General features: G+C 71.6%; 59 protein-coding genes, 1 tRNA gene and 1 pseudogene (1 of these 61 only partly in view). 44 read left to right on the top strand and 17 right to left on the bottom strand.

Annotation, left to right across the window (positions count from 1 at the left end):
• Window positions 1–731, top strand: partial view of a DUF1707 SHOCT-like domain-containing protein gene (locus tag AB0E24_RS39225; protein ID WP_231981434.1) — the 3' portion only. Its footprint begins 61 nt before the window's first position; the window shows 731 of its 792 coding nt (coding positions 62–792); the start codon falls outside the window, past its left edge; its stop codon occupies window positions 729–731.
• Between the two features lie 49 nt (window positions 732–780).
• On the opposite strand, the gene AB0E24_RS39220 is transcribed toward AB0E24_RS39225, so the two are convergent.
• Complete coding sequence (locus tag AB0E24_RS39220) at window positions 781–2,088, bottom strand: GDSL-type esterase/lipase family protein (protein WP_069863757.1); 1,308 nt, start codon at window positions 2,086–2,088, stop codon at window positions 781–783.
• A 278-nt stretch (window positions 2,089–2,366) separates the two neighbouring features.
• On the opposite strand from AB0E24_RS39220, the gene AB0E24_RS39215 reads away from it, so the two are divergent.
• The 5 genes from AB0E24_RS39215 (at window position 2,367) to AB0E24_RS39195 (ending at window position 6,806) form a co-directional block, all read left to right on the top strand.
• Window positions 2,367–3,689, top strand: coding sequence for a DUF445 domain-containing protein (locus AB0E24_RS39215; protein ID WP_231981435.1), 1,323 nt, complete (start codon window positions 2,367–2,369; stop codon window positions 3,687–3,689).
• Between the two features lie 49 nt (window positions 3,690–3,738).
• Window positions 3,739–4,512 carry a class E sortase gene (locus tag AB0E24_RS39210; protein ID WP_102934807.1) on the top strand — a complete coding sequence of 258 codons (774 nt, stop codon included), beginning with the start codon at window positions 3,739–3,741 and terminating at the stop codon, window positions 4,510–4,512.
• A 48-nt stretch (window positions 4,513–4,560) separates the two neighbouring features.
• Window positions 4,561–4,881, top strand: a complete 321-nt coding sequence (locus AB0E24_RS39205; RefSeq protein ID WP_102934806.1) for a DUF6412 domain-containing protein — start codon at window positions 4,561–4,563, stop codon at window positions 4,879–4,881.
• 210 nt (window positions 4,882–5,091) lie between these two features.
• On the top strand, window positions 5,092–5,763 hold the full coding sequence (locus AB0E24_RS39200; protein ID WP_359384389.1) for a YidC/Oxa1 family membrane protein insertase: 672 nt from the start codon (window positions 5,092–5,094) through the stop codon (window positions 5,761–5,763).
• Window positions 5,764–5,945: 182 nt separating this feature from the next.
• The gene (locus AB0E24_RS39195; protein ID WP_099013896.1) at window positions 5,946–6,806 is read left to right on the top strand and encodes a fumarylacetoacetate hydrolase family protein; all 861 of its coding nucleotides are present in this window, start codon (window positions 5,946–5,948) and stop codon (window positions 6,804–6,806) included.
• A gap of 63 nt (window positions 6,807–6,869) precedes the next feature.
• Here AB0E24_RS39195 and AB0E24_RS39190 read toward each other — a convergent pair whose 3' ends face one another.
• Window positions 6,870–7,355: a heme-degrading domain-containing protein gene (locus AB0E24_RS39190; RefSeq protein WP_069863768.1), complete on the bottom strand. Its 486-nt coding sequence runs from the start codon at window positions 7,353–7,355 to the stop codon at window positions 6,870–6,872.
• A complete protein-coding gene (locus AB0E24_RS39185; protein WP_359384386.1) occupies window positions 7,352–8,455 on the bottom strand; it encodes a Gfo/Idh/MocA family protein in 1,104 nt (367 codons plus the stop codon). The genes AB0E24_RS39190 and AB0E24_RS39185 overlap by 4 nt, the downstream gene beginning before the upstream one ends.
• Before the next feature lie 449 nt (window positions 8,456–8,904).
• Here AB0E24_RS39185 and AB0E24_RS39180 point away from each other — a divergent pair, with 449 nt between their 5' ends.
• Entirely contained in the window at window positions 8,905–9,990 is a 1,086-nt protein-coding gene (locus AB0E24_RS39180) for an ROK family protein (protein WP_435865373.1), read from the top strand.
• Window positions 9,991–10,109: 119 nt separating this feature from the next.
• Complete coding sequence (locus AB0E24_RS39175) at window positions 10,110–11,852, top strand: hypothetical protein (RefSeq protein ID WP_359384384.1); 1,743 nt, start codon at window positions 10,110–10,112, stop codon at window positions 11,850–11,852.
• Between the two features lie 66 nt (window positions 11,853–11,918).
• Here the strand turns inward: AB0E24_RS39175 and AB0E24_RS39170 are convergent, their stop codons facing one another.
• Entirely contained in the window at window positions 11,919–12,107 is a 189-nt protein-coding gene (locus tag AB0E24_RS39170) for an antitoxin (RefSeq protein WP_069863776.1), read from the bottom strand.
• Between the two features lie 210 nt (window positions 12,108–12,317).
• Between AB0E24_RS39170 and AB0E24_RS39165 the strand changes: the two genes are divergently transcribed.
• The 7 genes from AB0E24_RS39165 to AB0E24_RS39135 all read left to right on the top strand — a co-directional run bounded on the left by AB0E24_RS39165 (window position 12,318) and on the right by AB0E24_RS39135 (window position 18,783).
• Window positions 12,318–13,100: an HAD-IIA family hydrolase gene (locus tag AB0E24_RS39165; RefSeq protein WP_069863778.1), complete on the top strand. Its 783-nt coding sequence runs from the start codon at window positions 12,318–12,320 to the stop codon at window positions 13,098–13,100.
• A 161-nt stretch (window positions 13,101–13,261) separates the two neighbouring features.
• A complete protein-coding gene (locus AB0E24_RS39160) occupies window positions 13,262–13,852 on the top strand; it encodes a hypothetical protein (protein ID WP_079257815.1) in 591 nt (196 codons plus the stop codon).
• Window positions 13,853–13,857: 5 nt separating this feature from the next.
• Window positions 13,858–14,595, top strand: a complete 738-nt coding sequence (locus AB0E24_RS39155) for a class F sortase (protein WP_490055008.1) — start codon at window positions 13,858–13,860, stop codon at window positions 14,593–14,595.
• A gap of 332 nt (window positions 14,596–14,927) precedes the next feature.
• Window positions 14,928–16,133, top strand: coding sequence for a glycoside hydrolase family 6 protein (locus AB0E24_RS39150; RefSeq protein WP_359384381.1), 1,206 nt, complete (start codon window positions 14,928–14,930; stop codon window positions 16,131–16,133).
• A 90-nt stretch (window positions 16,134–16,223) separates the two neighbouring features.
• The gene (locus AB0E24_RS39145; RefSeq protein WP_359384379.1) at window positions 16,224–16,790 is read left to right on the top strand and encodes a hypothetical protein; all 567 of its coding nucleotides are present in this window, start codon (window positions 16,224–16,226) and stop codon (window positions 16,788–16,790) included.
• 137 nt (window positions 16,791–16,927) lie between these two features.
• Entirely contained in the window at window positions 16,928–18,100 is a 1,173-nt protein-coding gene (locus tag AB0E24_RS39140) for a sensor histidine kinase (protein ID WP_102934800.1), read from the top strand.
• Window positions 18,097–18,783: a response regulator gene (locus AB0E24_RS39135; protein WP_359384376.1), complete on the top strand. Its 687-nt coding sequence runs from the start codon at window positions 18,097–18,099 to the stop codon at window positions 18,781–18,783. Before AB0E24_RS39140 ends, AB0E24_RS39135 begins: the two co-directional genes overlap by 4 nt.
• A 60-nt stretch (window positions 18,784–18,843) precedes the next feature.
• On the opposite strand, the gene glxA is transcribed toward AB0E24_RS39135, so the two are convergent.
• From glxA to AB0E24_RS39120, 3 genes and pseudogenes are all read right to left on the bottom strand, one after another.
• Window positions 18,844–20,793: a radical copper oxidase GlxA gene (glxA, locus tag AB0E24_RS39130; protein WP_359384374.1), complete on the bottom strand. Its 1,950-nt coding sequence runs from the start codon at window positions 20,791–20,793 to the stop codon at window positions 18,844–18,846.
• A gap of 3 nt (window positions 20,794–20,796) precedes the next feature.
• Window positions 20,797–21,117 (bottom strand): annotated as a pseudogene (locus tag AB0E24_RS39125) (glycosyl transferase); the annotation flags it as partial.
• Window positions 21,118–21,138: 21 nt separating this feature from the next.
• Window positions 21,139–21,819: a FadR/GntR family transcriptional regulator gene (locus tag AB0E24_RS39120; protein WP_069863792.1), complete on the bottom strand. Its 681-nt coding sequence runs from the start codon at window positions 21,817–21,819 to the stop codon at window positions 21,139–21,141.
• Window positions 21,820–22,636: 817 nt separating this feature from the next.
• On the opposite strand from AB0E24_RS39120, the gene AB0E24_RS39115 reads away from it, so the two are divergent.
• Window positions 22,637–23,227, top strand: coding sequence for a choice-of-anchor C family protein (locus AB0E24_RS39115; protein ID WP_069863794.1), 591 nt, complete (start codon window positions 22,637–22,639; stop codon window positions 23,225–23,227).
• 85 nt (window positions 23,228–23,312) lie between these two features.
• Here the strand turns inward: AB0E24_RS39115 and AB0E24_RS39110 are convergent, their stop codons facing one another.
• From AB0E24_RS39110 to AB0E24_RS39095, 4 genes are all read right to left on the bottom strand, one after another.
• Complete coding sequence (locus tag AB0E24_RS39110) at window positions 23,313–23,777, bottom strand: hypothetical protein (RefSeq protein ID WP_359384371.1); 465 nt, start codon at window positions 23,775–23,777, stop codon at window positions 23,313–23,315.
• Window positions 23,778–23,885: 108 nt separating this feature from the next.
• On the bottom strand, window positions 23,886–24,167 hold the full coding sequence (locus AB0E24_RS39105) for a hypothetical protein (protein WP_232639798.1): 282 nt from the start codon (window positions 24,165–24,167) through the stop codon (window positions 23,886–23,888).
• Between the two features lie 183 nt (window positions 24,168–24,350).
• The gene (locus tag AB0E24_RS39100; RefSeq protein ID WP_359384368.1) at window positions 24,351–24,911 is read right to left on the bottom strand and encodes a PadR family transcriptional regulator; all 561 of its coding nucleotides are present in this window, start codon (window positions 24,909–24,911) and stop codon (window positions 24,351–24,353) included.
• Between the two features lie 112 nt (window positions 24,912–25,023).
• Window positions 25,024–25,100: transfer RNA gene (locus tag AB0E24_RS39095), tRNA-Lys, on the bottom strand.
• Between the two features lie 161 nt (window positions 25,101–25,261).
• On the opposite strand from AB0E24_RS39095, the gene AB0E24_RS39090 reads away from it, so the two are divergent.
• Window positions 25,262–25,855, top strand: a complete 594-nt coding sequence (locus AB0E24_RS39090; protein WP_069863803.1) for a lytic polysaccharide monooxygenase auxiliary activity family 9 protein — start codon at window positions 25,262–25,264, stop codon at window positions 25,853–25,855.
• Window positions 25,856–25,907: 52 nt separating this feature from the next.
• On the opposite strand, the gene AB0E24_RS39085 is transcribed toward AB0E24_RS39090, so the two are convergent.
• On the bottom strand, window positions 25,908–26,117 hold the full coding sequence (locus AB0E24_RS39085) for a DUF397 domain-containing protein (RefSeq protein WP_069863805.1): 210 nt from the start codon (window positions 26,115–26,117) through the stop codon (window positions 25,908–25,910).
• Between the two features lie 17 nt (window positions 26,118–26,134).
• Complete coding sequence (locus AB0E24_RS39080) at window positions 26,135–27,019, bottom strand: helix-turn-helix domain-containing protein (protein ID WP_069863807.1); 885 nt, start codon at window positions 27,017–27,019, stop codon at window positions 26,135–26,137.
• 154 nt (window positions 27,020–27,173) lie between these two features.
• On the opposite strand from AB0E24_RS39080, the gene AB0E24_RS39075 reads away from it, so the two are divergent.
• The 6 genes from AB0E24_RS39075 to AB0E24_RS39050 all read left to right on the top strand — a co-directional run bounded on the left by AB0E24_RS39075 (window position 27,174) and on the right by AB0E24_RS39050 (window position 32,369).
• A complete protein-coding gene (locus AB0E24_RS39075; protein ID WP_099013887.1) occupies window positions 27,174–27,575 on the top strand; it encodes an ATP-binding protein in 402 nt (133 codons plus the stop codon).
• A 49-nt stretch (window positions 27,576–27,624) separates the two neighbouring features.
• Window positions 27,625–28,014, top strand: a complete 390-nt coding sequence (locus AB0E24_RS39070; RefSeq protein WP_069863810.1) for a hypothetical protein — start codon at window positions 27,625–27,627, stop codon at window positions 28,012–28,014.
• Window positions 28,015–28,429: 415 nt separating this feature from the next.
• Window positions 28,430–29,224, top strand: a complete 795-nt coding sequence (locus AB0E24_RS39065; RefSeq protein ID WP_069863812.1) for a response regulator transcription factor — start codon at window positions 28,430–28,432, stop codon at window positions 29,222–29,224.
• Between the two features lie 53 nt (window positions 29,225–29,277).
• A complete protein-coding gene (locus tag AB0E24_RS39060) occupies window positions 29,278–30,240 on the top strand; it encodes a helix-turn-helix transcriptional regulator (RefSeq protein WP_359384364.1) in 963 nt (320 codons plus the stop codon).
• A 488-nt stretch (window positions 30,241–30,728) separates the two neighbouring features.
• Entirely contained in the window at window positions 30,729–31,292 is a 564-nt protein-coding gene (locus AB0E24_RS39055; RefSeq protein ID WP_237288278.1) for an ABC transporter permease, read from the top strand.
• A 96-nt stretch (window positions 31,293–31,388) separates the two neighbouring features.
• Window positions 31,389–32,369, top strand: a complete 981-nt coding sequence (locus tag AB0E24_RS39050; protein ID WP_234701196.1) for an ABC transporter substrate-binding protein — start codon at window positions 31,389–31,391, stop codon at window positions 32,367–32,369.
• Between the two features lie 28 nt (window positions 32,370–32,397).
• On the opposite strand, the gene AB0E24_RS39045 is transcribed toward AB0E24_RS39050, so the two are convergent.
• The 4 genes from AB0E24_RS39045 to AB0E24_RS39030 all read right to left on the bottom strand — a co-directional run bounded on the left by AB0E24_RS39045 (window position 32,398) and on the right by AB0E24_RS39030 (window position 37,296).
• Window positions 32,398–33,654, bottom strand: a complete 1,257-nt coding sequence (locus AB0E24_RS39045) for an MFS transporter (protein ID WP_359384361.1) — start codon at window positions 33,652–33,654, stop codon at window positions 32,398–32,400.
• Entirely contained in the window at window positions 33,651–34,433 is a 783-nt protein-coding gene (locus AB0E24_RS39040) for an LLM class F420-dependent oxidoreductase (protein WP_359384359.1), read from the bottom strand. Before AB0E24_RS39040 ends, AB0E24_RS39045 begins: the two co-directional genes overlap by 4 nt.
• A gap of 205 nt (window positions 34,434–34,638) precedes the next feature.
• On the bottom strand, window positions 34,639–35,655 hold the full coding sequence (locus AB0E24_RS39035; protein WP_069863818.1) for a zinc-dependent alcohol dehydrogenase: 1,017 nt from the start codon (window positions 35,653–35,655) through the stop codon (window positions 34,639–34,641).
• 75 nt (window positions 35,656–35,730) lie between these two features.
• Complete coding sequence (locus AB0E24_RS39030) at window positions 35,731–37,296, bottom strand: MFS transporter (RefSeq protein WP_069863820.1); 1,566 nt, start codon at window positions 37,294–37,296, stop codon at window positions 35,731–35,733.
• A gap of 344 nt (window positions 37,297–37,640) precedes the next feature.
• On the opposite strand from AB0E24_RS39030, the gene AB0E24_RS39025 reads away from it, so the two are divergent.
• The 21 genes from AB0E24_RS39025 to AB0E24_RS38925 all read left to right on the top strand — a co-directional run.
• A complete protein-coding gene (locus AB0E24_RS39025; protein ID WP_102934791.1) occupies window positions 37,641–38,390 on the top strand; it encodes a helix-turn-helix transcriptional regulator in 750 nt (249 codons plus the stop codon).
• Window positions 38,391–38,679: 289 nt separating this feature from the next.
• A complete protein-coding gene (locus AB0E24_RS39020) occupies window positions 38,680–38,931 on the top strand; it encodes an acyl carrier protein (RefSeq protein ID WP_359384355.1) in 252 nt (83 codons plus the stop codon).
• Window positions 38,932–38,969: 38 nt separating this feature from the next.
• Window positions 38,970–40,208, top strand: coding sequence for a beta-ketoacyl-[acyl-carrier-protein] synthase family protein (locus tag AB0E24_RS39015; protein WP_359384353.1), 1,239 nt, complete (start codon window positions 38,970–38,972; stop codon window positions 40,206–40,208).
• Window positions 40,205–41,350, top strand: coding sequence for a beta-ketoacyl synthase N-terminal-like domain-containing protein (locus tag AB0E24_RS39010; protein ID WP_069863828.1), 1,146 nt, complete (start codon window positions 40,205–40,207; stop codon window positions 41,348–41,350). The genes AB0E24_RS39015 and AB0E24_RS39010 overlap by 4 nt, the downstream gene beginning before the upstream one ends.
• Window positions 41,347–42,594 (top strand): beta-ketoacyl synthase N-terminal-like domain-containing protein, encoded by a 1,248-nt coding sequence (locus AB0E24_RS39005; RefSeq protein WP_359384351.1) that lies wholly within the window; start codon window positions 41,347–41,349, stop codon window positions 42,592–42,594. The genes AB0E24_RS39010 and AB0E24_RS39005 overlap by 4 nt, the downstream gene beginning before the upstream one ends.
• On the top strand, window positions 42,591–43,583 hold the full coding sequence (locus AB0E24_RS39000; protein ID WP_069863833.1) for an acyl-CoA thioesterase family protein: 993 nt from the start codon (window positions 42,591–42,593) through the stop codon (window positions 43,581–43,583). Before AB0E24_RS39005 ends, AB0E24_RS39000 begins: the two co-directional genes overlap by 4 nt.
• Window positions 43,583–44,881, top strand: coding sequence for a beta-ketoacyl-[acyl-carrier-protein] synthase family protein (locus AB0E24_RS38995; RefSeq protein ID WP_359384348.1), 1,299 nt, complete (start codon window positions 43,583–43,585; stop codon window positions 44,879–44,881). Before AB0E24_RS39000 ends, AB0E24_RS38995 begins: the two co-directional genes overlap by 1 nt.
• Window positions 44,878–46,386, top strand: coding sequence for a beta-ketoacyl synthase N-terminal-like domain-containing protein (locus AB0E24_RS38990; protein WP_359384346.1), 1,509 nt, complete (start codon window positions 44,878–44,880; stop codon window positions 46,384–46,386). Before AB0E24_RS38995 ends, AB0E24_RS38990 begins: the two co-directional genes overlap by 4 nt.
• 25 nt (window positions 46,387–46,411) lie before the next feature.
• On the top strand, window positions 46,412–47,203 hold the full coding sequence (locus AB0E24_RS38985) for an SDR family oxidoreductase (RefSeq protein ID WP_069863837.1): 792 nt from the start codon (window positions 46,412–46,414) through the stop codon (window positions 47,201–47,203).
• Window positions 47,200–47,526, top strand: coding sequence for a DsrE family protein (locus AB0E24_RS38980; protein ID WP_079257791.1), 327 nt, complete (start codon window positions 47,200–47,202; stop codon window positions 47,524–47,526). Before AB0E24_RS38985 ends, AB0E24_RS38980 begins: the two co-directional genes overlap by 4 nt.
• The gene (locus AB0E24_RS38975; protein ID WP_232639784.1) at window positions 47,526–47,933 is read left to right on the top strand and encodes a DsrE family protein; all 408 of its coding nucleotides are present in this window, start codon (window positions 47,526–47,528) and stop codon (window positions 47,931–47,933) included. Before AB0E24_RS38980 ends, AB0E24_RS38975 begins: the two co-directional genes overlap by 1 nt.
• A 3-nt stretch (window positions 47,934–47,936) precedes the next feature.
• Window positions 47,937–48,332, top strand: a complete 396-nt coding sequence (locus AB0E24_RS38970) for a hypothetical protein (protein ID WP_359384343.1) — start codon at window positions 47,937–47,939, stop codon at window positions 48,330–48,332.
• A gap of 71 nt (window positions 48,333–48,403) precedes the next feature.
• Window positions 48,404–49,531 (top strand): beta-ketoacyl synthase N-terminal-like domain-containing protein, encoded by a 1,128-nt coding sequence (locus AB0E24_RS38965; protein WP_069863846.1) that lies wholly within the window; start codon window positions 48,404–48,406, stop codon window positions 49,529–49,531.
• Window positions 49,532–49,569: 38 nt separating this feature from the next.
• Window positions 49,570–50,547 (top strand): ACP S-malonyltransferase, encoded by a 978-nt coding sequence (locus AB0E24_RS38960; RefSeq protein ID WP_359384340.1) that lies wholly within the window; start codon window positions 49,570–49,572, stop codon window positions 50,545–50,547.
• A gap of 36 nt (window positions 50,548–50,583) precedes the next feature.
• Window positions 50,584–50,838: an acyl carrier protein gene (locus AB0E24_RS38955; protein ID WP_020871038.1), complete on the top strand. Its 255-nt coding sequence runs from the start codon at window positions 50,584–50,586 to the stop codon at window positions 50,836–50,838.
• Between the two features lies 1 nt (window position 50,839).
• Window positions 50,840–51,310: an ApeI family dehydratase gene (locus tag AB0E24_RS38950; protein ID WP_102934783.1), complete on the top strand. Its 471-nt coding sequence runs from the start codon at window positions 50,840–50,842 to the stop codon at window positions 51,308–51,310.
• Window positions 51,307–51,855, top strand: coding sequence for a 3-hydroxyacyl-ACP dehydratase FabZ family protein (locus AB0E24_RS38945; RefSeq protein WP_069863852.1), 549 nt, complete (start codon window positions 51,307–51,309; stop codon window positions 51,853–51,855). The genes AB0E24_RS38950 and AB0E24_RS38945 overlap by 4 nt, the downstream gene beginning before the upstream one ends.
• A 34-nt stretch (window positions 51,856–51,889) precedes the next feature.
• A complete protein-coding gene (locus AB0E24_RS38940) occupies window positions 51,890–52,675 on the top strand; it encodes a beta-ketoacyl-ACP reductase (protein WP_206332532.1) in 786 nt (261 codons plus the stop codon).
• 86 nt (window positions 52,676–52,761) lie between these two features.
• Window positions 52,762–53,529: a DsbA family protein gene (locus AB0E24_RS38935; protein WP_093702818.1), complete on the top strand. Its 768-nt coding sequence runs from the start codon at window positions 52,762–52,764 to the stop codon at window positions 53,527–53,529.
• Window positions 53,530–53,683: 154 nt separating this feature from the next.
• On the top strand, window positions 53,684–54,613 hold the full coding sequence (locus tag AB0E24_RS38930) for an alpha/beta hydrolase (protein ID WP_069863859.1): 930 nt from the start codon (window positions 53,684–53,686) through the stop codon (window positions 54,611–54,613).
• Window positions 54,614–54,667: 54 nt separating this feature from the next.
• Window positions 54,668–54,768: biotin carboxylase N-terminal domain-containing protein (locus AB0E24_RS38925; RefSeq protein WP_344316556.1), on the top strand; the 101-nt coding region annotated here is incomplete at its 3' end.

Raw genomic sequence — 54,768 nt, 5'->3', positions numbered from 1 at the left:
GGGCCTCCGACGCCGAGCGTGAGCGGATCGCCGAGGTGCTCCGCGAGGCCGTCGCCGAGGGCCGCCTGGACATGGAGGAGTTCGAGGAGCGGCTGGGCGCGGCCTACGCGGCGCGCACCCATGGCCAGTTGGAGCCGCTGGTACGGGACCTCCCGGTGCCCGGCAGCGCCGTTCCCGCCCCGCCGTCCCCCGGTGACCACACGGGCTGGCGGGAGCGGATCGGCGGCCCCCCGACCTCGAAGTGGGCCGTGGCGATCATGGGCGGCTTCCAGCGCAAGGGAACCTGGACCGTCCCGCGTGCCTTCACCGCCTTCGCCCTGATGGGCGGCGGTGAGATCGATCTGCGCGAGGCCCGGTTCGAGGACCGCGATGTGGTGATCCGCTGCTTCGCCCTCATGAGCGGGGTGCAGATCATCGTCCCGCCGGACCTGGAGACGCATGTCGGTGGCATCGGTCTCATGGGTGGTTTCGACCACACTGGGTCCGCCGACGGGGATCCCGCCGGTCCCCGGGTGACCGTCACCGGCCTCGCGCTGTTCGGCGGGGTCGGCGTCGAGCGCAAGCTCCGTAAGGAGGAGCACAAGCGGCTCAAGGAGGAGCGCCGGCAGGTGAAGGCGGAGCGCCGGGAGCAGTTGCGCGCCGAGCGCCGGGAGCTGCGGGACGAGCGCCGCGAGCGGCGGGACGAGCGTCGGCTCTCCCTGGAGAAGGACCGCCGCCGCGACGACTACTGAGCCCTTACGGGGCCTTCAAGGGGCCCAGGGAGCCCGACTCAGAGCCCTTTCAGAGCTCGGCCGCCGTGCGGCCCCGCAGGTGGTCCAGGTCCAGCGCCCGCGCCATCGCCCGGTAGCCGTTGTCGCTCGGGTGCAGATGGTCGCCCGAGTCGAACATCGGGCGCAGCCGCAGCGGGCTGATCGGGTCGCGCAGCGCCTTGTCGAAGTCCACGACCTCGTCGAAGACCCTCCCGGCCCGGATCTGCGCGTTGACCTGCTCGCGCACGGCGTCCAGCTGGGGGGTGTAGCCGCGGTGCCCGTAGAAGGGCGTCAGGGTGGCTCCGATGACCCGCAGGCCCCGCGCGTGGGCCTGCTCGGTCAGCCGCTTCAGGCCCCATACGATCCGGTCGGGGTCGGTCTGGTGGGGGATGCGGAGTATGTCGTTGACGCCCAGCTCGATGACCACGGCCTTGACGCCCGTACGGGACAGCACATCGCGGTCGAAGCGGGAGAGCCCGCTGGGGTTGTTGGGCGGGAACTGGGTGCCGTCGCTCAGTACGCGGTTGCCGCTGATGCCCTGGTTGAGCACGCCGAAGCGGGGCGCCCCGGGCTCGCTGCGCAGCCGCTCGGCGAGGAAGTCGGTCCAGCGGTGGTTGGCCCCGGCGGTGGAGGTGATGCCGTCGGTGATCGAGTCGCCCAGCACCGCGACCGCGCCCTCGGCCTGCTTGGACCACACGTCCACACCGGTCAGATAGCGCCAGTACGGGCTCTGCTGGGTGTAGGCGGCGCCCGCGGTGTCCTCCGTACGGTCGCCACGGGCCAGGTACGACGTCTGGCGGGCGTGCGGATGGTAGGTGACGGAGCCGGACGCCTGCGGGGTGTAGGTGGTGACCAGCAGATCGGCCGAGTCCGGGACGGCGAGCCGCACCGGGTCACTGGTGGCCGCCTTGCCGGGCGGGATGGTCACCCAGGTGCGATTGTTGAACGTGAGGCGGCGCATGGTGCCGGCCGCCGCCGTGGGGTTGCTGGGCGCGGCGGCCAGCGCCAGCGAGGCATGCGTGATCGTCAGCGGACGGCTGCTGAAGAAGTTCGAGAGCTGGATGCGGGCGCTGGTGCCGCCGATGCTGGTGTGCACCACGTTCCGTACCGACATGCCCGACAGACCGCGCAGCGTCCTCGGCTCCGCGGCCGCCGCCGAGGTGGACCAGGTGCCCACCCAGGCCCCGGCCGAGGCGGGGGCGGCCGAGCCGCGAGCCCCCTGTGCACGGGGATCCGTACCGCCGTCGTCGCCCCCGAGCCCGATGAATATCGCGGTGGAGACGAGGATCACCACAGCCGCCAGCGCAGCGAGCACGGCATACCCCGTGCGTCTGGGCATTGGGGGCACGCTCATGTGCGGGTTTTCTCCTCGGGCAGACGGAGCCCCGAGGCTCCGGAAGTGGACGGGAACGGCGGGTTTTATCCGACAGCGCCGATACGGTCCGGTCGGTCTCTCATGATCCCATGGTGGGACCCGGCTCCGCCTGTCGGCCTGCCCCCAATGTGCTGGGTCGCTCCCCCAGACAGACGACGGGAACTCACCGTTCGTTCCACCCATGGGCGACTGAGACCGGAAAGAGACAATGCATGAGGGGACGGGCCGACCAGGTGGAGCGTATGGAGCGAAGAACGACTGGTGAGACGGCGGCCCCGCCGTCCCGGGGCACGGCTGTGCCCTTCGTCACCGACAGCCCCCTCGATGTGGAACGGCGGCGCGGGGTGCGCCGCATGAAGACGTTCGCCACCGGCCTGTTGCTCGGCGTCGCCCTGGTCTATGTGCTCGCCACCTGGGCGCGCTCCTCCGGTATCGGCGGCTGGCCGGGCTATGTCGCCGCGGCCGCGGAGGCGGGCATGGTGGGCGCCCTGGCCGACTGGTTCGCGGTCACCGCGCTCTTCCGGCGGCCCATGGGACTGCCCATCCCCCATACGGCGATCATCCCCACCAAGAAGGACCAGCTCGGGGTCAGCCTCGGGGAATTCGTCGGGGAGAACTTCCTCTCCGGCGACGTCGTACGGATGCGGCTGCGCGCGGTCGGCATCGGCAGCCGGCTCGGCGCCTGGCTCGCCGAACCCGAGCACGTCGACCGTGTGACGGCCGAGCTGGCGACCGCGCTGCGCGGCGCCCTTACGGTGCTGCGCGACTCCGATGTGCAGGCGGTGGTGGGCGAGGCCATCACCCGCCGGGCCGACACCCAGGAGATCGCGCCGGGCCTGGGCAAGCTGCTGGAGCGGGTCGTTGCGGACGGAGGCCACCACCGCGCCGTGGACCTGGTCTGTCTGCGCGCCCACGACTGGCTGGTGGAGCACAACGACTCGGTGATGCTGGCGGTGACCGGCGGCGCCCCCGGCTGGACACCGCGGTTCGTGGACCGCAAGGTCGGCGAGCGCGTCTACAAGGAACTGCTGCGCTTCGTGACCGAGATGCGCGATATGCCGGACCATCCGGCGCGCGGCGCCCTGGACCGCTTCCTCACCGACTTCGCCGGGGATCTGCAATCCGACACCGACACCCGGGTGCGGGTGGAGCGGGTGAAGAGCGAGGTGTTGGGGCGCGGCGACGTCCAGGACCTCATCGCCTCGGCCTGGGGCTCGGTGCGTTCGATGATCGTCGCGGCGGCCGAGGACGAGCGCAGCGAACTGCGACAGCGGGCGCGGGCGGCCATTCTGTCCCTGGGCATGCGGATGGTGACGGACCAACGGCTGCGGGACAAGGTCGACGGCTGGCTGGAGGACGCCGCCGTCTATGTGGTGACGACCTATCGGGACGAGATCACCTCGCTGATCACCGAGACGGTGGCGAGCTGGGACGCGGAGCACACCTCGCGCAAGATCGAGGCCCATATCGGCCGGGACCTTCAGTTCATCCGGATCAACGGCACGGTGGTGGGTGCCCTGGCCGGGCTGGTGATCTACACGGTCTCGCGGGCGCTGGGCGGATAGCCGCGCCCCGTCTCTGGAAGGTGCGCGCGGCCTGGCCTATGGTGCGCGCGTGCGACGTCGTGGAGGGCGGGCCGTGCTCGCCCGGGGGCTGTGGACGGCCGGTGAACTCGCCGTCACCCTCGGGGTCGTGGTGCTGCTCTTCGTCGTCCACCAGCTGTGGTGGACCAATCGGCAGGCGCGGGCGGACGCCCGGCACGAGGTGTCGGCGCTGGAGCGGCGATGGGATGACCGGGCTGCCGAGGGCGCCGAGGCCGCGACGCCCGCGCCGGGGGCGCCGCGATCGGGTACGGCCGACTCCTCCGGTGGGGACGAACGCGACCGGGCGACCGGGGGCGGGGGCCAAGGGCCGCGCCGGGACCAGGCGTACGCCGTGCTCAGGATCCCGCGCATCGGCCTTACGGTGCCCATCGCCGAGGGCATCGGCCGGGCGGCGGTGCTCAACAAGGGCTATGTGGGCCACTATCCGCGCACCGCCCAGCCGGGGCAGGCGGGCAACGTCGCCCTCGCGGGCCACCGCAATACGCATGGTGAGCCCTTCCGGCAGCTGGACGAGGTGCGCCCGGGCGACACGGTGCGCATCGAGACCGCCGACGCCCGCTACACGTACGCGGTCGAGCGCACCCTGCCGCGCACCTCGCCGGCCGACGGCACGGTGATCGCCCGGGTGCCCTTCAGCTCGACCCACCCCCGCTACCGCTACACCGAACCGGGCTACTACCTCACGCTGACGACCTGCACCCCCGAATTCACCTCCCGCTACCGCCTGGTGGTCTGGGCCCGGCTGAAAGCCGCCGAGCCGCGGTCTGTCGGTGGGGCCGATTAGACTGGCGACGCCAGTAGGGGAGACCGGCCGGAGCGGAAGGGGGCCCGGATGACGTATCGCGTCGAAGCGCTGCGGATGCGGCTCGGCGTCTGCCTGTTCCTGCTGACCGGGGTTCTGCTGGCCCACAGCGGGGCGGTCGGCGCCGTCGCCCTCGCCGCCGCCGTCGCGGCCACCACCGCCGTCGCCGGAGCGCTGCTCACCTGCGCGGTCCTCGCCTCCCGCGGCCGAATACCCGTCCCGGCCGGGCGGATTCGCACCGCGATACGGGACCGGGAGCGCCGTACGGCGTTCCTGCCGCAGCGGGATCCCGACGCCGCCGGACGTCCGAGGCCACGAGCGCCGGGCCGCCGTCTGCCGACGGCCGCGTAGGCGCACCGGGCGCATCCGTACCGTCGTACGTCGTCATCGCCGTACGGCGGACCTCCTCGTACGTCCTTCCTCGTACCGCCGTGCCACGCGGCTCGTCACGCCGATGTCTTTCTCACTCCGGCAACTCCGGTGACTCGGGTAGCTCCGGCTACTTCAACAACTCCGGTAGCTCCGGCGACTCCGGTACGACGAGACCCGCGGAGGGCTCCCATGTCCCTTTTCTCCTCCCTTTTCTCTTCTCTCGGCACCCTGTTGACCACCATGGCCGACGGCCTGGACCCGCTCTTCGGCGCGTCCGCGGCGGCGGCCGCCATCGTTGTCTTCACGCTGTGCGTCCGCGCCGCGTTGCATCCCCTCGCCCGTGCCGCGGTGCGCGGCGAGAAGGCGCGGGCCACGCTCGCGCCGAAGATCACGGAGCTGAGCCGCAAGCACCAGGGCGACCCCGAGCGGATGCGGCGCGCCATGGCGGAACTCCAGGCGAAGGAGGGCGCGTCATCGCTGGCGGGCTGTCTGCCCACCCTCGCCCAGCTTCCGTTCTTCTTTGTGATGTACCACGTGTTCTCCACCGGCAGCGGTGCCGGGGACCTCCTCGACCACACGCTCGCCGGGGCTCCGCTCGGCGCCCGGTGGGGCGGGGTGCTCAGCGGTGGGCCGGGCCTGGTCTACCTCGGGCTCTTCGCGCTGATCGCGGCCGTGGCGACCTGGACGTATCTCCGCGCCCGTAAGGCGACCGTCCCCGGGGCGCCCGGAGTGGCGCGGGCGCTGCCGCTGCTCTCGTTCGGCACTCTCGTCACCGCCGCCGTGGTCCCGCTGGCCGCGGCGCTCTACCTGGCGACCAGCGCGACCTGGACGGCGGTGGAACGGGCGCTGCTGCACCGCTGATGACGGCGGCCAGCGGCGACGCAGGCGGCAGCTCAGGGCGGCGCCCTATGGCGGTGCCCGTGAAGCCGTTCTCTTCGACGTCCCAGTCCGTGAACGAGCTCTTGCGGGCTGGATCTCCCTGAAGAGAGGATCGATCAGCCGGTAGGCGCCTCGCACCGGCGTGTGATCTCGGGAGTCTTGGGATGAAACTGCTGCGAGTCGGACCGGTGGGCGCCGAACGCCCCGCGCTGCTCGATCAGAACGGCACCCTGCGCGATCTGTCCGCCCTGGTCCCGGACATCGACGGCGCCCTGCTCGCCGATGAGGCCGCTCTCGCGCGGGTGCGCGAGGCGGCCGCAGCCGACGACGCGCTGCCCGCGATCGAGGACGGCGGGATCCGGATCGGCCCGCCGCTCGGCCGTATCGGCAAGATCGTGTGCATCGGGCTGAACTACCACGGCCACGCCGCCGAGACCGGTGCCGCCATCCCCGAAGAGCCCATCGTCTTCATGAAGGCCCCGGACACGGTCGTCGGCCCCGATGACACGGTTCTCGTGCCGCGTGGCAGCGTGAAGACCGACTGGGAGGTCGAGCTCGCCATCGTCATCGGCCGCACCGCCCGCTACCTCGACTCCCACGAGGACGCCCTCGCCTCGGTCGCGGGCTATGCGATCGCCCACGACGTCTCCGAGCGCGCCTTCCAGATCGAGCGCGGGGGCCAGTGGGACAAGGGCAAGAACTGCGAGACGTTCAACCCCCTGGGCCCCTGGCTGGTGACCGCCGATGAGGTCCCCGACCCGCAGGCCCTGGACCTGCGCCTCTGGGTCAACGGCGAGCTCGAGCAGAGCGGCAGCACGGCGGACCAGATCTTCGGAGTGGCCGAGGTGGTCCGCTACCTCAGCCAGTTCATGACCCTCTACCCCGGCGATGTCATCAACACCGGCACCCCGGCGGGCGTGGCCATGGGCCGCCCCGAGCCCAAGCCGTACCTCCGAGCCGGCGATGTCGTCGAGCTCGAGATCGATGGACTGGGCCGCCAGCGCCAGGAGTTCAAGGACGCCTGATGTCGGGTGCGATGCGTGGATGAGGGGCGGCCCCGCCGGGGCCGCCCCTTCGCACGTGCGCTGTCAGGCCGTCGTCGGCAGATAGCGCTCCAGTGCCTCCACCACCAGCGCGTGGTCCTCGGCCTGTGGCAGCCCCGAGACCGCGACCGCCCCGATGACGCCCGTGCCCGTCACATGGACGGGGAAGGCGCCGCCGTGCGCGGCGTACCGGTCGGGGTCGAGCCGGGAGGACTCCTCGAAACTGGTGCCCTTGGCGTGGAAGCGGGTGCCGACGAGGTACGAGCTGGCCCCGTAGCGCTCCACGACCCGGCACTTGCGCTCCAGCCAGGCGTCGTTGTCCGGCGAGGTGCCCGGCAGGGCGCGGTGGAACAGGCGCTGACCGGCCCGGTGGATGCCGATGGTGACGGCGGCGCCGCGCTCCTGGGCCAGATCGGCGATGAGGCAGCCCAGGCGCCAGGCGTCGTCGTTGCCGAAGCGGGGCAGGCGCAGCCGGCGCTCCTGCTCCTCCAGACGGCCGATCAGCTCGGTGTAGTCGGTGTGCTCGCTCATGCCGGGACCTCGATCCGGACGGTACGGCGCTCGGCGGCCGACAGCCGGGCCGCCTCCAGCACATGCAGCGCGGCCGCGGCCTCGGCGGCGGTGACCGGCGGCGGGGTGCCGTCGCGCAGGGCGGCGGCGATGCCCGCGTAGTACGCGGGGTAGTCGCCCTGGAGGGTCGGCACCGGGGTTCCGCCGCCGGTCAGCGGGGACTCTCCCGCGCCCAGCCGGCCCCAGTCGCCCTCCGGCTCTGCGCCCCATTCGGCGGACGGGTCGCCGGGGCGCAGCCCGTCGCGCAGGGCGGCCTCCTGCGGGTCGAGGCCGTACTTCACATAGCCCGACTCGCTGCCCAGCACCCGGAAGCGCGGACCGAGCTGGGCGGTGGTCGCGCTCATCCACAGATGGGAGCGGACCCCGCCGGTGTGGGTGAGGGCGATGAAGGTGTCGTCGTCGGTCCGCGCCTCGGGGCGGCGCACATCGGCCTCGGCGTAGACGGATTCGACGGGGCCGAAGAGGGTGAGCGCCTGGTCGACCAGATGGCTGCCCAGGTCGTACAGCAGCCCGCCGATCTCGGCCGGGTCGCCGGACTCCCGCCAGCCGCCCTTGAGCTGCGGCCGCCACCGCTCGAAGCGGGACTCGAAGCGCTGCACCTCGCCGAGCGCGCCCTCGGCGAGCAGCTTGCGGAGGGTGCGGAAGTCATTGTCCCAGCGCCGGTTCTGGAAGACGCTCAGCAGCAGCCCGCGGGATTCGGCGAGCGCGGCCAGCTCCTCGGCCTCGGCCGCGGTCGCGGCCAGCGGCTTGTCCACGACGGTCGGCAGCCCCGCCTCCAGGGCGGCACGGGCGAGCGGGACATGGGAGCGGTTCGGGGAGGCGATGACGATCAGATCCAGCTCATCCGCCCGGCCCCACAGCTCATAGGCGGAGTCGACGAGGCGGACGTCGGGGAATTCGGCGCGGGCCTGCTGCTGCCGCTCCGGGCTGGAGGTGACGATGGTGTCGAGGGTCAGCCCCTCGGTGGCCGCGATCAAGGGGGCGTGGAAGACGGATCCGGCCAGGCCATAGCCGATCAGTCCCACTCGGACGGTGGTGCTGCTGTCATGCGTGGCATCCATGTGGTTCACTTTGGCAACGCTGTTGCGAAAGTTCAAGCGGGAGCCACAATGGATGGGTGAACAGCACGATGTCGGGGGCGGCCGGGCCCGGAGCCAATTTGTCCGCCCTGCGCAGCCATAACGCCGCACTCGTCCTGCGTCTGCTGCGTGACGCGGGCGAGGATGGAGTCAGCCGTCTGGAGCTGGCCGGGCGCACCGGCCTCACCCCCCAGGCCGTCAGCAAGATCACAGCGCGGCTGAGAGCGGAGGGGCTGGCGGCGGAGGCCGGTCAGCGCGCCTCGACCGGCGGCAAACCGCCCACCGCGCTCCGCCTGGTCCCGGGCGCCCGCCATGCGATCGGGCTGCACCTCGACCGCGATGAGCTGACGGCGGTCCTGGTCGACCTCGCGGGCACACCGGTTGCCGCCCGTACGGCACCCTTCGACTTCGGCGCGGCGGCGGACGAGGCGATGGCGGCCGCCACCGCCGAGGTCAGGGCGCTCCTCGCGGATGCGGGGGCGGGTGGTACGGAGAGTGGGGGCGCGGCGGGCGGCGGGGCCGGCGGTGCGGCGGACGGTGTGACCGGTGGCCCGGCGGGCGGTGTGGCTGGTGGCCTGGCGGGCGGTGGGAACGGCGGCGCGGTGGACGGCGTGACCGGCGGCGCCGTGGACGCGGGTACCGCAGGGTCGGTCGGCGGCGGGAACGGTGGTGCCGCGGGTGGCGGGACCGGTGGTGCGGGCACGGCCGGGACCGGGCGTGCGACGGGCGGCGCGGCCGCGGCCGCGGCCGCGGGCGGGACCGGCGGTAGGGCGGGCGGCGGTGCCGGAGACCCGGAAAGCGCCGGAACCACCGGAACCACCGGTACCGCCGGAACCGCCGGAACCGCCGGGCCCGCGGGCGGCGGCGGGCTGCTCGGCGTCGGCGTCGCCGCGCCCGGACCGCTCGACCACGGCTCTGGCGTGCTGCACCGCGTCACCGGCTTCCCCCAGTGGGACGGCTTCCCGCTGCGCGACGCGCTCGCCGAGCGGCTCGCCCTGCCCGTCGTCCTCGACAAGGACACCAACGCCGCGGCGCTCGGCCTGGCGACCGCCGGGACCACCGAGTCGGCCGCGTACCTCCATCTGGGCACCGGCCTGGGCGCCGGTCTGGTGCTCGGAGGGGACGTCTACCGGGGGGCGCGGACCGACGCGGGGGAGTTCGGGCATCAGGTGATCCAGCTCGACGGGCCGCCCTGTGGCTGCGGCAACCACGGCTGCCTGGAGGCGCTGTGCCTCGCCGCCGTCGCGCGTGGCGACCGTAAGGACGCCGCGCGGCTGCTCGGCATCGGCGCCGCCAACCTCGTACGGCTCCTCGACATCGACCGGGTGCTCCTGGGCGGCCGGGTGGTGCTGGCCGATCCCGAGCCCTACGTACGCGGGGTGGCCGCGCTGATCGCCGAGGACTCCGCCCGCGCCAGCCGTCCCACGGTGCCCGTGGACGTCGTGGAGCGGGGCGGGCGGGCCGTCGTGGAGGGCGCCGCCCGCCTGGTGCTCGCACCGCTGTTCGCACTGGGCTGATCGAGGGGGATCGTGAGGGCCAGTCGGGGGCAATCCGGGCCTTGTGCGGTGTGTCGGCGTGCGGACGCGGAATGTAGCGGAGTGCTCGGGGAAAACCGCAGCACAGCAGAGGTTCACTCATGCGCTTGCCCACCGCACTGTCCCTACGAGCAGTCCTTCCGGCGGCCGCGCTCGCGTTCGCCCCGGCCCTCTACGGGGTTCCGGCGTACGCCGCCGGGGCCCAGCCCGCCACCTGCGGGGACCGGAACGCCACCGACTTCCCGATCGAAGCCCATCTGCGCGACGGGCCGGACCAGTACGCCCGGGGCGGCGGCTGGCGCGGCTGGCACCTCGAACTGCGCAACGCCACGGATACCGGCTGCCGCGCCATCCACCCCATCGCGGTCCTGGTCGACCAGGCCCATGAACTGCGGCCCCGCCATATCGGATTCGAGTTCCTCGACCCGTACGCGGAGGGCGGCGCCACTTGGCGGACCGTCTCCTTCGAGACGACGGACGAGGACGAGAACATCGGGGTCTTCGACGACCACTTCAAGGGTTTCACCGTGCCCGCGCACAAGACCGTCGACGTCCAGGTGCGGACGCGGTTCACCGCGGACGCGCCCGAGGGGCCGGTGACGGCCAACGCCATCGCCGTACAGCGGCGCGCGGACGACGGCGACTGGGTGGGGCAGTCGAACGACTACCAGTTCCGCGTCGGCGGCGCGGCGACGGCCACGGGGGCCGGTACGAGCACCGGGGCCGGTACGAGCGCGGATCCCGGAACGCGTACGAGGGCGGCTACCCGCACCGGCCGCGTTGCGGGGACGGATACGGATACGGATACGGGCACGGATACGGGCACGAGCAGGGGCACGGAGACGGCGGATGCCGGTGATTCCGGAGCCGCTGCCGAAGGGGATGCGGAGACAAAGCCCGCTCCGCCGCCGACCACCCGCTCCAAGAGCCCCACGGCCACTCCGACGCGTACGCCCGACAAGCCCCGGCCCTCTGCCTCTGCCTCCGCCTCCGCCTCCGCCTCGCCGAGCGATGGCACCAGAAGCCCCGGCGCAAGCCATAAGGAGAGCCGTCCGCCCGCGGTACCGCCCCGCGCCGACAGCGACGTTGATGCCGACACGGAGGCGGAGGCCGACGTCGACGCGGAGGCCGACGTCGACACCGATCCCAGTGCCGAAACGGACACGGGGACCGGAGCTGATGCCGATACCGGCACTGGTACCGGCACCGATAGCGGCAGCGATACCGAGCTGGGCGCGGATACCGACACGGACATGGACGCCGACCTCGGCGCGGGCACGGACACCGGCAGCGACACGGGTACCGACACCGACACCGACACGGGCCTGGACACCGACACTGGCCTGGACTCGGACGTGGGCGCTGACGTCGATGCCGGTACCGAGACCGGGACGGGTACCGACACCGGTACCGACGAGGGCCTGGACACGGGCACCGACCTCGGTGCCGACGCAGGCACGGACGCCGACCTCGGCACGGACACCGGGCTAGGCACGGACACCGAGGACCCCAGCGCCGACACGGACCTGGGCACCGAAACCGACCTGGGCACCGAAACCGACCTGGGCACCGAAACCGACCTCGGCACCGACACGGATCTCGGCACCGGGGCCGACCCCAGCGCCGAATCCGACCTGGGCACCGAAACCGATCCCGGCACCGGCACCGGGAGCGACGGCCGTCACGAGGAGGGCGGTGACCGCGAGCACGAGCGCGAGCGGATGCCCGAACTCGCCGCGACGGGCCGTCACACCGCCCTGTTCGCGGGGCTCGGCGTCATCAGCGCCGCGCTCGTGACCTGCGGCACCGTCCTCGTGGTGAAGTCCCGGCGCTCGGGGGCCTGAAGCCCCGACGCCCTCGAGTCCGGGGTATCCGTATCCGAGTTTTCCGAGCTGTCCGAACTGTTCGAGCTACTGGCCCCGGGGCCCCTCGCCCCGGCGGCGCAGCTCGTCGTCGACCTTGTCCGAGCCGGACTGGATCTGCTCCGAGTACTGGCCGCCCGTCTTCTTGTCCGCGGTTTCGGCCCCCTTGCGAGCGCCCCGCCGAGCCTTGTCCGGGTTCTTGCTGATCGCGCCCTTGAGCTTGTCCATCATGCCCATCGCGGCCTCCTTACGGTCCGGCTCGTTCCAGGGAGGGCGGAGTCCGCCCCTCCCTCAGGATCGGACAGCTGTGCGGATCTGTCGCGCTGGGACGGAGCGCGAACGGACGGCGAACGGATCGTGCGCCCGGACACAGGGCGGTCTCACCGGCGCTTTCCCCGGTTAGGCTGAAGGTCGTCGCAGAGGCCGATTTCGAGCGGAGAGCAACCAGTGGCAGAGCGCAAGCCGATCGAGTCATGGCTCACCGACATGGACGGTGTGCTGATGCACGAGGGCATACCGGTGCCCGGTGCCGACGCCTTCATCAAGCGGCTGCGCGAATCCGACACGCCCTTCCTGGTGCTCACCAACAACTCCATCTACACCCCGCGCGACCTCCATGCCCGGCTGTCCCGGATCGGGCTCGACGTCCCGGTGGCCAACATCTGGACGTCGGCGCTGGCCAGCGCCCAGTTCCTGGACGAGCAGCGGCCCGGCGGCACCGCGTATGTCATCGGTGAGGCGGGGCTGACCACCGCGCTGCACGACATCGGCTACGTCCTTACGGATGTCGAGCCGGACTATGTGGTGCTCGGCGAGACCCGTACGTACAGCTTCGAGGCGCTCACCAAGGCCATCCGGCTGATCAACGACGGTGCGCGGTTCATCGCCACCAACCCCGATGAGATCGGGCCCTCCGCGGAGGGTGCGCTGCCCGCCACCGGCTCCGTGGCCGCGCTGATCACCAAGGCCACCGGCCAGCGGCCCTATTTCGTCGGCAAGCCCAATCCGCTGATGATGCGGTCCGGGCTGAACGCGATCGGCGCCCACTCCGAGTCCAGCGCGATGATCGGCGACCGGATGGACACGGATGTGCGGGCCGGGCTCGAGGCCGGTATGGAGACCTTCCTGGTGCTCACCGGGGTGACCAAGGCGGGCGAGGTGGACCGGTATCCGTACCGCCCGTCCACGGTCGTCGAATCCATCGCGAACCTCGTGGAGCGCATCGCCTGACCCGCCGGTGACCGGCCTGCCGGCGATCCGCCAAAGAGTCGTCAATGAGTCGTCGATGAGCCGTCGGTGACCCCTGTGCCCCGTATGGCGCAGTAGGCGCCCGCAGCGGATGCGGGCCCCTGCCGGGCGCGTGAGCCTCTTGGTATCGGGAGGTTCTCACTATGCGCATTGTCGCACTCACCCTCTGTGTCGGAGCGTGTGCCGCCGTCGCGGCGGTGACGGCCGCCGCTCCGGCCCTCGCCGACCAGCGCCACTCCGTCACCACCACGATCCGGATCAGTCCGCAGGCCCTCGCGCCCGGCGCGGAGGTCGAGGTCTGGGCCTTCGGCTGCCCCGACGACAGGGCGGCCACGGCCTCGTCACCGGTGTTCGTGGACGACGCGGAGCTGACGCCCGAGGGGGACGCGCTCTTCAGCGAGGCGACGATCCGTTCGACGGCGGCCAAGGGGGCGCACCGGGTCACCCTGGACTGCGCGGACGGCCTCGCGCGCCGGGGCGGAACGCGCGAGGGCGAAACGGATGAGGACCGTAAGGGCGGCATGGACGGGGTTTCCATCGCCGTGGAACGCCCGCCCTCGCCCGTCGCCCCCGTCCGCGCGGGCGGCGGCGGCACCGCGCGCGAGGAGGAGCGGGCACGCGATGACATCGGCGGCGCGGCGGCGTACGGCCTGGTGCTCTCGGGCGGTACGGCCGTGGCCGTCGGCGGCCTGGCGGTCCACCGCCGCCGGCACCCCTCCCGTGCTGCGGGCTGATCGCCATGGACGCCATGGATATGGACACCGGGATGGACGGAAACGTGGACGGCAATCGCTTCTCCGGCCTCGGACGGCTGGCCATGGGAGTGGCCTGGGCGGCGCTGCTGCTCGGCCTGTGGATGTGGGGCCGTGACACCACGGAGGGCACGGGCGGTCCGGCGCCGACGACCGGGGACGTGGCCGCGGTCGGTCGGCCGCCCGCCCATCCGCTGCCCCCGGCGCACGCGCCGCTGACGTCCGCCCGGCCCAAGCGGGTCGTCATCGAGGCGGCTGGGGTCCGGGCGCCCATCGTCGCCAGCGGTCTGGACCGCGACGGCGCGGTGAAACCCCCGCCGTTCAGCAGCCCCGGCGCGGTCGGCTGGTACCGCGCCGGCCCCGAGCCCGGCTCCCCGGGCGCCGCGCTGCTCGTCGGCCACCTGGACACCAAGAGCAAACCGGCGGTCTTCCACGATCTGCGCGACCTCAAGCGGGGGGAGCGGGTACGGGTCGCGCGGTCGGACGGTACGACGGCGGAGTTCACGGTCGAGGACGTCGAGGTGGTGCCCGAGAAGCACTTCGACGCGCGGCGGGTGTACGGGTCGCGGTCCCATGACCGCGCGGAGCTGCGGCTGATCACGTGTGGCGGGAAGTTCAACCGCTCGACCCGGACGTATTCGGCGAACGTCGTCGTCTCGGCGTACCTGACCGGCACCACGGGCTCCCCCCACAGCGTCTCGGCGGGCAGCCGCAACGCGCGATAGCCGACGAGGGCGGACGCCCACGCCAGGCCAAGCCCCCACCCCTCCCCAAAACCAGGGGCCGCGCCCCCAGACCCCACCCGGCGCGGTGCCCCGAACCGAACCCAGACCGGGGCTCCGCAACCGGCCCCCGCTCGGGGCTCCGCCCCAGGCCCCGCCCCGGGGCGGGGTCCCCGCTGCCGGGCGGGGCTTGCCGTGTCGTACGGGCGAAAAATTGGGTGGGTTGTGGATGAGCGCAGGGTGATTGGGGGCGGTGTGTAAGGATTGATTCGACCGGTCTTGTCCTGCCGGGGGATTACCGTCTGTTCCCGGAGCGTGCACCCAAGGGGGAGTGGATGTACGGCAGTTATACCGGCCGTTCGCGTGACGTTGCCCGTGGTCGCGACCGTACTCACGCCCGCACCCGTACTCACGCCCGCACCCGCGATCGCAATCGCATTCGCATCCGCGCGTTCTCCGCCGCCGGGGTGCTGCTCTCCTGCGTGGTGCTCTCCGGTTGCTTCGGGACCTCCAAGGAGGACAGCGATCATGCCTCCGTCGCCGGGGAGCCGAAGCAGCGGCCCAAGTCGACGATTCCCTACTGGGTGAATCCGGACGGCAGCGCGGCGCGGCAGGTGGCGGCGTATCGGAAGAAGGGGGCGGACAGCGAGGCCAGGCTGATACAGAAGATCGCGGAGCAGCCCGTCGCGGAGTGGCTCGGGGTGGACGACCCGGAGGGGCAGGCGCGGGGGTTCACCGCGGCGGCGGACCATGTGAACCGGGATTCGCTGCTCGTCTTCTACAACATCCCGCACCGCGACTGCGGGCAGTACTCCAAGGGCGGCGCGGCCGACGGCAACGCCTATCGCACCTGGCTGGACAGGGTGATCCGGGGGATCGGCGACCGTCGGACGACGGTCATCCTGGAGCCGGACGCGCTGCCGCATGTGGTGGACGGCTGTACGCCCAAGCGGTACCTCGAGGAGCGGTACGACTTGCTGACCGGCGCTGTGGACAAGCTCAAGGGGCTGCCGCACACCAAGGTCTATCTGGACGCCGGAAACCCCCGCTGGATCAAGGACCCGCGGCGGATGGTCGAGCCGCTGAAGCGGGCCGGTATCCGTAAGGCCGACGGCTTCGCGCTGAACACCTCCAATTACCAGACCACCCAGGAGAACCGGGCGTACGGCAAGCGGCTGTCCGCGCTGATCGGCGGCAAGCCCTTCGTGATCGACACCAGCCGTAACGGCAATGGCCCGGCCCCGGGGAAGAACGACCCGCAAGCGTGGTGCAATCCGAAGGGCCGGGCGCTGGGTGAGACGCCGACCGTCGCCACCGGGGACAAGGCGGTCGACGCCTATCTGTGGATCAAGCGGCCGGGCGAGTCGGACGGCACCTGCAAGGGCGGTCCCACCGCGGGCCGGTGGTGGCCCCGGTACGCGCTCGATCTCGCCCGTAACGTCGGCCGTGCCGACCGTGAAGCCCGTAAGGACCGTAAGGAGCATAAGGACAGCAAGAGTCAGAGTCCTGGTGTCGGGTCCCGACCCGCTCAGGGGGGTTGAGGCGGGTCTCCACCCCCTGGCCGGGATCTCCACCCGGCACCGGCCCGGGAGCCGATGGCACATGGGCGCCGCGCGGCGAGAGTAAGGGCCGTGACAGCGAACATTGTGATCCTTCAGCTGGTCATCCTGACCGTGGTTCTCGAATCCGACCTGGGCCGCCGCAAGATCGGGTGGTTCCGCTTCGCACGTCCGGTCATCGCCGTGGCCGCCATCGTCCCGTTCTTCTTCACCACCGTGCCGACCGGCGGCAACGACCTGATCCTCCAGGGCGCGGGCGCGCTGACCGGGGCACTGCTCGGGGCGTTCTCGGTGTGCCCGCTGCTGATGTCGGTCGGCCACGACCCGGCCTGGCGCCGCCGCCACTTCCGTACCGCCACCACCCCCGCGAAACCGGCCGTGGTCAGCCACGCCGGTGCCGGGTACGCGGCGGTCTGGATCGCGGTCACCCTCGCCCGGCTCGGCTTCGCCTACGGCTCCGAGCACATCTTTCCCGCCGCCCTCGGCCGCTTCCTGGTCGACCAGCAGTTGTCCGCCGACGCCTTGGCCAACGCGTTCATCCTGCTGGCGATCGCCATGGACCTGGTGCGCAGCCTCGGCCTGTGGGCCCGCGCCCGCACTCATCTGGTCCAGGCCGGCATCGCTCCCGCCCACGCCTGACACACACCACCGCCAACCCATGCGGATCGGAGACAACACCATGATCATCATCTCGCTCATCGGCGTGATCGCCACGGCCGTCAAGAAGCTCGCCGGCCGCTTGGGCCGGAACACGGGCCTGCGATAATCCCGCTCCAATGACTCTCATCAGCCGATTCGGACCGGCCCCGGAGCAACCCGGGATCGGGGTGAGCGCTCTCCTCCCCGACCCGCGCGCCCGCTCCGCGGTGTCGCTCATCGGCCTTGCCATCTCGCTGTGGATCACGGTCGACTCGCTGCCCGCGCACCCGGGCGCCGCCGCGCTGATCGCGCTGGCGGCGGCCGGCGCGGGATGGCTGGCTCTGGCCACCGTCGCCACCGGCCGGACCGCACTCGCCGCCATCGCCGTGACGGCGGCCGGTGGCGCGGTGGTCGGGGTGGCCGACGCCAAGGGCCTGATCTTCACCGGTGTGGCGGCCGGCAGCGCCGGTGTGGCCTTCGGTATCACCACCGCGCTCGCCCTCGCCGCGATCGGCCCGGCCGTTTTCGCCCTCACCGCGCTCGCCCAGCACCAGTTCCCCGGACAGCTGTTCGCGGTCTGCACCGCCGCTCTGATCGGCCTGGTGGGCGGGGCGAGCCGCCGCGAGATCACCCAGCGTGCCGCGCACAGCGCCGAGGTCGCCTACCAGACGCGGCGCGCCGCGCTCGCCGGGCAGGAGGCCGAGCTCGCCGCCGAGCGCAACCGGCTCGCCCGGGACCTGCACGATGTGCTCGCCCACACCCTCGGCGCCCTCTCGATCCAGCTGACCGTGATCGACACCCTCGCGCGCAAGGCCGACGTACCCGATCCGCTCCTCACCCAGATCGGACGCGGCACCGAGCTCGTCGGCTCGGGTCTGGAGGAAGCGCGCCAGGCGGTGCACGCTCTGCGCGAGGACAACACGCCGCTGCCCGCCCAGCTCGAACGGCTCTGCACACTGCACCGGGCCGATCTGAAGATCACGGGGGAGGTGCGGGGGCTCGAGGCCCAGGCCACCCTCGCCCTCTACCGCGTGGCCCAGGAAGCGCTGACCAACGCCGCCAAACACGCCCCCGGGGCTCCCGTGACCGTCCGTCTCGTCCACGGCCCCGAGGAGGCGGCCTTGACGGTGCACAACGCCGCACCGGACCCCGGCGCACCCGGCCCACTGCACACAAGCGGCGGCGGCTTCGGCCTCGCGGGCATGCGCGAACGCGTCCTCCAGGCCGACGGCCAGTGCTCCACCGGGCCGTCCGAGGACGGCGGCTGGACGGTCACCGCCCGTATCCCCTACCGACGGAGGCTTCGATGAGCGACGCGCCGATCACCGTGATCGTCGCCGACGACCAGCGGGTGATCCGCGACGGCCTGGTCACCATTCTCGGCGCGCTCGACGGGATCCGGGTCGCCGCCGCTGCCCAGGACGGTGCCGAGGCCGTCGCCCTCGCCGTCGAGCACGAGGCCGACGTCGTGCTCATGGATCTGCACATGCCCGGGACCGACGGCATCGAGGCCACCCGCCGACTGCGCGAGCAGCTGCCGTCGACGGCCGTGGTGGTGCTGACCACCTACACCGATGACGACTCCATCCTCGCCGCCCTCGAGGCCGGGGCCATCGGCTATCTGACGAAGAACGCCTCCGCCGCCGATATCCACCGCGGTATCGCCGCCGCTGCCGCGGGGCACACCATCCTCGACCCCGCCGCCGCCGCTCGCGTGATGCGCGCTGCCCGCCGCCAGGACGCCGGCCCCGGGCCCGGGCCCGGGCCCGGGCCCGCCGACACCCTGCCCGACGGGCTGACCGGGCGCGAAGCGCAGGTGCTCGCGCTGATCGCCCAGGGTCTGTCCAACGCGGAGATCGCCGCCAAGCTCTACCTCAGCAGATCCACCGTCAAAACCCATATCAACCAGATCTTCGCCAAGACCGGCAGCCGCGACCGCTCCCAGGCCATCGTCTACGCCCATCGGCACGCGCTCACCGCGCCCGAGCGGTAGACCTCGGACGGCTCGGCTGTCGGCTGCCGGCGGCGGTGTCGGCGCCGGCAGCCGCCGTGCTCACTTCTTCGCGGCCGCGGGCACCTTCACCCACACCGCCTTCGACGGAGTGCCCTGGTCGTCCACCGCGTTGAGCATGTACCACCCCGGCGGCACCACCGACGCGTCCTTCGGGAGGGTCACCGTCACCCCGTCCTTGGTCCGTGTGAAGTCAAGTGCGATCGACCGCTGCTCGACATTGGTCACATGGGTGAAGGAGCCGGGCCGGATCAGCCGCATCTTGGTGATGGCCGATGCGTGCGCGGTCCGATAGGTGGTCTTGGCGCCGAGCTTGACGGTCTTGGGCGCGCCGCCGGCCAGCTTCGGACGGGAGTCGCGGAAGAGATACGGCGGGGTGTAGAGGTCGATCTGCTGCTGGAACTCACCCGGTGTGGTGTTGGCCTTGTCGGCGAAGAGCGAGTCCGAGCCGAAGGTCATCACCCGGCCGTCCGGCAGGAGCAGCGCCCCCGAGTGGTAGTTGCGGCCCACCAGCGGGTCGGCCACGCCGCGCGAGGTGTTGGTCCTCGGGGTGTAGAGCTCGGCCTTGAGCACATTGCTGGCGCCGCGGCCCCGGTAGTCGCCCGAGCCGTTCGTGGTCAGAACGGTGTCATCCGGGAGGATCACACTGCTCGGATAGCGTGCCTTCGCATATAGATCGGGACCGTTTTTGAACCGTGGCTTATCGGCGTGCAGATCGACGATCCGGGTCTTCGCCGTGGACGTGGGGTCCTCGCCGACCCCGCCCCCGCCCAGCACCATGAACCGCTGGTCCTGTGCGGGCGGCAGCAGTACGGACATCGACGTCTCCAGGGCGTCCGGGGCGCTGATGCCCGGGACCACGTCGAACCGGTTGCTCTTCGGATCCCAGATGCCGGGGGTGCGGCCCTTGTCGTCCGGTCCGTATCCGGCGTTCGAGCCGGTGTAGAAGATCCGGCCCTTGTCGGTCAGGAACAGTGCGGGGTAGGTCGGGAAGAAGCGCTGCTTGGGCAGGTACTTCCACTTCTTGGTCTTGGGGTCGTAGATCTCGTTCTTCCCCGGCACCACCTGGCCGATCTCGTCCAGTCCGGAGACCGCGAGCACCTTGCCGTCCTTGAGGGTGGTCAGGGTCGGGTACCAGCGGGCCTCGTTCATCGGATCGACCGGGATGTACCGCTCGCCCTCCGGGTCGAATTCATACGCCTGCTTGATGCCCTGGAAGTCCTTCTTGTCGAACGACAGCTTCTGCGCGATCCCGTAGAAGTTCTGCCGGTCCTTGCCCTTCAGCCCGGCGATCCGGTAATTGTCCTCGGTGCCGGTCTGGTACTTCTTGCCCTTGCGCAGCGCCTCCACATAGACCCGCGCCGTGCTCGCGGTGACGGTGACCTTCCCGGTCTTGGGATTCTTGGTCTTCTTGGCGCGCGGAACGAGCAGCGGATCCTTGGACTCGAAGGTCTTGCCGTTCTCCTTGCCCGTGAAGCGGGTCCCGGCGGGGAGGGTTTTCGGCTTGTCGGGGCTCTCGTTGTGGACGAACATCAGTCCGCCCGCCTTCTCGACATCGCCCTTGAGCTTCTCATAGCGCTGGGTGCCGCCCGCGACCAGCAGCTTTCCATCCGGGAGCTGGCTGTGCCCGGAGCAGAAGAGGTCCTTGGGGGTCGGAATGTTCGTGAAGCTGTTCTTCTCCGGATCCCATAGAACGCTGCGGAAGGATTTGGCGGCGAAGTTCTTGGCGTTGTTCCCGGAGCCGGCCACCAGCAGCACCTTTCCGGTGTGCAGCAGGGCCGCGTGGATCGTATTGATCCGGTATTGGTCGGGGACATTGACCACATCCCAGTGGCCGTTCTCCGCCTTGTACTCCGGTTGGTTGATTTTGTAGGCGTGGTACTTGTCCGAACTGAAACGGTAGAGGGCCGGGCCGTTCATCCCGGCCAGCACGATCACAGCAGCCGCACCGATCCCGAAGCGGCGGGTGCGGCGAGTCGGTCGGTACTTCACTTCTTATCGTCCCCCAAAGGCGGGCTGCGTGTTCCGTTTCTCCTGGCGGACGGTCCACCGCCAGGCGATGATCGGGGCGGCTGTGACAGCCAGGGCAAGTGATGCCCAAACGGTCATCGCTGGATGACTGTGGCCGAAGTAGGAGGAAGAGGCGAGCGACCCGCCGAAGATCTAGTTGAAGAGCCTGCCGGGCGGCAGCGAGAACGGCGCCTTCCAGAGCTGTTTGACGATCGTCTCGTAGGTCCCGCGTGACCAGCGCAGCTGCTGGGTGAAGAAGCCCGTCCAGGCGTTCGGCCCCTCTCCGACCGCCAGCACTGCGCCAGTCGGCGTCTCCCGCCGATCCGCTCAGTCGCGGTGCGCCGAGCGCAGCCGGATGCGGATGTTCCCGAAGTGGTCGCGGATCGCCTCTTCGGCCCGCAGGGCGTCCCCCGAGCGCACCGACTCCAGGATCTCCCGGTGCTGCTTGCAGGTGACCTTCGGGTCGGTGGGCACGTCCACGAGGTCGGTGCGCACCCGGTGGAAGGCGTCCCAGAACGCCTCCAGCACCTCGCTCAGCAGGGTGTTGTCCAGGCTCCCGTAGAGCGCGGCGTGAAACGCCCGGTCCGTCTCGGCCCGCACCGAGCCCTCCGCGGCCTCCGCCTCCATCCGCCGGACGACCGCGTCCAGTTCGGCGAGATCCGCCTCCGGGATCCGCCCTGCCAGCCGCGCGATCAGCCCCGTCTCCACGGCCTCGCGCAGCTCCAGCAGCTCCAGCAGGCTGTCCTCGCCCCGGTAGTGCCCGGCGACGGTACGGAAGATCAGCCCCTCGATCATCGGCGCCATCGACATGGGCCCGACATACGTCCCGAAGCCGTGCCGGATCTCCACGATCCCCATCGCCTGAAGCGCCTTGAGCGCCTCCCGTACGGAGTTGCGGCTCACGCCGAGCAGCTCCATCAGCTCGGTCTCGGTGGGCAGCGGGGCGCCCGAGGGAAGCCGCTGGTCGACGATCAGCCGCTTGATGCGTTCCTGGATGTCGTTCGTCATCCCCCGTGAATGGGAATGCGAATGTGAGTGCGCCGCCACCGCCACCTCCGATCCGAACAGCTTAGCGGCGGGGGTGCGAGCAGGTCAGATGTGCGTGTGGGGGGAAGGCCGTCCAGGCTACGGGGGCCTGCTTCTGGTCGAGGTGCTCGCGGGCCGCTGGGGTATCGGGGAGCGCCGGGGTCCTGGCGAGAGCGTATGGGTGCGGATTACCGAGGCGAGGTGGCTTTGAGCATGGGGTCGGGGGGTGGGGGCGGGGGCCTCGCCGCCGGCCGCCGGGTCCGTGGGGGTCGGTGCCGTGGCGGCTTCCGTGTCCAGGGGCCGGGGCCGATCCGGAGTGCGGGCCGCCGGGCCCCGTGGCGGCCTCTCCGGGTGCCCCTTCGAAAAACGCTTGATCTGGAGCAACTAATTTGTCAAACAGTTTCGAGAAGGGGGTACCCCAGGGGCGAGTGCGGCAGGTGCCAGGGTCCGGCAGTCCGGCAACGGCCTTTGCCACGCGCGACCGTAGCCGCCACCGGCGGCCCCCATCCGGCAAGCCCGGCGCCCGGCGACGCAACCCACGCCCCCCACCCCCTGCCCCGCTGCTCAATTGCGCCGAAGGCGCGAGACGGCGCCGCACCCGACAGAACGGAGCACCCCAAACCACTCCCGCCCCCCGAAGCGTGGCTCGGTGTGATCGACCGGCGCACCAGCGGCGGCCGACCCCGGGCGCACCACGGTGCGCCGGGGGCCGGGCCCTGGCGTGTGCCCCTCCGGTGCGGAAGATTCTGCTGCGCCATCAATTCGGTGCATTGCCGAATGTGTCGCACTGGAGGGGAACATGTCGCCTATTCGCATCTTTGTCGCATCGCTCGCCGTCGCCGGCGTGCTGGCCGGTATGGGGGCCGGCACCGCGACGGCCGCCGCCGTCAGCCGCTTCGACGACGGCAGCTTTGAGACGCCCACGGTGGGGGCCAACACGTTCGTGAACCTGGGGACCGGTGCGTCCATCGGACCGTGGAAGGTCACGGCCGGAAACGTGGACCTGATCGGGGACGGCTTCTGGCAGGCGGCCGAGGGGAACCAGTCCGTGGACCTCAATGGTGGGGGCGCCGGCACCGTGGCGCAGACCTTCGCCACGGTGCCGGGCAAGAAGTACTCCGTGACGTACTCCCTGGCGGGCAACCCGGGTGGCGGCCCGGCCGTGCGGACCGGAAAGGTGCTGGTGGACGGGCAGACCTTCCAGGACTTCAGCTTCGACGTCACCGGCAAGACGTGGACGAACATGGGCTATGTGACCCGGGAGGTGACCTTCGTGGCGCGTGGCACCTCCACGACGCTGGCGTTCGCCAGCACGAACAGCGGCGCCTACGGGCCGGTCATCGACGACGTCAGGGTCAGCTCCTGCACGCCCTGTCCCTCCTGCGACTGATCGCGTAAGGGAGCCCCCGGCGCCCCCGCGCGCCGGGGGCTCCCCGGTTTTCCGCGGTTCTCCTCAGTTCTCCGCGCAATTTCGCTCAGGTGACCACGCGCCGCTCGCGGGTCACGACGGATACCGCGCCCGTGGCGATGGCCAGGACGAAGGCGATGGTCATCGCGGGGTTGATGTATCCGGGGACCGCGGCGTCATAACTCCCGCCCTCGTCGATATGGCAGGTGAAACGAAGGGGAAAGTAGTGCGCCTCATAGCGGTCGACTTGGGCCGCCTTGACCGCCCCGCCCGCCTTGGCGCACTCCTCGCGCATGTTGTCGTTCTCCATGAACATCACATGGAGCGCGCCCCATATGTACAGGGCGACGGTCGCGCAGACGGACAGCAGGGCGGTTCCCCCGAGCCATTCGTCCTGCGTCTTCCGGCGGCCGGTGCGCTTGGCGATGCCCGAGCCGACCATGCCGATCAGGGTGAAGATGACGATGACCCCGATCAGGCAGATGAAGAGCAGCAGGATCGAGTCGTGTCCGCCAGCCGAATCGGCCGCCATCGATGAAGGGGATGAAGGGGATGAAGGTGCTTCGCTCACCGCGTCATCCTGTTGTACTTCTCGAAGATGTAGTAGAGGGGCGGGCGCCCCGACGGCGGTGAAGGTCCGTCAGGAAGCGGTCCACGCCGCGTGCTTGTGCCTTCTGGTGTGGTGCCGTGCGAGGCAGAACCGCACGGGAACGGCCAGCAGCCAGCAGTACTCCGCCGTGTCGGGCGAGACCATCGCCACCGGCACCGAGCTTCCGAAGACGATCGCGACACCCACCGCCTGCTGGAGCGACTGGGCGATCAGCGCCTCCTCCAGCCTTGACGTGTCGAAGTTGACATGTAGGTTGAAGTGTATGAGCTTCTTCGAGGTCTTGGCCGCCGCGGCGGTCGCGGCGGCCCTCATCGCCCGCCAATCCGAATCGGCTCGGGCAGGCGCTCGTCCTCGTCCCGTGTGTGATGTCCTCCGGGTCAGGGCGATCGGCTGGACCTCATACGCGGCCGCGGACAGCGGCGCCGGGCGCGCCGGTTCGGCGGCTGGAGATGACGGCCCGCGGGGCTCATGGTGATGAGCTCGCGCGACAGCGGGTCACCGTTGGCGCGGCGACCCGCTGTCCGTGGACCCCTGGCGCTTGTTGACGTGCTCGATGGCCCATAGCGCCCAGTCGCGCAGGGCCTGGTACTGGCGCAGGCCGTACTCCGAGGCGAGCTGTCCGAGGACGTCGAGGCCCTCCGGGGGCTCGACGTCCCGCTTCTCGCGGAGCGCGCGGAGTTCGGACATGCGCCCCTCGGCGTGTTCGACGACGCCGCGCAGTGCGGTGACGGTCTCGTTCGGCTCCAGCGCTTCGAGCAGGAACAGCCGCAGGACCTGCTCGTTGCGCACCACGCCCTGCCCCCATGGCGAGAGCAGCCACTCCCTCAGCTCCTCGCGGCCCTTGTCCGTCACCGCGTAGGTCCGGCTTCGGCGGGCGCCCTCATGCGTCACCTCGACGAGCCCTTGCTCCGCCAATCGAATCAGCTCGGGGTAGACGCTGGTGTGGCCGGCCTGCCAGGCGTACCGCCCGAGGTCGCGCTCGAACTCCTTGCTCAGTTCGTAGCCGCTCGCGGGCTCGATGGCGAGGAGGCCCAGCAGTGCGTGCGACAGAGACATAAGCGCATCTTACGGGGGCGATCCGTGGCCACCGGAGGCCGCGGTCCTTGATCGTCAAACGCCGATGGGCGCCCTCGGAAACCAAGGACGCCCAGGTCAGCGACGTAAGCACTGGTGCGCCGCCAGGGACTCGAACCCCGGACCCGCTGATTAAGAGTCAGCTGCTCTAACCAACTGAGCTAGCGGCGCCCGCTGACGTGCAAATCCTACCCGACCCCGGAGGGTGCTCAGGCCGTCTCAACTCCACGCCATTGGTATGGACATGACTATTGCCCCTGGATACTCTCAACTTGGTCTAGACCGCCGTGCACGGCTCGTCGAAGCACTCCCCACGTCTTCAGGAGCGAAGCATGCGCAAGAAGATCAGCGCCGCCGTCATCGGCATCGGTCTCGCGGCGATCTCCGTCCTCGCGACCGGCGGCAGCGCCTCCAGCCACGGCTACACCGACTCGCCCATCAGCCGCCAGAAGCTGTGCGCCAACGGCACGGTGACGGGCTGCGGCGACATCCAGTGGGAACCCCAGAGCGTCGAGGGCCCGAAGGGCTTCCCGGCGGGCGGTCCCGCGGACGGTTCGATCTGCGCGGGCGGCAACAGCCGGTTCTCGCAGCTCGACGACCCGCGGGGTGGCGGCTGGCCCACGACCAGGCTGACCGCCGGGCAGAGCTACACCTTCAACTGGCGGTTCACGGCCTCCCACGCGACCACGGACTTCAAGTACTACATCACCAAGAACGGCTGGAACCCCAGCCAGAAGCTCACCCGTGCGAGCCTGGATTCCCAGCCCTTCCTGACCGTTCCGTACAACGGCCAGCGCCCGCCGTCCACGCTCTCCCACTCGGGGACCATCCCGAGCGGTAAGACCGGCAGACACCTGATCCTCGCCGTGTGGACCATCGCGGACACCTCGAACGCCTTCTACGCCTGCTCCGACGTCCAGTTCTGACGTCGCCGGTGTGGTGCCGTCCACGGGCGGCACCACACCTCAGGGGGCACGGTCAGACGTTCAGCGCACCCGCCTTCGCGCTCCGGACGAAGGCGGCCAGGACCGCCGGCACGGTGGTCACAACGGTGCCGGGGTCGTCGCTCTCCCGCAGCCGGACGCGGCCGTCGGTGGCGGCGACCTCGACGCACTGGCCCTCGCCCACGGAGTAGGAGGACTTGCGCCAGTGGAGGTGGCGATGCGCGGTCATTGCAGAGGTGTTCATATGTGGGGCCCTCTTTCTCATACCAGACCAGCGATGAGGGCCTTCGTCGCATCCGTGGACAGCGCGCAGTCCACGATATGGCCGAAGGCGTCGGCGAAGACGGTGACGTCGTCGACTCCTTCGACGTACGAGGGGCCGAGCAGGTTCTCCTGCGTGACCACATCCGGCATCGGGCCCGGGAAGGCCACGAGTGTGAACGCGCCCGCGTCCCCGGGATTGGGCGCCGTGTCGATCGGCATCACCTGAAGCGTGACCGTGGGCCAGTCGGCCACGTCCAGCAGTCGTCGCAGCTGAGCGGCCATGACGCCGGGCCGGCCGGTGAACCGGCGGCGCAGCGCGGCCTCGTGGATGACGGCCCACAGCCGCAGCGGATGGCAGGAGCGGGTGAGGACGGCCTGGCGGGCCAGGCGCACCTCGGCGAGGGCGTCGACCTCGGCGGCGGTACGGGCCACGGCGTTCGCCGCGATGGTCTCGCGGGCGTAGTCGGCCGTCTGGAGCAGACCGGGGACGACCAGCGGGGCGTAGTCGCGGACGCTCTCCGCGTCGCTCTCCAGCGAGATGTAGTCGGCGTAGGCGGGCGCGACGACACCGCGATAGGTCTGCCACCAGCCGCGTTTGCCCGCGTCCTTGGCCAGTCCCTCCAAGGCGATACGGGTGCCCGGGTCGGTGACGGCATAGGCCCTCAGCAGGGTTTCGACTTCGGTGGTGCGGATCGTGGCGTTGGCGTTCTCGATCCGGGAGAGCTTCGGCGCGGTCCAGCGGCGGGCATCGGCCGATCCGTTCGCGGTCGCGTTGAGCGCCTCGGCGGCCGCGTCCAGTGTCATCCCCGCTTCGGTGCGCAGCTGTCGCAGTGTGGACCCCAGGCGCCTGCGCCGAACGGTGGGCACTGGCTGGTAGGACATGTCGCCAGTCTGTCGTATTGCCAACTACGCCTACCAGCCCGGCATATGCCAGTCTTGTACGACTGGGTCGAAACATTGCGAGTGGGACGTCCCATAGGCCAGGATCGCTAGGGGACGCGGCAGCGCGCCGTGCTTTGGAGGAGCCCCGGATCATATGGCTGAGAACATCTCGCAGCGATACGAACTGCGCCTCCGTGCCCATCCGCGGATCCTTGCGGACGTACGCCGTGCCGTGGCGGCGCGGCTGCGGCTGTGGGGGCGTGAGGAGCTGATCAGCGCGGCGGGGATGTGCGTCACCGAGCTGCTGTCCAACGTCCATAAGCACGCGGCCTCTCCCGAATGCGTCCTCACCCTGGAGAACCTTCCGAACGGGATCCAGGCGGCGGTCGGCGACACCGAGTCCGCGCTGCCCGTCGTCAAGGAGCCGGACTTCCTCTCCGAGAGCGGCCGGGGGATGTTCCTGCTGAGCAAGACCGCCCATGCGTGGGGCACGGATCTCACCCCGACGGGCAAGACGGTCTGGTTCACCCTGCACGCGGAAGAGGTGGAACCGTGAGCGGCGGCGCCGGTAGCGTGGGGCTCCGGTCGAGGGCAGGGGGTGGGCCATGGACCCGGTGACGGCGGGAGCGCTGGTCACGGCGGTCAACGCGGCGGCGTCGGGCGCCGGTGGCGAGGCCGGGCGGCGGGCCCTGGAGTCCTTCGGCGCGCTGGTCCGCAGGGTGCTGCGGCGGGGCGAGGGCGAACCGGCCGGTGAGCCGGAGCCGGTCGCGATTCCGTACGACGACGGCGACCGGCTGCGTCAGTTGGCCGATCTGCTGGTCGAACGGGCCAGGCGGGACCCGGAGTTCGGCCGTGACCTGGCCGCCTGGATGCATGAGCACGGCGAACCGGCCGGGGCGGCCGGGACCGTGCACAACAGCGTCTCGGGCGACGCCCGTATCACCGGGCCGGTCATCCAGGGACGGGACTTCCACGGGCCGATCAACTTCGGCTGAGGCCGGCGGCACCCCCGGACGGGGGGAGCGGGCACCCGGTGCGAGCTGGCAGCAACCGGACACTGGTCCCCACTCCGCGTCGCCGAACCCGGCCGGATCGCTGCGGTCCGTAGCCCCGCCTCGTCCGGGCGGCACACTCACCGGTAACTTGTGGACATGCGCCCCCGGCGCATCGGTGGTGCCACCGCATGGCGCGCGCTACCGCACGCGGTTTTGTCAACTCTTTACCTCACGCCCCGCGTTGACGTGGTCGCTGTGTGCGAATTAGTGTCGTCATGGATTTCGCACAATGCTGCCCGCGCATTTCGGGGCAGAGGAATTGACGAGAATCAGGCCGGTATTCGCATAACCAGGTCACTGTCGCCCGGCAGGGGAAGTCATGGTTGGTCTTGTGAGGGTGTCCGAGCCTTCTCCCATGAGCACGGAGAGCACGGAGACTCCCTCGTCAGGCGCCATCGACTACGTCGAGCACGCGCTGCTGGCCGCCCGTGATCTGATCGAGTCGACGGTCACCCGGCACCGCAGGGAGCTGGCCCAGGACTCCTGGGCGGGGACGGCTCTGGGGAAGGTGCCGCTCGCCGAGGTCGTCGACACGCTGGTCGACTGCGCCGAGCGGACCGTCAGCGTGGTGCTGCCGGGGAACGAGGAGCAGACGCGGGCCGTCTGCGCCGCGCTCGCCCGCCCCGCCAGGGGAGCCCGGCGCGCCGTGGTCGTACGGCTGTTGTGCGAGGAGCGGGTGCTGGAATCGAGCGCGGTACGGGCGCTGGCGCGCACCGATCCGCGGTGCGAGATCCGGATCAGCGACGGCGGACTGCCGGCGTTACCCGAGGCGCTGCTCATCGACGGCGAGGTGGTCTACCTCAGACGGGGGCCGTCGGAGCCGGGGCGGGGTCCGGGGCAGGCGTCGCTCGTCGAAGACCCCGCCACGGTGCGGGCCCTGGAGATGATGTTCGCCGGGACCTGGGGGAACGCCGTGGGGATCGCCGACTACCCACGGCTGGGCGGGCGGTTGTGCCCGGACTCCGTGCGGCGGATCCTGGAGTGCCTGCGCACCGGCCACACCGATGAGGTGGCGGCGCGCACGATGCAGGTCTCCCTGCGCACCTATCGCCGGTACGTGGCGGAGATCATGCGGGAGCTGGGGGCCAACTCCCGTTTCCAGGCGGGGGTGCGGGCGGTGGAACTGGGACTGCTGCCCAGCCGTCACTGACGGTGCTCGAGACCTTGACCACGTCACGAGGCGGAAAGTGCGGGAATGCCGACATGATGGACCGCGGACGCGATCCGGGGCCGGAGGCCGCGCTCGCGGTGGACACCCTGGAGGGGACATTACGGGAGGTACGGGACCTCATTGAGTCCACGGTGGTCCAGCACCGGGCCCGGCGGGCCCGGGACGCGCGGTTCACCGAGGTGGGGGTGGAGGACGCCGCGTTCCTCGCCGCCGCCGAGGAGGTGATCGGCCAGGCGGGGCGGAGCGTGGACGCCGTCTTCCCCGAGTGCTCGGCCCGGATGGCGCCGGCGCATGCCGCGCTCGGCGCACTGCTGGAGGACCTCGGCGAGCCGGTCGGGGTGCGGGTGCTGCGCGGAAGATCGGCTCCTGGATCAGCGGCAGGAGCGGGACCCGGACCAGGGCCCGGGGCGGGATCCGGACCAGGGCCCGGGGCGGGATCCGGACCAGGGCCCGGGGCGGGATCCGGATCAGGGCCCGGGGCGGGATCCGGCGCCACCGCCGGAGCGTCGCCGGGGCCGGTGCCACGGCCCATCCCCGGTCCCGCGTCATCCGTTTCGCCCGCAGGGGCGTCCGGCGCCGCGCACCCCGCGCAGGTGCGGATCGCGGCGGTGGCGCTGCCCACGGCGGTGATCGCCGACGGCCGGGCCGCCCTGGTGTGCACCGAGGCCGAGGAGGGACGGCAGACCTCGGTCATCGAGGACCCGGTGGTGGTCGCCACCCTGTACGGCATGTTCCGCTCCATCTGGGGCGGTGCGGTGCCCGCCGCCCGTCCGCTGGACTTCGGCAATCGCGCCCGTACCGAAATGGTGCGCCGGGTGCTGGCCCGGCTGCGGGACGGGGTCACCGACGAGGCCGCCGCCCGCGATCTGGCGATCTCGGTGCGTACGTACCGCCGCTATGTCACCGGGATCCTGGAGCTGCTGGAGGCCAACTCCCGTTTCCAGGCGGGGGTGCGCGCCACTGAGCTCGGCATCCTTGGAAATACGTCCACATGATAATTTCGTTTTCCCCATCGACATTGTGATCCGGAGCGTGCTGGCGATAGGTTGCCTGCGGGCGTGCCGAGATCTGGCAACAGCCGGTAATGCAAGGGGATTTGGGGATGACCGAAGGGCACGGAAGGGGCGCGACCGCCACGGCGGGCGCGGACGGCGGGCCGAGTACGGAGGCGCCGCATTCACCCCGACCGGGACATGCGCGAAAGACCGGTGACGACGCCGGAAATGGTGAGAGACCGCGGAGCGAAGGCGGTCGGAAAATGACCGCGGCGGCATCCGGTGGAGCCCTCGCCGACCGGCGGAGAACGCTGTTCCGGGGTGTGCTGCCGCCGCTTGTATTCGGGCTGTCGCTGCTTGTCGTCTGGGACATCGTGACCCGGACCGGCGCCGTTGCGGAGTTCTATCTTCCGGCTCCGCTCGACCTCGCACGGCATTTCCTCGATGACGTGTTCCACGGTGATCTTGTCGACTACACCGAGGAGACGGTGTGGGAGGCGCTTGCGGGCAGTGGCATCGGGATCGGAGTGGCGCTGCCGCTGGGTTATCTGATCGCCCGCAGTGAGATCGCCGCCGCGGCGCTCCAGCCGTATGTGGCCGCCTCGCAGGCCATGCCCGCGGTGGCGCTGGCCCCTCTGCTGGCCCTGTGGATCGGGTACGGACTGCTGCCCATCGCGGTCCTCTGCGCGCTGCTGGTCTTCTTCCCCATCATCGTCAACACCGTGCTGGGGCTGCGTTCACTGGACCCCGATGTGATGGGGGCCGCGCGGGTGGACGGGGTCGGGTGGTGGGGGATGCTCTGGTACATCGAGCTGCCGCTCGCCCTGCCCAGCGTTCTCGCGGGGGTGCGCAACGGCCTCACGCTCTCCATCACCGGCGCCGTCGTCGGCGAATTCGTGATGGGCGGCGACGGTCTGGGGCAGCTGCTGTCGGTGCAGCGCCAGGAGGCCGACACCATCGGACTGTTCTCCACGCTCGTCATGCTCGGCCTTCTCGCCGCCGTCCTGTACGGAGTGGTTCGTCTGGTCGAGCGGCTCGTTCAGCGCGACTGACCAACTTTCATCCAAGAGGAGAAGTACGTGCGTTTCGTGCAGACGTCCATGAGGTGTGCCCGCAGACACCGGGTCACGGGTGCGGCCCTCGCCTCGGTGGTGGCACTGGCCACCCTGACCTCGTGCGCCGAGGAGCCGAATGACGCGGGGGCCAAGGGCGGCGCAGGCATCACGGTGGGGCTGACCTACACCCCCAACATCCAGTTCTCCCCGTTCTATGTGGCAGCTGAAAAGGGTTACTACAAGGACGCCGGACTCAAGGTGACGCTACGTCATCACGGCGCCGCCGAAGATCTTTTCGGAGCCCTCTCCTCGGGCAAGGAAGATGTGATCTACGCGGGCGGCGACGAGATGCTCCAGGCGCGCGCCAAGAATGTACCCGTCGTGGACATCGCCACCTTTTACCAGAAATACCCGGTGGGGCTGATCGTGCCCAAGGATTCCGAGATCCGGACCCCCGCCGACCTCAAGGGCCGGAAGATCGGCACACCCGGCCCCTTCGGCGAGACCTATTTCGGTTTGCTGGCGCTCCTCAAGGAGGGCGGCCTTTCCACCAAGGAGGCCAAGGTACAGAACATCGGCTTCACCCAGCAGGCCGCCCTCACCGGAAACAAGGTCGAGGGGGTCATGGGCTATCTGAACAATGACGCCATCTCCTTCAAGGAGGCCGGTAAGGAAGTCCGCTCGATTACCCTCAACTCGGGATCGTCGGGGGATCAGCTGGTCGGTGTGGGTCTGGGCGCCAAGAAGAAGACGCTCGACAAGCGCGGTGACGACATCAGGAAGTTCGTCGACGCCTCGTTGCGCGGATTGCGTTATGCGATCGACCACCAGGACGAGGCCATCGAGCTCAGCGAGAAGTATGTACCGGGGCTGCGCGGCGAGAAGCAGCGCGACAACGCCCGCGCCGTGCTCAAGGCCACCGCGTCGCTGATGAAGAACGACCAGGGCGAGCTGGGTGCGATCGACCCACAGACCTGGACCCGGATGGCCGACTTCATGTACGACCAGGGACTCCTGGAGAAGACCGTCACACCTGAGGACGCCTACGACACGTCGTTCCTGCCCAAGTCGTAGGTCCGTACGCGGAGTTCCGGGTGGCTGATCATTTCCCTGCCCGGCTGTGCAGCGCGGCGGTCACGGTGAACGCGGCCGCCGCGCCCAGCGCGAGCGCCAGCCAGCTGCCCGCCGCCGAGGCGTGGGCGACGACGAACAGCCCGATCGGCGGCCCGGAGGCCGTGCCCAGGTTCCAGGCCAGTGAGGCCAGGGCGCTCGCCCGGCCCACCGCTTCCTCGCCCGACCAGCGCAGCAGCAGCGGATAGAAGGCGGAGGAGTACATCAGCTCGCCCGCCGCGAAGACCACCGCGAAGGCCAGCAGCAGCCCGTACCGTACGGCGGCCGGGGCCGTATCCCCGGCGAGCGCCGCGCCCAGGCCGCAGCCGAACGCGATGGCCCACAGCACCGGACCGGCCGCCAGGCCGACGGTCTCCGGCAGCCGCTCCAGGTGGCGGCGGAGCAGCGGCTGGAGGGCGATCAGAGCGAAGGAGTTGGCCGCCACCACCGTGCTGACCCAGCCCAGCGTGACCGCCATACGGTCATGCATCAGCAGCGGTACGGTCGCCTCGATCTGGGTGAAGCCGACGATCGCGAACAGCGCCTGCGCCAGGATCAGCAGCGCCATCGGGCGGGCCCGCAGCAGGGTGCGATAGGTCGGCCCGGCCTCGGACCGCTCCGCGGTGGCGGGCCGGTTCCCCGGCGCGGGCCGGGTCCGCGGCCGTACGCCCAGGATCACGGCGATCAGCGGCAGCGCCGCCAGCCCGTTGGCCAGGTACAGCCAGCGCAGCGCCCCCACCGGGGTGTCCGCGCCGTGCAGCGCGAGCCCCGCCACGACCGAACCCAGCCCGATCCCGGCGTTGTTGACGATATGCCGGATGGCGAAGGCGGCGCGGCGGCCGCTCTCGGGGACGGCCCTGTCCACGACGCCCACGATGGAGGCGTAGAAGAGCCCGAAACCGGCCCCGACGCAGATGCCCGAGGCGAGCACCAGCGCCACCGAGTCGGCCGGTGCCAGCAGCGCGTATCCGATGGCGAGCGCGGCGCCGCCCAGCGCGCCCACCCGGTGCGGGCTGCCCCGGTCGGCCAGCGGCCCGCCGGCCAGGGCGGCGGCGAAGCTGGCGGCGGCCATGGCGATGAAGTAGCCGCCGGCCGCCCGGCCGCCGAGCCCCAGCAGCTGGCTGATGTAGATCGAGGTGAACGGGAAGCACAGCCCGTTGCCCAGGCTGGACAGCAGCAGCGCGCCCATGAGCAGGCCGAAGCGGCGCCCCAGGGGCGTACGGGGCGCCGTCTCGCCGAGGGCCGTCACGAGCCGAGCGCGGCGCGCACCTTGAGCAGCTCCTCGACCCGCCGCAGCTCGTACGGGGCCGGGAGGGAGAGCACCACATGGACCGCACCGGCCTCGGCGAACCCCTCGACCAGCGGCAGCTGGTCCGGGTTGATCATCACCGTACGGGCCACGCGGTCCGGGTCCCGGCCGACCCGTCCGCACCACTGGTCCAGGACGCCGCTCAGCTCGCGGAACTCGGCGACCGGGTCCTCGGAGGCCCAGCCGTACCAGTTCCACCAGTCGGCCTCGCGGGCCACCAGCTCCAGGGTGCGCCGCCGCCCGGCGCCGCCGATCAGCAGCGGAAGCGGGCCCGCGGGGCCGGGGTTGAGCTTGGCCAGCCGCTCCTTGACGGCGGTGACGGACGCGGCGAAGGCGTCCATGCGCCCGGCCGGGCCGGGGAAGGGCAGTCCGTACTCGGTGTGCTCGGCCTCGAACCAGCCCGCGCCAAGACCCAGCACCAGCCGTCCGCCGCTGAGCTGGTCGACGGTGCGGGCCATGTCCGCCAGCAGATGCGGATTGCGGAAGGCGGTGCAGCTCACCAGGGACCCGATGGTGGCCCGCCGGGTCTCGACCGCCATCGCGGACAGCAGCGACCAGCACTCGTAGTGGCGCCCGGCGGGGTCGCCGGTGTGGGGCAGGAAGTGGTCCCAGGTCCACAGCGAGTCGACCCCGAGGGCGTCGGCCTCCCGCCACGCGGTGCGCAGCTCGGCGATTCCGGTGTGCTGGGGGTGGAGTTGCACGCCTACGCGCAGGGACACGGAGGGGAATCCTTTCGCTTGTCTCTTGATCTCTGGGTCTCTTGATCTCTGAGTCTCTGGGCCGCTCGCCGATGCGAGGGGGCTGGCCGATGCGCGAGGGGCTCGCCGATGCGCCGGAGAACTCGCCGATTCGGGCGCGGAGAGCGCCGTTCGGACGGGAACGCCGTTCGTGCGGGGAGCGCCGTACGGGCCGGGCCGCGGGCGGCTACGGCGTGACGACCACGCGGTAGACGGGCGTCTCGGCGGCCTGCTTGAGCGCCTTCTCGACCTCGTCCAGGGTGTAGCGCGCCGTCACCAGCGTCTCCAGCCGCCCGGACAGCCGCCCGCCGCGCAGCAGTTCGGCGGCGGCGCGCCAGTCGTCCGGCTCATGGCTGAAGGAGCCGGTGACGGTCAGCTGGCGGCGGTGCACCTCATAGCCGGGGAGCTCGGCGGGCGGGCCGCCGGGGCCGCCGCCGTAGAGGACGATGGTGCCGCCGTCGGCGACCGCGGCGAGGGCCGCGGCGATGGCCTCCTTGGAGGCGATGGTCACGAAGACCACGTCGGCCGGGGGGAGTTGGCCGACGTCCTCGGGGGTGACGGCCGCGTCGGCGCCCGCCGCCGCGATGGCGGCCAGCCGCTGTTCGTCCCGTTCGACCACCGCGACACTGCGGGCTTTGAGCTCGGCGGCGACGGCGAGGTGGAGATGGCCCATATAGCCGGCGCCGATGACGGTGACCCGGTCCCCGGCGCGGAAACCGCCGCGACGCAGCGAGTGGACCACGCAGGCCAGCGGTTCGCCCATGGCGGCGACGGCGGGGTCGGTGTCGCCGACCGACCACACCCGTGACGCGGGCAGGGCGATGTATTCGGCGAGCCCCGCGCCCATGGTGATCGCGCCGTCCTCGCGCTTGTGCCCCTGGAGCGCGACACAGATGGCGGTCTGGCCGCGCCGGCAGCTGCGGCAGGCGCCGCAGCGCGGCAGTCCGTCGAGCGTGACGAGGGAGCCCACGGCGGGCATGTCCTCGAGGTCGGCGGCCTTGGCGCCGATCCGCTCGACCCAGCCGGAGATCTCATGTCCGGCGGCGGCGGGGTAGACCGTCATCCGCCCGGCGTAGAGATTGGCCTCCATGGTGCAGATGCCGCAGGCCGCGATGCGTACCAGCACCTCGGAGTCACCGATGTCGGGGTCAGGTATCTCTCTGGTCTCCACCTGGCCTGCCGCCGTGATGACAGCTGTACGCATGTGAACTGCCTTCCGGGATACGGATGTTGTGCCGGGAGGCTATGCCGGGGCGACGGGGGTGGCAAGGAAGAAAGATCACATGCTGGATCGTGCTCCGGAAGATGTCCGGCGGAAGCCCCACCAGATGATCAGGGCTCCGGCCGCGGCGGCGGCCGCGCCGACCACGGAGGCCACATGCATGGCGTGGACGAAACCCTCGTCGGCGATGTCCGACAGCCGCGGCAGCCGCATCTTCGCGCCGAGCAGCCGGGTGGCCTCGGGGGACTCCGCGGCGCTGTCGGCGGCACCGGACGGCAGCCCGCTCAGGCGCGGGGTGACCTGGTCGCGGTAGACGCTGACCAGGACGGAGCCGAGGACCGCGACCCCGAGGACCCCGCCGATCTGCCGCAGCGAGTTGTTGACGGCGGAGCCCGCGCCGGTCCGGTCGGCGGGGAGGATGGCCATGATCGCCTCGGTGGTGGGGGCGACGGCGGCGCCCATGCCCAGGCCCTGGAGGATGAGGAAGACCCAGAACAGCGGCAGTCCGCTGGTCTCGTCGAGGAAGACGTAGGCGATGAATCCGGTGGTGGCGATCAGCATGGCCGCGGTGACGACCGGGCGCACCCCGTAGGCCCGCACCAGCTTGGCCGAGAGCGGGGCGCCGAGCAGCACACCGAGTGCGACCGGGGCGATGGACAGCCCGCACTCCAGCGGGGTCTGGCCGTGGACGCCCTGGAGATAGAAGCTGGTGTAGTACATCGAGCCGTTGAGCCCGAAGAACGTGAGCATGACGGCGACGCTGGCGCCGGTGAAGCGGATGTCGCGGAAGAGCCGGACGTCGAAGCTGGGGTTGGCGACGCGCAGTTCGACCAGGACGAAGACCACGACCAGCGCCACACCCCCGGCCAGCGAGCCCACGATGGCGGGATCGGTCCAGTCGTTGCGGTGGCCGCCCTCGATGACGCCCCAGACGATGGCGAAGAGCCCGGCGGTGGAGAGCACCACGCCCAGCGGGTCGAACTTCTGCCGCACCCGGGTCACCACACCGGGCAGGAAGAGAAACGAACCGGCCACGCACAGCACCACGATCGGCACATTGACCAGGAAGACCGATCCCCACCAGAAGTGGTCGAGCAGCAGTCCGCTGAGCATCGGCCCGGTGGCGATCGCGATTCCACTGGAGCCCGACCAGATGGCGATGGCGGTGGCCCGGTGCCGCTCGTCGAAGACCTGCGCGATCAGGGCCAGGGTGGCGGGCATGATCAGGGCACTGCCGATGCCCATCGCACCGCGTGCCACGATGAGTTCGGTGGCCGAGCCGGCGTAGGCGGCCCAGGCGGAGGTGGCGCCGAAGAGCACCATGCCGGTCAGGAGCAGACGGCGGTGGCCGTAGCGGTCGGCGAGCACCCCGCCGGTGAACAGCAGCACGGCGAAGACCAGGGTGTAGGAGCTGATGCTCCACTGGAGCTGGTTGGGGCTGGCACCGAGACCTTCGGTGGGGTCCGCGAGGGTCTTGAGGGCGACATTGAGCACGGTGTTGTCGAGCCACACCGCGAGTTGGGACAGGACGAGCACCGAAAGCGCGAGCCATTGCCGACCGGTGGGGGAGTGCGAGGGATCAACCTGCGTGGCATCGGTGGTCGCGGTGTTCTGTGCAGCCATGGGGGCGGCGCCTTTCGGGACCCAGAGCAAGGTGGGGGGTCCGCGTCGTATGGCAAGGGATGGCTTGCTGGCTCTAGAGGAAGTTACCAATCCGCCGAGTGGAGGCGCAGCCCCTTGCCGGCACGGGGAGGTGTCGTGGCCGGAACGCGAGGGTATTTCCCGGCGGGAAGTGTCCCATAAGGAACGATCTTCCTTGCCCTGTGCCAGGGGGCTCGTTACTGTTCCCGGAAAGGGAACGGGGGTGTCCTTTGAGCCATTTCGGAATTCAACCAAATGGGCGAGTGCCTATTGACGGATTTGACGGGGAGGCGGGTACGGGGGAAGCGGTCCGAACGGAGCCGGACATGGGGTCGGACAACCTGGAGGAGACTCTGGGTCAGGCGTTACGCCTCCTGGAGTCGGCCGTGCACCACCACCGCCGCTCCACGCTGGCCTCGGCGTCCGCCGAACTGCCGGTGGCCGGCGAGGCCGTGGCCGGGTGGGTGGCGCGGCTGGTGCTGCGCGCCGAGCGGGATGTGATCTGGAGCCTGCCGGAGGTGACGGGCGAGGACCACGCCCGGCTGGTGGCGCAGACCCTCGCCCAGTTGGCGGGCAAGGGGGTCAGGACCCGGATGCTCTGCCCGCCGGAGGTCATCCGGGGTGCGGCCTGGCAGCGCTCGGTGGGGACCGTGGCGCGGCTGGAGGTGCGTGTCACCGAAGGGGTGCGGCAGGAGCTGGTGGTCGTGGACGGCGCGGCGGTCATCGCGCCCGACGCCTCACCGGGCGAGCCCGGCGGCTCCCGCGCCTCGATGATCCAGAACTCCACCGTGGCCGATATGCTGCACCAACTGCTGTGCGGTATGTGGGACACGGCCCAGCGCCCGATGCGGCCCCTGTCGTTCGAGGGCGGTGCGCGCGGCCGGGTGCTGCGCGAGGTGCTGACGCTGATGGCGGAGGGCTACAAGGACGACGCCGCGGCTCGCAAACTCGGCCTTTCGGTGCGTACCTACCGTCGCTATGTGGCCGACATCATGCGTGACCTCCAGGTCGAATCGCGCTTCCAGGCCGGAGTGCGCGCCGTGCGCGCCGGGCTGATGGAGTCCGAGCCCGAGTAGGGGCGGGCCGCGCATCAGGAGGAGCGACAGCCGGGTTGTTGGCGGTTTGAACGTTATTGGAACGCTTCTGTCCACTGACGACCTGGCAGCTTCCTGCCGAATCCATGTTCTGACCGTGGGGTAACCGGGTGCCCTGTGCAGCTTTATGACACGTGAACTGGTCGAACGCTGGTGTTCACCGGGCACGTGACAGCTAGTGGACTCTGGGGTTGTCCCCTCCCGGACCGGCGCCTAGCGTCAGCGGGAGCTTCGTCGCTTTGCCCATGCCCGAAAATGGAGGTGCGCGGTAATGACCGCCATCGTCGAAGAGCGTCGTGAAACCATCAAGGAAATCGTCACCGATATTCTTGAGATCGACCCCGACGAGGTCACCGAGACCAGTCTCTTCAAAGAAGAGCATGACGCGGATTCACTGCGTGCCATTGAAATACTCGCGGCTTTGGAGAAGACCTTCAACGTCGTCATAGACCAGTCCGAACTTGCCCGGATGGTAAACCTCCAGGGTGTTTACGAGGTTGTCTCCGACGCGGCGGGCTGGTGACCGCCGGACCTGGCGGACTCCTCGGAAGGCAGGGCGAAATGCGTGGTGAGCCGGGTCGCAGGGTCGTTGTCACCGGCCTCGGGGCGGTGTCCGGCATCGGCGTCGGCGTGGCGGAATTCCTCGCCGGACTGCGCGCCGGGAAGAGCGCGGCTGGGCCCATCACCGCGTTCGACACGGAGGGCTTCGACCGATCTACGGCGTGTGAGGTCAAGGATTTCGAGCCGGACCGGTGGATTCGAAATCTCGATGCACGGACCCTGGGCCGGGCGAGCCGGTTCTCGGTCGCGGCGGCCCGTATGGCGGTGGCCGACGCCGGATTCCCCGAGTCGGGGAGCGCACTGCGCGACATACCGTCCCTGATCTCCGTCGGCACGACCGACGGCGAGTCCAGGGACCTCGACCATCTGGTCGAGGAGGAAGTGGACCTGGGGCCCGAGCGGATGGATCCCACGGTCGCCCGGCGGGTGCCCGCCGGACGGCTGTCGAGCGCGATCGCCCAGGAGTTCGCCCTCACTCGCGCCGAGGCGGTCACCCTCCCCACCGCGTGCGCCGCCGGGAACTACGCGGTCGGCTACGGCTTCGACGCCATCCGCGCCGGGGACGTGGCCCTCGCGCTGTGCGGCGGGGCCGACGCCCTGTGCCGCAAGACCTTCACCGGCTTCTACCGCCTCGGCACCATCGCCCCCGAGCGCTGCCAGCCCTTCGACAAGGACCGCAAGGGCATCCTCACCGGCGAGGGCGCGGGCATCCTGGTGCTGGAGAGCCTGGAGTCGGCGCTGGCCAGGGGCGCCCGTATCTACGCCGAGGTCCTCGGCTACGGACTCAACTGCGACGCGGACCACCCCGTGGCCCCCAACCAGGACAGCGTGGTCCGCTGTATGCGGCTGGCGCTGGACAACGCCCGGGTCAAGCCGGAAGAGGTCGACTTCATCTCGGCGCACGGCACCGGCACCAAGGCCAACGACATCACCGAGGCCCGCGCCATCCGCCAGGTGTTCGGGGACACCGCGCCGCGCACGGTCTCCATCAAGTCGATGATCGGCCATTCCATGGGCGCCGCCGGGGCACTGGCCTCGATCGCCTGCGCCCTCGCGCTCACCGAGGGCTTCATCCCGCCCACCATCAACCATGACGAGACCGACCCCGAATGCGGTCTGGACTGTGTGCCCAACCAGGCCGTGGCGGCGGACCTGAAGGTGGTCCAGAACAACGGGCTGGCCTTCGGCGGGAACAACGCCGTCGTCATCTTCGGCAAGAGCCAAGCGGACTGGTCATGAGTCAGCTGGTCACCGGGGCGGGTGCCGTGGCGAGCGTGGGCGAGGGCGTGGACGAGGTCTTCCGGGCCCTGTGTGCCGGCATCAGCGGCCTCGGTGAGCTGCGCGGCTTCGACCAGGAGCGGTACCGGACCCGCCACGCCTACGAGATCGACGACCGCCCCGCGCCCGGCGCCGACCTCCCGGGCCGCGCCACCGACTGGCTGCTGCGCGCGGTCGGTGAGGCCGTGGCCCAGGCGGGGCTCGGCGAGGACCTGAGCGAGGTGCCCGTCCTCGTCGGCACCGGGCTGCGGGAGCTGCGCTCCGCCGAACTCGCCTGGCGCGACGGAGCGCCCTTCGACATCGGCCGGCTGCACTTCGGCACCGCCTTGCGGACACGTTTCGGCGCGGTCCGCACCCACACCTTCTCCGGGGCCTGCTCGGCCTCGCTCTACGCGCTCGCACTCGCCGCCGACCTGCTGACCACGGGGGCCGAGGACACGGTCGTGGTGGCCGGTGTGGACACCGTGACCGAGTCGATGTACGGGCTGCTGGACCGCGTCAACAGCGAACCCCCCGACCGCGTCCGCCCGTTCGACCGGGACCGCCGCGGGGTGCTCATGGGCGACGGCGCGGCCGCTGTGGTGCTGCGCCGGGAGGAGCCCGGCGCGGGCACCGGCGCGCTCGGCCGGGTGCGCGCCGTCAGCATGAACTGCGACGCGCGTCATGTGACCGCCCCCGACCCCCAGGGCATCGCACGGGCGGTGCACGAGGCGCAGTGGCGGGCGGGCGTCAAACCGGGCGATATCGATCTGGTGCTGCTGCACGGCACCGGTACCCAGCTCAACGACGCCGCCGAGGCCGCCGCCATCGCCGAGGTCTTCGGCACCGAGGTGAGCGGGCCCCTGATGACCGCCATCAAGTGCATGACCGGCCACACCTCGGGCGGCTCCGGTCTGCTCAGCCTGATCGTCGCGCTGGAGTCCCTGGCCTCCGGCCGGGTGCCGCCCACCCTGGGCCTGGCCGAACCGCTGCCCGAGGCCGAGGCGTTCCGGTTCGTCCGGGAGGAGGCGCGGGAGGGCGGGGATCTGCGGGTCGCGCAGATCGACGCGTTCGGCTTCGGCGGTGTCAACGCGGTCGCCATCGTGGAGAGGGCCGACCGATGACGCATGGCCCCGGTGAAGTCGTCATCACCGGCGTCGGCCTGGCCGTCCCCGGCGCCAGCACCCCCGACGCGCTGCTGCGCCGCACCGCCTGCCCCGTCACCGGGCCCGACCCGGAGCCGTTCGACACCGCCGCCCGGATCGGCCGCCGGGGCCACCGCTACAAGGACCGGGCGACCCGGCTGGCGCTGTGCGCCGCGCTGGAGGCGCTGCGGGACGCCGACCTGCTCCCCTCGGACGGGGAGTCCGACCGCCCTGCCGACGGCCCTGCCGACGCCCCTTCCGACAGTCCTTCCGACAGGGAGACGGTGACGGTGCCGGGCGACACCGTCGGCGTGGTCGCCAGCTCCAACCTGGGCAACCTCGACACCGCCTGCCTCACCACCACCGCCATCGCCGAGCGTTCGGCCGTGGACCTCAGCCCCATGAGCCTGCCGAACGCCTCCAGCAATGTGATCGCCTCCTGGGTGGCCATCCGCCACGGTCTGCGCGGCCCCAACCTGATGCTGTGCAACGGGCCGACATCCGGCCTGGACGCCGTGCACTGGGGCGCCGCGCTGGTCGCGGCGGGCCGGGTCCGGCGCGTGGTGGTGGTCGGCGCGGAGACGCACAACGCCGTCGTCGAGGATCTGCTCGGCCGGTCCGCCGGTGAGCTGCTGGACGGCGCGGCCGCCCTCGTCGTCGAGGGCGCCCGCTGGGCCGAGGCCCGGGGGACGCGAGGAGTCGCCGCCCTCGGCCCGTACGAGCGGCGGGCCGGGCTCACCGGCTGTGTCGAGGCCCTGCTGCCCGACGCCGCCGCCCCCGGCGTCTGGTTCACCCCCGAGCGTTACGCCGAGGGGCCCGCCGGGGCCGTACCGGTGCCGCGGGCCGTGCCGCGCTACGACGTCACCGGCGCGGTGGGCCGGGCCTCCGGGGCCCTCGGGGTGCTCCAGTGTGTGGCGGCCGTCGGCTGGCTGGCCCGCGCCGCGGCCACGACCGGCGCCGAGCCGGTCGAGCCGGTCCAGCGGGTCGAGCGGGTCGAGTCGGCCGAGCCGGTCGAGCCGGACGCGGGAGCCGGGAGCGGTACGGCCTTCGGCGCCGGTCCCGGGAGCGCGCGGGACCCGGTGCCCGTGTCCCGGCAGGCCCTGATCACCAGTGGTGACGACACCGCGGACGCCGTGGCCGGACTGCTGCTGCGCCCCACGCCCGACCGGAGCCACCCGCACCCCGCACGTGCCCCCCTTATCTCCATGGAGTGTTCCCGATGACCGCCGCCGCCCCGCCGATGTCGACCAAAGCCCTGCTGACGGACGTCACCACCGTCCGGCTGCGCCCGCGCTACGAGGGCTCGAACATCTGCACCTGGATCGGCTTCAAACACGTCAACTACCTCGTCGAGGAAGCCGTGCTGGTGCACTTCGCGGAGTCCGGGGCGCCCGCGCGACGGCTGTACGAGGAGCACGGTCTCGGGCTGGACATCGTCGCCCTGGAGACCCGCATCCTGCACGCCTTCCACATGGACGACGTGGCCGAGGCCGAGGTGGTGCCGGACACCGCAGAGGACGACCGCACCCTCGGCTTCCGGGTGACCCTGCGCGTGGACCGCGACGGCTCGGTCCTCAAGGCCGTGGCCGCCAAGGTGCGGGTCTCGCTGCGCGCCGACTCCTATCTGCCGGAGCACGGTGAACCCTCGGCCGAGTTCGCGCCCTTCGTGGTGGACCGGCTGGGCGCCGAGGCGGGCCCGGACGAGCTCGCCCCGATCCGGGTGCAGATGCCGGACGGCGACGAAAGCGCCGTCCTCGCCTCGCTGACCGAGGGCCGCAACGCCTACGCCTGGAAGTGGAACATCCCCTATCCGTACTGCCACTTCACCGAGCGGCTCCAGATGTCCGGCTATCTGCGGCTGATGGAGGAGGCCAAGGACCGCTTCGTGTTCGACCGGGGCATCTCCATCAAGACCCTGCTGGACGACCGCAAGTGGATACCGGTCGTTCCCCAGTCCTCGGTGCGCGTCATCGACGAGGCGGTGATGGAGGAGGACCTCTACACCGTCTACACGGTCGAGGAGATCTTCAAGGACCTCACCTACACCGCCCGGATGGACTGCTTCGTGGTCCGCGACGGCGCGCTCACCCTCACCGCCACCGGCCGGATCACCCATGGCTACGCGGTGATCGAGAACCGCAGCGACTGGCGGCTGGTCCCCTTCGACCGGCGGGTGCTGGACGCGCTCGGCGGAGAACAGAGCGGCACCTGATGGACGACGTACTGGTCACCGGCCTCGGCGCGCTGTCCCCGCTGGGCGCGGGCGTCGACGCCTTCTGGCGCGGGATGCACGCGGCGGACACCGGGCCGACGCGGGTCCCCGACCCGCTCGCCCATATGGACCATCCGCTGATGTACCTGGTGCCGGAGGCCGACCTTCCGGACGGGCCGCCGGAGCGGGACGGGCTGCCGCTGGGGCGCGGCTCCCAGTTCGCGCTCGCGGCGGTGCGGGAGGCGGTCGCCGACGCGGGGCTGGCCGCGCCGCCGGGGCCGGACATGGGGCCGGATACGGGACCGGATACGGGGCCGGACGCCGGGCCGGGCGCCCTGGGCGGCGGGGTCGATCCGCGCCGGGTGGCCGTCGCCCTCAGCACCGGTATGGGCGACACGGATCTGCACGAGGGCTGGTGGACCGGCGAGGCCCCCGAGTCCGGCCGCTGGGCGCCCGCCTTCCCCCTGGCCTCGGTGGTCGGCGGATGGCTGGGCGCGCAGGGCGTCAACACCTGTGTCAGCAACGCGTGCGCGGCCAGCGGCTACGCGCTCTCGGTGGGCGCCGATCTGATCCGCTCCGGCGAGGCCGATGTGGTGATCGCGGGTGGCGCCGAGGCGTACTCCCGGGTCGCCCTGGCCTGTTTCAACCGGCTGGGCGCCATCGACCCCGAGCGCTGCCGCCCGTTCGCCGTCGAGCGGCGCGGCACCGTCTTCGGCGAGGGTGCCGCCGTGCTCGTCCTGGAGTCCGCCACGCACGCCCGCGCACGCGGCGCGCGCACCGTCTACGGCCGTCTGGCGGGCGCCGGCTGGAGCTGCGACGCCTACCACGCGACCGCCCCCGAGCCCTCCGGCGAGCAGATCGAGCGCGCGATGCGCGAGGCGCTGCGGGAAGCGGGGACCGGGGCCGAGGTCGGGACCGGCTCGGGGACCGGCTCCGGGGCGGAGTCCGGCTCCGGCGGGCTGGGGTTCGTGATCCCGCACGGCACCGGCACCGAGCTCAACGACGTGGTGGAGAGCCGGGTGCTCGGCGCGCTGACGCCCCGGACGCCCCTCTACAGCGTCAAGGCGCTCATCGGGCACACGGGCGGCGCGGCGGGCGCGTTCGCCGCGCTGGCCGCCAGTCTGGTGCTGCACCACAAGACGCTGCCGCCGAATGTGCCGGTCGGCGAGCGGGACCCCGAGTGCGGGGTGCCGCTGCCGTCCGGCTCCGCGCCCATGACCGGCGCGTACGGGCTGGTCAACGCCTATGCCTTCGGGGGCAACAACATCTCACTCGTCTTCGGGGAGGCCGCCGCGTGAACGACGCACACGCGGCCACCGGGCCGGGGATGGTGACGAGAGGCGCGTCTCTGGGCCGTGTGGGCGGAGAGGCGGCGGACGACGCAGGTGCGGCCGCCGGGCCGGGGGTGGCGATGAATGGCGCGCCTTTGCGCCGTGTGGGCGGAGAAGCGAACGAGGGGGCGGCGGGTGGCGATCCGGCCGTCGGGCTGGTGGTGACGGGCATCGGCACCGTGGACGCGGACGGTTTCGACTTCCGTGCGGCGCTCGGCCGTCACGGCTACAAGTACCTGCCCGCCGCCTCCCAGTACTTCCTCGCCGCGGCCAAGCGCGCGCTGGCCCAGGCGGGCCCGGAGGCCCTGGAGGCGGTAGGCCCTGAGGAACGCGGCGCCGCGGTGGGCACCAACAGCGCGGCCGTCGCCCTGCACCACAGGATGGACCGTACGGTCACCACCTCCGGGGCGGGCGATCTGTCCCCGGTCACCGCCCCCTACTTCTCGATCAACCTCTTCGGCAGCCGCCTGGCCACCGAACACGACCTCAAGGGCTTCAACCTCACCTTCACCAGCCCCCGGGTCGCGGGCTTGGAGGCGCTCCAGACCGGTCAGCGCGCCCTCCTCACCGGCCGGGCCCGGCGTTTGCTGGCCGGGGCCACCGAGGAGGCGTTGCCCGAGGGCGAACCGGGGGCCGGCACCTCGGAGGCCGGGGCCGTCGCGCTGGTGCTGGAGCCCGAACCCGCCGCCCGGAGCCGGGGGGTGGCGGCGCTGGGCCGGGTGGGCGTCCGCTCGTTCTTCCTGCCGCCGAAGGCGGCCGCCTCCGCCGAGGGGCCCGAGCGGGCCGCGGCGCTGCTGCGGGCCGCGCTGGACGCCCTCGGCCACCGGCCGGACCAGCCCCTGGCCGTCACCGCCGTCCTCGACGGCTCGCCGGTCGGCGAGGCCATGGCGGCGGCGCTGGACGAGAAGGCGCTGGGCGGGCGGCCACCGGCCGGGAAGCCGGAACTGGTCCCGGCGGGCGCGGGCGCCCTGGAGCCGGTGGCACGTGTGGCCGCCGCCCTCGGCGCACCGGCCGGGCACGCCCACGCCGTCATCACCGCGGCGGCCGAGGGGAACGCCGCCGTATGCCTGGTCACCCCGACGAGGGCGGACGCCACCCCGGGCGGCCCCGACGTCACTTCGGCGGGGACGGGTGCCGCCCCTGGCGGGCCGGGCGCCACTCCCGGCGGGCCTGACGTCACGTCGGCGGGGGCGGACGCCGCCCCTGGCAGGGCGGGCGTCACTCCTGGCGGGCCTGACGTCACGTCGGCGGGGGCGGACGCCACCCCGGCCGAAGCAGGCGCCACTCCTAGTGGGCTGGGTGCCGCCCCTGGCAGGCCGGGCGCCACTCCTGGCGAGCTGGGTGCCACTCCTGGCGGGCCGGGTGCCGCCCCTGGCGGGCCGGGCGCCACCCCCGGCGCCCCCGGCGCCACCCCCGGCGGGCCCGGTATCACCCCCGGCGGCTCCGCCGGGGCGGAAGTGAGCAGTCGATGAGTGGACGACGGAGGGCGAGCGAGCGATGATCACGCGACTCGAAGGGTCCTGGTGCCTGGTCCTGGGCGCGTCCAGCGGGATGGGTCTGGCCATCGCCCATGAGCTGGCCCGCGAGGGCGTCCACATCCTCGGCGTCCACTTCGACACCACCGACGGCCAGGAGAAGGCCGCCGTCGCCCGGGAGGAGATGCGCGGCCACGGCGTCGAGGCCCACTTCTTCAACGCCAACGCCGCCTCCGCCCGTACCCGCGAGGAGCTGCTGCCCCGGTTCGAGGAGCTGACCGGCGGCGCGGGCATCCGGATCGTGGTGCACTCGCTCGCCTTCGGCACCCTGCTGCCGTACGTCGGCGCGGCGGGCGAGGACAGCCTGACCTCCCGCCAGATGAACATGACGCTCGATGTGATGGCGCACTCCCTCGTCTACTGGACCCAGGACCTGTTCACTGCCGGGCTGCTGCGCCAGGGCGCCAAGGTGTACGCGATGACCAGCGCCGGGGGAGCCAGGGTGATGCCGCACTACGGCGCGGTCTCCGCCGCCAAGGCCGCCCTGGAGTCGCATGTGCGCCAGCTGGCCCTGGAGCTCGCCCCCTCCGGCATCGCCGTCAACGCGCTGCGCGCCGGGGTCACCCCGACCCCGTCCATGGAGCGCATCCCCGGCAGCGACCGGCTCGCCGTCCACGCCCGGGACCTCAATCCGCACCGGCGGCTGACCCGGCCCGAGGACGTCGCCGAGGCGGTCTCGCTGCTCTCGCGCACCGACTCCTCCTGGATCACCGGCAATGTGATCGGCGTGGACGGCGGTGAGCTGCTGACATGACGGCCCATCTGCTGATCGAGACCGGCGGGCCGCAGACCGGACCCGCCTGCGAGCGGTTCCTCGGCGACGCCGCGCGGCTGGCCAGGGACGGCCATCAGGTGGTGCTGTTCCTCGTCGAGAACGGCGTGACCGCCGCCGTCCCCGGTACCGCCCCCGGAATCGAGACGTTCCTGAGCGACGGCGGCGAGCTGTGGGTGGACACCTTCTCCGCCGCCCAGCGCGCCCTGCCCGCCGCCGATCTGACGCCCCGGGCGCGGCTGGTGGAGATGGACGACGTGGCCGCCAAGCTGCTGGAGCCACGGGTCAGGGCGGTGTGGCACTGATGCCCAGGCCCGTTCCCCGTACCGATGTGCTGCTCAACCTCTTCGGCGCGCCCCACCAGAGCGACCTGGTCACCTCGGCGCTGCGGCTGGCCACCGCGCTGCTCGCCCGGGGCGCCCGGGTGCAGATCTGGACCTGCGGCGACGCCACCCGGCTGACCGGCGCGGCCCTCGGCGACACCAAACCGCGCGACTACACCGACCTGGGCCGCGAGTATCCGTCCGCCGCCCGGGTCGTCCGCGAGCTGATCGAGGCTCACCCCGACCGGCTGTACTGGTACGTGTGCCGCTTCTGCGCCGAGGAGCGGGGCGCCGCCGACCAGATACCGCAGGTCCGCACGCGAGCGCCCTTCGTCTTCGCCGAGCATGTGAACGCGGCGGACAAGAGCCTGCTCATGGGGGTGTGCTGAGCCATGGGCGACCAGGCGCGCTGGCTGCTGATCGTGGAGAAGGCGTACCGGGGCTCGATCGAGACCCAGTACGCCGACGTGCTGTACTGCGTGCCCGATCTGCACCGGCAGAGCGGCGGCTGCGATGTGGCGCTGCGCGGCCCCGCCGTCGGCTACGCCCTCGACACCGGCTCCCGGCCTTCGCTGCGGCTGGGCGACCGCACCCTGGACACCCTGCCCCATGCCCCCGCCTCCGTGGCGAAGCTGCTGGCCGCCGGGGTGACCGTGCTGGCCGAGCGGGACGGCCTGGCCGCCCTCGGCCGCACCGCCGCCGAGCGGCTGCTGCCCGGCGTACGCGTCATCGAGGGCGGCGACCTCGCGGCGCGCTGGCCCTCCTACGAACAGGTGTGGTTCCTGTGACCCGCCCCTCCCACGGCCGCATGGCCGCAACCGACATTCCCTTGGCCTCTACCGAAGGAGCACCCGTACCCATGGTCAACGCCCCCGGCGGGGCAGCCCCGGTCATCTCGGCCTGGACCGCCGTATCGCCCCTGGGACTGCGCGGGTCCGACTTCGCCGCGGCCCTGCGGTCCGGCCGCACGGCCGGCCGGCCGCTGGACCCCGAGGAGTGGTCGGTGCCGTTCCGCGAGGCGAGCCTCGTGCCCGACTTCCACATCCGGCAGATCCTCGGCCGCAAGGGCACCCGCTCCATGGACCGGGCCACCGGGCTCGCCGTCACCGCGATCCGCCATCTGCTGACCGGGGAGCGGGAGTTCGCCGAGGCCGAGCGGCTGCCGGGGGTGGACGAGGAGACCGGCCTCGCGCTCGGCACCAGCACCGGCTCCGCCCAGAGCATCATGGACTTCACCCGGGACTCGCTGGTGGGGGAGAAGCCCTTCTACGTGGACCCGGCCCGGTTCCCCAACACCGTGATGAACTGCGCGGCCGGCCAGTCCGCCATCTGGCACGGGCTCAGGGGCCCCAACACCACCATCGCGGGCGGCCGCGCCACCGGGCTGCTCGCCCTCCGGTACGCGATGCGGCTCCAGCGCGCCGGACGGGCCAGGGCCGTGTTGTGCGGGGCGGTCGAGGAGTTCTCCTCCGCCCGCGCCTGGCTGGAGTGGCACGCCCGCGCGGACGGGGACGGCGCCGACAGCGCCGCCGTGCTCGGGGAGGGCGCGGCCGTATGGCTGCTGGAGCCCGACGCCTCGGCGCGCGAGCACGGCCGTAAGGGGCTCGCCGAGGTGCTGGGCCTGGAGTTCGGCTGCGCCCCGGACGCGACGGCGGCCCGTACGGTGCTCGCCGAGGCGATCGGCCGGCTGCTGCACCGCACCGGTGTGACCCCCGGCGAGCTGAGCGCCGTCGCCGACTCCGGCGCCCCAGGCGCCGAGGGGGAGGCCGAACGCGCCGCGCTCGCCGACGCCCTCGACGGCAAGGAGCCGCCGCGGATCACGGCCGCCGACACCATCGGCGACACCTGCGCCGCCGCTGCGGCCTTCCAGATCGCCGCCGTGCTCGCGATGGCCGAGCGTAAGGAGATCTCCCCCGGCGCGACCGCTCTGGTCACCACAGTGGACCGGGACGGCGTGGTCGGCGCGGCCCTGCTGCGGATCCGGTGACGGGCCGGCCGCCCCCTGAATTGAAGGAGCTGGTTGAGATGACGGACCGAGAGACGACGGGCGGAGCCGCCCACGTCGGCGCGCCCCGTACGGCGCTGGTCTTCCCCGGGCAGGGCGCCCAGAAGTCGGGCATGGGCCAGGCGTGGCGGGACACCGATTCCTGGGCGCTGGTGGCCGAGATCTCGGACCACACCGGTGTCGACGTCGAGGAACTCCTGCTGAAGGCGGACGACGAGACGCTGCGCCGCACCGACCTCGCCCAGATCGCCGTCTTCACCACCGAGGTGCTCGCCCACCGCGAGGCGGCGGCCGCCGGGCTGCTGGGCGAGGTGGTGGCCTGCGCCGGGCACAGCCTGGGCGAGTACACCGCGCTGTACGCCGCCGGGGCCGTGCCGCTCGCCGACACCGCCCGCCTCGTCGCCGCCCGCGGCCGCGCCATGCGTGCGTGCGCCGAGCGGTCGCCCGGCACCATGGCCGCCGTGGTGCGGCTCGACCCCGAGACCGTGGAGGTGCTGGTCGCCCGGGTCCAGGAGGACGGCGGCCAGGTCTGGGTGGCCAACGTCAACGCACCCGGCGCCATCGTGCTCTCCGGCACCACCGAGGCCGTCGACCGGCTCGCCGAACTGGCCGTGGAGAGCGAGGGCAAGGTGATCCGGCTCGCCGTGGGCGGCGCCTTCCACAGCCCGCTGATGGCCGCGGCCGCCGATGAGCTGCGCGAGGCCCTGGCCGCCGTGCGCTTCGCCCCCGAGCACCTCCCGGTCGTCGCCAACGTGGACGCCCGCCCGTACGCGAGCGGCGAGCGCTGGCGCGACCTCGAACTGAACCAGCTCACCAGCCCGGTGCGCTGGGAGGAGAGCGTCCGCACGCTCGCCGGTGAACTGGGCTGCACCCGGTTCGTGGAGCTGGGTCCCGGGCGCCAGCTGACCGGCATGATCCGCCGGATCGCGGACGGCGCGCTCACCGTCCCGGTCGAGTCGGCCGCCGCGCTCGCCAAGCTGACCACCCCCGAACCCTGAGCCCCACCCCCCCCCGAGAGCGGAAGGAGACCCCGCATGGCCGACGCCACCGCCGCCCTGGACATGGACGAGCTGCGCACCTTTGTCGCGGATGTGCTCGATGTGGACGAGGAGGACGTCACCGACGACGCCGACTTCGTCAAGACGCTGGGCGTGGACTCCCTGATGGCCCTGGAGGTCATGGTCGTCCTGGAGAAGAAGTACTCGGTGAAGCTGGAGGAGCGGGAGATGAAGGACATCACCACGCTCCGGAAGGTGCACGACCTGCTCGCCTCGAAGATGGGGAAGTGAGATGACGACGGCCGCGTGCGGACCGGTCGACGGGGCCGTGGAGGTCGTGGACCCGGGCGTCCCCGGCGAGCGGCCCGCCCGGTGCGTGGCCGTGGTCGGCGCGTCGGAGAAGGTGTTCGCCGGGCACTTTCCGGGATTCGCCATCTTCCCCGGGGTGTGTGTGGTGGAGTACGTCCAGCGCGGCGCCCTCGCCACGCTGCCCGAGCGCGAACCGGGCGGGCGCTGGGTCCTGGCGGCCGTGGAGTCCTCCCGCTTCCTCAGCCCGGTCTCTCCCGGAGACGAGCTGACCAGCGAATACGTCTGGTCGCGCAAGGACGGGGCCTGGCGCTGCCGGGCCTCGGCGGCCACCGGGCGCGGGCCCGCAGCGCAGATAAGGCTGCGTTTCGAGAACCGGGACGCCCCGGGCGCGGAGGGCGGGGCGGAGGAGCGAAGAGACCAAGACGTACGCGCCCGAGGAGCGGACGCCGGATGATCACCGTCGATGAGATCAAGCGGCTGCTGCCGCACCGCTACCCCATGCTGCTGATCGACCGGGTCACCGAGCTGGTGCCGGGTGAGCGGGCCCGCGGGCTGAAGGCGGTCACCTGCAATGAGCCCTGGTACGAGGGGATGCCGGACACCGCGTCCGCGGAGGACTACCACTATCCGTGGACGGTGCTCATCGAGTCCTGGTGCCATGTGGCCGGGGTGCTGGTGACCTGGGACCGGCCCAACCCCGATGTGCGCGCGGGCAAGGCGATGCTGCTCGGCGGCATCACCGACGCCGAGTTCCACCGCCCGGTGGTGCCCGGCGATGTGGTGGAGCACCATGTGCGGCTGGCCCGCCGGGTCGGTGAGACCTTCGTCTTCGAGGGCGAGAGCCTGGTCGGCAAGGAGACCGCTCTCACCATCGGGCGGCTGACGATGACCATGCGCCCGGCCGCCGAACTGACCGCCCCGCCGGTGACCGGCCCGCCCCCGGCCGACCCCCCTGCGGCTCCGCCCGTGCCCGACCCCCCTGTGCCCGACCCGCTCTGATCCACACCACCCTCCGGGAGAAGGACCTCACCGTATGTCCGACCGAATATCCGACGACACGGGCCGCGCATCCGGTGACGAGAAGCCGACGCCGCGCGTCGCGCTGGTCTCCGGCGGGTCCCGCGGCATAGGCCGGGCCACCGTGCTGCGGCTGGCCCGGGACGGTTTCGACGTGGCGTTCTGCCATCGCTCCAGCCCCGACGCCGCGCATCGGCTGGAGGAGGAGGCGGCCCGGCTCGGCGGCGGGCGGGTGATCGGCAGACAGACGGATGTCCGCGACGCGGACGCGGTGCGCGAACTGGTCGCCTTCACCGAGGAGTCGCTGGGCCCGGTCGAGGTCGCGGTCACCTCCGCCGGGATCACCCGGGACAATCCGCTGCTGCTGATGAAGGACGAGGAGTGGCGGGGGGTTCTGGAGGTCAACCTGGACGGCACCTATCACCTGTGCCGTTCCGTGGTGTTCGGAATGATGAAACGCAAGTCCGGATGCGTCATCAACATCTCGTCGGTCGCCGGTGTCCACGGCAATGCGACCCAGAGCAATTACGCGGCCTCCAAAGCGGGGGTCATCGGTTTCACCAAGTCGCTCGCCAAGGAGGTCGGACGGTACGGCATCCGGGCCAATGTGGTGGCGCCCGGCTTCGTCGAGACCGATATGACATCGGAGCTGTCCGAGCGGGTGCGCAAGGAGGCGGAGCAGAGCATTCCGCTGCGCCGCTTCGGCCGTCCCGAGGAGGTCGCCGACATGGTCGCGTACCTGGTCGGAGCGGAGTATGTGACCGGCGCGGTGTTCCAGGTCGACGGCGGCATCGTGCTCTGACGGGCACCGCGGGCACCGTCGGTCGAGCGGTGCCCGCGAGCTGAGAGAGCGTCACGCAGGAGACGGAAGAGGGAGGGGGTACGGACGTGGCGGCCAAGCGCAGCAAAGCACCGCGCTTCTATTTCAATTTCCGCAGCCCGTACAGCTGGATCGCCTACCGTGATCTGATGGACCGCTATCCGGATGTCGCACAGGCGGTGGAATGGCACCCCTGGTGGGAGCCGGACGCGGACGGTGAGCGCCGTATGGCCGAACACGGCCATCACTTTCCGTATACGGCGATGTCCCGGGAGAAGCAGCTCTATATCCTCCAGGATGTGCGCAGGCTGACGACCGACCGCGGGCTCGCGGTCAGCTGGCCGGTGGATCGCGGCCCGGTCTGGGAGGTGCCGCATCTGCCGTACTTCCGCGCGCTGGACGCGGGGCTCGGCCCCGCCTGGATCGAGCGCGTCTACCGTGCGCGCTGGCTGGAGGGCCGCGACATCTGCGACCGTACGACCATCGCGGCCATCGCCGCGGAGCTGGGGCTTCCGGCCGACCGGGCGGCGGCAGCGGCCGATGACGAGGAGCTGCGCGGTGGCCGGGGGCTCCAGGCCCTGCTCACGCTCAGCGACGCCGGGGCGTTCGGCGTGCCGTTCTTCACCCACGGCTATGACAAGTTCTGGGGCGTGGACCGGCTGCCGGCCTTCGTCGACTCGGTGCGCTCCCGTTCCGGGCCGGGCGCCGGCTCCGGCCCGCGCTCCCGGGACACGCCGCCCGACGGGCCGTTGGACGCGGACGCAGCCGGGCTGTCGGACGCGGACTTCGTCGTCGCCCGGTCGGCCGATCCGGGCCATGCCGGGGGCTGCGGCTGACTCTTCGCCCGTCCGCTCGTTCACACGATGTCGCCCGACCGCCCGACCGCCCGTCCGCGCCGACCGACTGTCCCCCGCCCGTCCGACCGCCCGTCCCGACCGAGACGAGAACGCCCTGACCGCCGACGGACACTCCCCCTCCTGGAGGACGCAGATGCCCGAGCCACGCCAGACGTCGGCGCGGCCTCCCTCGCCGGGAGCCCGCGTCCTCTCGGCCGCGGCCCTGCCGATCGCCCCGCTGTACGGGGTCTCGCTGGCGTATCTGGCCTTCCATCCGCGGCGCCGGGAGCAGCGGGAGCACCCACGGGACCACGGGCTGCCCTGCACCGAGCTGAAGGTCCCCTTCGCGGCGCGCAAGCACCTCGACACCTGGCTGTGTCCGGGCTCCCCGGAGAAGGTGGTGGTGCTCGGGCACAGCATGGCCACGGCGAAGGACCACAGCCTCCGCCATGCGAAGTTCCTGCACGACGCCGGGTACACCGTCTGTCTGTTCGACCATCGCAACCACGGGGCCAGCAGCGACGACCGGGCGCTGTTCGGGCTCGGCGACCGGTTCGCGGGCGATGTCACCGCGGTGGTGTCCCATCTGCGCGACCAGCGGGGGTACGGCTCGGCGCGGATAGCCTTCTACGGCTTCTCGTTCTCGTGCTTCTCGTCGATGTGGGCGCTGACCCACGACGGGTTCGAACTCGACGCGCTGGTGTGCGACAGCGGGCCGGGGCACGATGTCCCGCCGCTGCTGCGCAAGTTCCTGGAGGCGGACGCGCTGCCGCTGCCCGACCTGCTGAGGGGCGAACCGGCCCGTTCGGTGGTGGCGCGGACGCTGTGCGCGGTGGGTCCGGCCATGCTGCGGGCCCAGTGGCCCCCGCCCGCGACGGGCAAGTTCGCCAAGATCCCCCTGTTGTTCATGTCGGGCGAGCACGATGCGATCGTGCCGCCGTCCTCGGTGGACGCGCTGGCCGAACGCTATGCCCAGGCCGAGACGCACGTTCTGCCGGGAGCCGAGCATCTGCTCGGGCTGGAGACCGATCCTGAAGGCTACGCGAGCGTGGTGCTGGATTTCCTTGAGCGGGCCCTGGGGTAGCAACCTTGACCGTCCTCGCCGGGACGGAACTTTTGGGAAGAGGGAAGAGAGAGCATGCAAAAGGTGCTCATCGCCAACCGTGGCGAGATCGCTGTCCGTGTTGCCCGTGCCTGCCGGGATGCCGGGATCGCGAGCGTTGCCGTCTACGCCGATCC

It is taken from the genome of Streptomyces malaysiensis subsp. malaysiensis (assembly GCF_040653035.1).
GTDB lineage: Bacteria > Actinomycetota > Actinomycetes > Streptomycetales > Streptomycetaceae > Streptomyces > Streptomyces malaysiensis.
Note: the sequence above shows the minus strand (reverse complement) of the source record. Positions and strands in the feature narration are given on the sequence as shown.

Bases quoted from the DNA above. Each gene is read 5' to 3' on its own strand.
- AB0E24_RS39200 (WP_359384389.1), top strand. From the start codon at position 5,092: ATGTCCCTTTTCTCCTCCCTTTTCTCTTCTCTCGGCACCCTGTTGACC.
- AB0E24_RS38955 (WP_020871038.1), top strand. From the start codon at position 50,584: ATGGCCGACGCCACCGCCGCCCTGGACATGGACGAGCTGCGCACCTTT.
- AB0E24_RS38985 (WP_069863837.1), top strand. From the start codon at position 46,412: ATGATCACGCGACTCGAAGGGTCCTGGTGCCTGGTCCTGGGCGCGTCC.
- AB0E24_RS39140 (WP_102934800.1), top strand. From the start codon at position 16,928: ATGACTCTCATCAGCCGATTCGGACCGGCCCCGGAGCAACCCGGGATC.
- AB0E24_RS38930 (WP_069863859.1), top strand. From the start codon at position 53,684: ATGCCCGAGCCACGCCAGACGTCGGCGCGGCCTCCCTCGCCGGGAGCC.
- AB0E24_RS39175 (WP_359384384.1), top strand. From the start codon at position 10,110: ATGCGCTTGCCCACCGCACTGTCCCTACGAGCAGTCCTTCCGGCGGCC.
- AB0E24_RS39205 (WP_102934806.1), top strand. From the start codon at position 4,561: ATGACGTATCGCGTCGAAGCGCTGCGGATGCGGCTCGGCGTCTGCCTG.
- AB0E24_RS39090 (WP_069863803.1), top strand. From the start codon at position 25,262: ATGCGCAAGAAGATCAGCGCCGCCGTCATCGGCATCGGTCTCGCGGCG.
- AB0E24_RS39160 (WP_079257815.1), top strand. From the start codon at position 13,262: ATGCGCATTGTCGCACTCACCCTCTGTGTCGGAGCGTGTGCCGCCGTC.
- AB0E24_RS39180 (WP_435865373.1), top strand. From the start codon at position 8,905: ATGGCGGCCGCCACCGCCGAGGTCAGGGCGCTCCTCGCGGATGCGGGG.
- AB0E24_RS38960 (WP_359384340.1), top strand. From the start codon at position 49,570: ATGACGGACCGAGAGACGACGGGCGGAGCCGCCCACGTCGGCGCGCCC.
- AB0E24_RS39035 (WP_069863818.1), bottom strand. From the start codon at position 35,655: ATGCGTACAGCTGTCATCACGGCGGCAGGCCAGGTGGAGACCAGAGAG.
- AB0E24_RS39015 (WP_359384353.1), top strand. From the start codon at position 38,970: ATGCGTGGTGAGCCGGGTCGCAGGGTCGTTGTCACCGGCCTCGGGGCG.
- AB0E24_RS39110 (WP_359384371.1), bottom strand. From the start codon at position 23,777: ATGGCGGCCGATTCGGCTGGCGGACACGACTCGATCCTGCTGCTCTTC.
- AB0E24_RS39085 (WP_069863805.1), bottom strand. From the start codon at position 26,117: ATGAACACCTCTGCAATGACCGCGCATCGCCACCTCCACTGGCGCAAG.
- AB0E24_RS39065 (WP_069863812.1), top strand. From the start codon at position 28,430: ATGAGCACGGAGAGCACGGAGACTCCCTCGTCAGGCGCCATCGACTAC.
- AB0E24_RS39060 (WP_359384364.1), top strand. From the start codon at position 29,278: ATGATGGACCGCGGACGCGATCCGGGGCCGGAGGCCGCGCTCGCGGTG.
- AB0E24_RS39155 (WP_490055008.1), top strand. From the start codon at position 13,858: ATGGACGCCATGGATATGGACACCGGGATGGACGGAAACGTGGACGGC.
- AB0E24_RS38975 (WP_232639784.1), top strand. From the start codon at position 47,526: ATGCCCAGGCCCGTTCCCCGTACCGATGTGCTGCTCAACCTCTTCGGC.
- AB0E24_RS38965 (WP_069863846.1), top strand. From the start codon at position 48,404: ATGGTCAACGCCCCCGGCGGGGCAGCCCCGGTCATCTCGGCCTGGACC.
- AB0E24_RS39150 (WP_359384381.1), top strand. From the start codon at position 14,928: ATGTACGGCAGTTATACCGGCCGTTCGCGTGACGTTGCCCGTGGTCGC.
- AB0E24_RS39100 (WP_359384368.1), bottom strand. From the start codon at position 24,911: ATGTCTCTGTCGCACGCACTGCTGGGCCTCCTCGCCATCGAGCCCGCG.
- AB0E24_RS38945 (WP_069863852.1), top strand. From the start codon at position 51,307: ATGATCACCGTCGATGAGATCAAGCGGCTGCTGCCGCACCGCTACCCC.
- AB0E24_RS39135 (WP_359384376.1), top strand. From the start codon at position 18,097: ATGAGCGACGCGCCGATCACCGTGATCGTCGCCGACGACCAGCGGGTG.
- AB0E24_RS38940 (WP_206332532.1), top strand. From the start codon at position 51,890: ATGTCCGACCGAATATCCGACGACACGGGCCGCGCATCCGGTGACGAG.
- AB0E24_RS39220 (WP_069863757.1), bottom strand. From the start codon at position 2,088: ATGCCCAGACGCACGGGGTATGCCGTGCTCGCTGCGCTGGCGGCTGTG.
- AB0E24_RS39000 (WP_069863833.1), top strand. From the start codon at position 42,591: ATGACCGCCGCCGCCCCGCCGATGTCGACCAAAGCCCTGCTGACGGAC.
- AB0E24_RS39105 (WP_232639798.1), bottom strand. From the start codon at position 24,167: ATGAGGGCCGCCGCGACCGCCGCGGCGGCCAAGACCTCGAAGAAGCTC.
- AB0E24_RS39185 (WP_359384386.1), bottom strand. From the start codon at position 8,455: ATGGATGCCACGCATGACAGCAGCACCACCGTCCGAGTGGGACTGATC.
- AB0E24_RS39005 (WP_359384351.1), top strand. From the start codon at position 41,347: ATGACGCATGGCCCCGGTGAAGTCGTCATCACCGGCGTCGGCCTGGCC.
- AB0E24_RS39010 (WP_069863828.1), top strand. From the start codon at position 40,205: ATGAGTCAGCTGGTCACCGGGGCGGGTGCCGTGGCGAGCGTGGGCGAG.
- AB0E24_RS39120 (WP_069863792.1), bottom strand. From the start codon at position 21,819: ATGACGAACGACATCCAGGAACGCATCAAGCGGCTGATCGTCGACCAG.
- AB0E24_RS39075 (WP_099013887.1), top strand. From the start codon at position 27,174: ATGGCTGAGAACATCTCGCAGCGATACGAACTGCGCCTCCGTGCCCAT.
- AB0E24_RS39170 (WP_069863776.1), bottom strand. From the start codon at position 12,107: ATGGGCATGATGGACAAGCTCAAGGGCGCGATCAGCAAGAACCCGGAC.
- AB0E24_RS39030 (WP_069863820.1), bottom strand. From the start codon at position 37,296: ATGGCTGCACAGAACACCGCGACCACCGATGCCACGCAGGTTGATCCC.
- AB0E24_RS38995 (WP_359384348.1), top strand. From the start codon at position 43,583: ATGGACGACGTACTGGTCACCGGCCTCGGCGCGCTGTCCCCGCTGGGC.
- AB0E24_RS39025 (WP_102934791.1), top strand. From the start codon at position 37,641: ATGGGGTCGGACAACCTGGAGGAGACTCTGGGTCAGGCGTTACGCCTC.
- AB0E24_RS39080 (WP_069863807.1), bottom strand. From the start codon at position 27,019: ATGTCCTACCAGCCAGTGCCCACCGTTCGGCGCAGGCGCCTGGGGTCC.
- AB0E24_RS39115 (WP_069863794.1), top strand. From the start codon at position 22,637: ATGTCGCCTATTCGCATCTTTGTCGCATCGCTCGCCGTCGCCGGCGTG.
- AB0E24_RS38980 (WP_079257791.1), top strand. From the start codon at position 47,200: ATGACGGCCCATCTGCTGATCGAGACCGGCGGGCCGCAGACCGGACCC.
- AB0E24_RS39190 (WP_069863768.1), bottom strand. From the start codon at position 7,355: ATGAGCGAGCACACCGACTACACCGAGCTGATCGGCCGTCTGGAGGAG.
- AB0E24_RS39195 (WP_099013896.1), top strand. From the start codon at position 5,946: ATGAAACTGCTGCGAGTCGGACCGGTGGGCGCCGAACGCCCCGCGCTG.
- AB0E24_RS39215 (WP_231981435.1), top strand. From the start codon at position 2,367: ATGGAGCGAAGAACGACTGGTGAGACGGCGGCCCCGCCGTCCCGGGGC.
- AB0E24_RS39070 (WP_069863810.1), top strand. From the start codon at position 27,625: ATGGACCCGGTGACGGCGGGAGCGCTGGTCACGGCGGTCAACGCGGCG.
- AB0E24_RS39020 (WP_359384355.1), top strand. From the start codon at position 38,680: ATGACCGCCATCGTCGAAGAGCGTCGTGAAACCATCAAGGAAATCGTC.
- AB0E24_RS38950 (WP_102934783.1), top strand. From the start codon at position 50,840: ATGACGACGGCCGCGTGCGGACCGGTCGACGGGGCCGTGGAGGTCGTG.
- AB0E24_RS38970 (WP_359384343.1), top strand. From the start codon at position 47,937: ATGGGCGACCAGGCGCGCTGGCTGCTGATCGTGGAGAAGGCGTACCGG.